The sequence below is a fragment of the Bradyrhizobium sp. UFLA05-89 genome, from assembly GCF_059803475.1.
Window position 1 is genome coordinate 1 of the sequence record NZ_JBANBA010000048.1, and the last position, 57671, is coordinate 57671.

Consider the following 57671-nt stretch of genomic DNA (forward strand, 5'->3'; position numbering starts at 1 on the left):
GACGCGGCCCGCGCCCACGACATTCGAATCATGGTTGCCCATGGATTCAGAAGCCCGCAACAAAAGCAACTGTAATGTTAGGGCCAATCATCCCTAATCTGAACGGACGCAAGCAAGGTGCCTAGCGCCTCGCCGCCTCATGCTATCGTCGCGCCAGAGTGCAGCCCAGCGGCCGCGATGATCCCGCCGAGCTCTCGCCCGATTGCGTCGGCAGCTCGTCGAACATGTTCTGCTTGCCGGTGTTGAACTCGAAGATCTTGCGGAACACGCCGGGCATCATCGCCGAGATCGGATTGACTCGCATGACCGGCTTATCGGGCGCCCCGACGACCTCATAGGTCACGCCGATCAGTCCCTCATTGTTGCCGTTGCCCAGGAGAAGGCCGATAACGGGCAACTGGCCAAAGATATTGTTCACCCCATACACCGGCACGAAGGTGCCGCTCATGCAGACCTGATTGCCGGCATAATCGATCGCGCCCTCGATGGTGGCGCCGATCATCGGTCCCTTGACGACACCGTCGCGGATCGTGAGCGCACCGTTCTGCCGAGTGAATTCCGCGCGCAACGCCGTGAAGGATACGCCGCTCTGCGCGCCGTTGGAACCGCCCGCCGCAATGCGATCGAGCTGCTCCATCCCCTTGACCGTGAAGTCACGCACGTTGATGAGGCCTTCCCGTGCCGTCGGCTCCGATGTCGGCGGCTCCATCGCAACCACCATCTGGCCGCCGAACACCTTGTTGGTGGTGTCGGAGAAGCGCAGGAAAGCGCCGGCGTCGTTGGTCTGGAGGTAGATCACCTCGCGACCGCCCTGCGCGCGCCCGCCGCGCAAGTCTGCCGTCACCGGCGTGTCCTTGCCGACCTTGCCGTTCAGTGTGAAGGCTTTGACGGCACCGCTCCGCCGCGACATCTTGGCATCGACGCTGCGCATCGCCTCGCCGTTGAAGCCAGCGACCGCGCCGAGCTTGACGTCGATGTCGAAGTCGACGTTCTTCAGCTTGTTCTTGTCGTCCTTGCCGGAATTGCCTGAGATCGCCGACTTCAGGAAGCCGCGACCGTCGAAGACGTCGCCGCGCATGGTGCCTCTCACCACGCCGTCGGGACCGCGCTCCACCTTGAGCGAGGCCTTGTCGCCGTCGGACGGCGAATAGGTCGGGAAGTTCGCATTCATGAGGTCGCCGTTCTGGTCGACCTCGAGCGAGCCCTTGATCGACACTCCCGCACCTTCGACGGCGATATCCTCGAGCCGCGTCGATTGCGCGGTCGGCACCACCTTGAAGCTGGCCTTGCCCGACTTGCCTGGCAGCTTCACCCAGCCCGGCAGGATGTTGTCGAGCTTGAGCGAGGTCAGATCGGCCTCGATGCCAAGGCGCGTGGTCTGCTCGGGACCGCTGGCAATCTTGCCGGAGACCTTGATCGGCAGCGAACCACTGACGGCGGGGCTCAAGTCGAACCCGAGACGGGCGCGGCTCGCATCGTCGAGCGTGGTCTGCAATTTGACGTCGGCATCGCCCTCGGCCGGCTTGCGGTAATCGAGCGAGGCCGCCTGGCCGTTGATCTTGACGTCGCCCTTGACCTGGTAGCCCTGATTGCTCGCGACGATCTTGAGGCTGTTCGCCTCGAGCTTCTGATTCATCACCAGCTTGTCGGCGGCGAAGCCGTTGAGGTCGGCGGCGACGGTGAAGCTCGTATCCGCCTTGGTCAGCTCGCCCTTCACCGGCAAGGCGAGCGTGATGTTGGCCGAGAAATTACCCTTGCTGGTGTTGGGATCGACGAAGGTTGCTGACAGATCGCTCAGACGATCATTGGCGAGAATTTCGGCAGCCGCGGGCACCGGTCCGTCGACGCGGAATCTGCTGCGCGAAGGCGACGGCTTTATCGCCATGTCCGGCACCTCGAAGGTGAAGTCCGAAAAGGTGATCTTGCGTCCCGCGGGTGTATCGGCAACGCCCTGCCCGATCGTCACCGTCGCGGTGCGTCCGGTGATGTGCGCCTTGAGGTCGGCGTCGTGTACTGAAGGCATGCCGTCCACGGGGTGAACCGCGACGCCGTTGGCAACGATGTTGACCGACAGGCCGTCCTCGGGGATCGGCGGGCCCTTGCGCGGGAGATTGCGCGTCGGCGAATTGACACCGACCTCGATGCGCTGGAGCGTGCCGCGCTCGATCCGCTCGATCACCCACTCACGTAGCTCCGGAACAATGAGCGTCGGCCACATCCGCTTGAGGGCGGTCGCCGACATCGGCGTGCCCGCAAAGCCGAGCATCAAACGCGGCTCGCCGGAATAGTCGATCGCGCCGGTTCCGGCGACGCCGATCTCGCCATTGCTGATGTCGGCCTGCGCCAGCACGACGCGCTTGTGGTCGGTGTCGAAACGGAAGCCGATGGCAATGCGGTTGAAGACCAACGGCGGTTCGTTGTCGATGCCGCCCAGCAGGATCGATCCGCCGCTGAACCCGAGCTGCCAGTCATTGGTGGTGCCATTCGGCGGCTCGAGATGCGCGAGCAGCGTAATCCGGTTGGCGCCGGAGATGATCTTGAACGGCGCCACCAGCACCCGGCGTCCGGCGTCCCATTCTAGGTTGAGCTCGGCCGAATCGATCGCCATCGGATAATCCGGCGTATCGGTGTCGATGATGTTGCCCGCGCCGACGACAACCTTGCCGCGGAAATAGGTCGGCAGGCCGTCGCGGCCGAGCTCGCCCTTGAGCTCGCCGGTCAGCGGCAGGTCAGCGTTGTAGGTCAGGTCCTTTAGCCGCAGCGCCAGCAGGATGTTCGAGGTCGAGACCTTGTCGGCCCGGACATCGACCGAGCGCACGCCGTTCTCGGCAGGGCCGATCGTGGCGCGGAGCGACCATGGCCGCGCGCCCTCTTCGCCGAAGCTGAGCGCAACGCCGCCACCGTGCGGTCGACGCAGGCTGAGACTGATGTTCTCGAAACTCCACTTGCTGCCGCGCTGCTGGTCGTCGACGATCAGATTGCCGTTCTTCAGGCCGATCTCGTTGAGGTTCTGGCCGTCAAGTCCGGTCATGCTCAGGCTGTCGAGCCAGTCGAGCCCGGCAAGCAATCCGCTCTGCGTGCTGCCGCCGGCCGATGACGCTGCGGCCGCATCCGGACCGGAGGGCGCGACGGGAGAGGTCGTCGCGGCAGGCGGTGCAGATCCCGGACGCGGGAAGGTCGGCGGCAGGCCCGCCTCCTTTTTCGACGCGACGCCGGTGGCGAGCGGCTTTGCGGTGTCGCCGGCCGACACCGTGACGGTCCCGTCGGGTGCGATCCGGATCGCGAGCTCGGCATCGACGAGATTGAGGCTCTCGGCGCGCAGCCGGCCCATCAGCAGCGCCATGCCCGACAGCCGCACTTCGGCCTTCGGCGCGCTTGCGACGATGGCGTGATCGCGGTCCCGGACGATGATGTCGCGAATGCGCACCGCGATGCGGATCCGCCCTGCGCGTTCGATCTGGGTGCCGCCGACCTCGACGGTGTTGCCGTGACCGATATTGTCCTCGATCGCAGCCGCAAGCCATGGCGTCGCCATGTCGAGATTGATGGGCCCCGCGCCGAGCCGCCACCACAGCGTGGCGAAGCAACAGACGAAAATGATGACGAGAGTGCCCGTGACGAGGGCAAGCCGTTTGACCCAGCGGTCAGCCGCAAGCCAGCGCCCGAACGTGCCGAAGCCGTCACCTACGCGATGAAAGCGGGAGTTGGAACGGGACAACAGCCGGCGCGCCCGGTGGCCTGCCGCCGCTTCCTGGTCCGGATCCCAATCGACCTCGTCCCATGCAAGAGGGTCTTGCTCTCCGGCGCGCTGATAGAGCTCCCCGCTGTGGTCCTGGGGCGACGAATTTCTTGCCATTGCCTCTCGATACAGGCGGCCATCCCTAGGTTGACCGCCGCCGGGGCCGCAGCCGTCCACGGGGACCAAACGTCCCTGCGCCGGCATTGCCGCCATTCCCTTGATGTTCCTGCTGTTCGTCATGTCGCCCCGAACGCGCGTTCAACGAGCAGTGGGGTGGTGTTTGGAATTCCTTGTAACCATCCTCCGGCGTCGACAGACTTGCCCAGCCGAGGGCGCGATTCCGGCGCGCCGGACGAGATCTGCAATACCGCTTTGGTTGACCCGCCGAAAGCGTCGAAAGGAAGGCGTATGTCCAAGAAAACGCGAAAGAAATCGTCCAAGACGGCCTCCGACAGCCCAACCCCAAGGAAAAAACGGACTCAAACGCGGACTACGGCGACAACAAAGCCCGCGACGACGCAGCGGGCCGCAACACGCAAATCAACCAAAACCTCTATCGTGGCAGCATCGCACAAGGCCACGTCGAAACGGTTAAAATCTTCCGAATCGGCAGCCGCCCCCACCAAGGGTGCCCTGTCCGAAGGCCAGAAGGCACCTGCCTTCAGCCTGCCGCGCGACGGCGGCGGCACGGTGAGGCTGGCCGACTATGCCGGCAACAAGCTGGTCCTGTTCTTCTATCCTCGCGCCGACACGCCGGGTTGCACCCGGGAGGCGATCGATTTCACCCGGCTCAAGGATGCCTTCGCTGCGACCGGCACGAGCGTGCTCGGCATCTCGGCCGACCCACCGAAGGCCCAGGAGAAGTTCCGCGACAAGCACAAGCTAGCCGTCCCCCTGATCTCGGATGAGCAGCATGAGATGCTGGAGGCCTACGGCGCCTGGGGCGAAAAATCGATGTACGGCAGGACCTTCCTGGGGCTTCTTCGCACCACGGTGCTGGTCGGCGCCGACGGCAAGGTGGCGCGAATCTGGCGCAACGTCCGGGTCGACGGCCACGCCGAGGATGTGCTGGCGGCCGCAACATCCCTTTAACCAGTTGCGCGAATTCGAGCATTCCCGTTTCCGGAAAATTAACCATGAACGGCCCAGATTGCTGCGGCAATTGAGCCGTCCGGAACCTCTCCGACCGGCGCGGGAGTGCCGATGTCGAACAGTTCTGCCCAATACTCGCACTACTCCCAGCATCACCCTCACGACCGCGGGCGGCCCTTCAACCGCCGTCCTGTGAGCACCGCGGCCGCGATCCCCCTTCCCGCCGCCGACGACGCCTACACCATCGTGCATCACGGCAAGCAGGTCCGCCTCGGGCCCGTGGTGTTCTGGATCGTGGTCGGGACCATCGTGCTGCTCGGGCTGTGGTCGGCGGCGACCGCCACCTATTTCGCCTTCCGCGACGACGTGCTGACGCGGCTGATCGCCCGCCAGGCCGAGATGCAATATGCCTATGAGGACCGCATCGCCGAGCTCAGGGCCAAGGTAGATCGCACCACGAGCCGGCAGCTGCTCGACCAGGAGCAGTTCGACCAGAAGCTCGACCAGATCATGAAGCGGCAGACCGCGCTCGAGTCCCGCGCAACGGCGCTCGGCGCCATGCCCGACGTGACCGGATCGATCCCGCGCGCGACACCGCAACGCGGCGAGGCCAGCCCGTCACAGGGCACGCCAAAGCCCTCGCCGATCAGCGACACCGTGATTTTCGTGGCGCCACCGGATCGCGAGGCGCGGCTTGAATCGCGAACACCCGTGATCGCCAACCCACAGCCGAGCCAGTTCGCCAAGGTTCAGGGTTTTGACAATGTCCTGGTGCGCTTGCAGACATCGCTTGATCAGGTCGAGAGACGCCAGATCGCCGCGCTCAGCGCCGTCGAGGACGGCATGGAATCGCGCGCACGCCGGATGCGCGGCGTGGTCAGTGATCTCGGCCTGAACCTCGCCGATCTCGAAGCCGCCGTGCCGCGGACCGCGATGGGTGGCCCTTTTGTACCGGTCAAATTGACCGCGAATGCCGGTCCGTTCGAGAAGCAACTTAATCGTATCAACGTCACGCGCGCCGAGGTGGATCGGCTCAACCGCACGCTGGCGCTGGTGCCCTACCGCAAGCCCGTCATCGGCGAGGTCGAGTTCACCTCCGGCTTCGGCGTGCGCAGCGATCCATTCCTTGGCCGGCCGGCGATGCACACCGGCCTCGACTTCCGCGCCGCGACCGGCGATCCCGTCCGCGTTACCGCCAACGGCAAGGTGGTGTCGGCGGGATGGTCGGGTGGCTATGGCCGAATGATCGAGGTCGACCACGGCAACGGGCTCTCGACCCGCTACGGCCATCTCTCCGAGATCAACGTCAAAGTCGGCGAGATCGTGAAGATCGGCCAGGTCGTCGGATTGGTCGGATCGACCGGCCGCTCCACCGGCCCGCATTTGCACTACGAAACCCGCATCGACGGCGAAGCGGTCGACCCGCAGAAATTCCTGCGCGCCGGCGTGCGCCTCAGCGCGGGCTAGGTGCGAAGACACACCGGTCTCTCAGCGACGAGCACATGCTCGTCGCTTTTTTTGTTTAGCGCCGGCCGCCACCCATCCCGCCACCCGGACCACCGAAGCCGCCACCGCCGGGCCCCACGGGACCGCCAGGTGAGCCAAGGCCGCCAGGACCGGACGGACCGTTCGGGCCCGATGGGCCGGAGCCGGGAGCCGGCCCCGGGCCCGAACCAGGCGCGGGTCCACCGCCAGGCGCGCCAGGCTGGCCACTCGGAGAACCGGGCGTGCCGCTTCCCGGATGCAGGATCGAGCCGCCCGGCGAATGGGTGCCTGAGCCGGGCGGGCTGCCCGGTCCCTGCAGCGACGATCCCGGGAACTGCGTGACGGCCTGCACCGATTCGACCTGCAAGCCGCGGCCGCGATCGAACACGCCGTTCAGCACCACCCGTGCCTCGCCTGCGCTCGGCGCAAAACGCGAGCCGTCGTGGGCGACGAGACCAGAGCCAAGCTGCAGATTGGCGCCGGCCCGCTGCACATAGGCCTCGATCGATAGCCGGCTCGCACCGGCAAGATCCGAGAAATCGTCGATCCTGGCGTGCGCGACCTGGAGCATGCCCTGGCTCGCGCTGCCCTCGACCTGAACGCGCTGGCCGACCAGGGCGACATCAGCACCGTTCAGCCGCAGGCCGCCGATATGCAGCCCGTCGGGACCTCGCTCGAGCAGGCCGGAAACCCTTGCAGTGGCGTTGCGACGCTGCTCGACGAGGCTCGCGACGATCGTGCCGTCGGTGCGACGCAGCCCGAACACCGCCACATGGGTGCCGACGCGGCGCCAGCTCTCCTGGCCGCTCGCCACCACTTTCTGGCCGAGCACGGTGATCTCGTTGCCCTTCACTGCTTCAATCGGGCCCGCAACCTCGCTGGCGATGATGATGCTGCGCGTTGCCAGCGTGCCACCGGCCTGCCGGACGGCAACCACGCGCGCGAGCTGTCCGATGCGCAAGCTCTTGGTCGTCGCGGGCTCGCCGTCGATCCGCACCGGCACGTCGGCCGCGTAAGTGACGCGCTCGCCATTGACGTAGATGCTGCCGAAGCGCTGGATCACACCGACGATGCCGGTGCCGCCGATGCCCTGATCATCACCGCGCCTGATGCCAGTGCCGCCAATTCCCTGGTCGCTGCCGCGCTTGGTTTGTGCCCAGGCGGCAGCCGTTCCGGCGAGCCAGAATCCCGTCAGCAACAGGCGGCGGGATATGCGCGGCGGCGTGGTCATGAGCGACCGCCCTCGCCGGTGCCGTCGCTCTCCGCCTCGACATCCTCGCAATAGATGTAGATGCCGAAATTCCAGCGGGCATCGCCGCCCTTGTCCTTGGCGAGCGAGCGATTTGCCTCGCGGTTGGCGGTCTTGAGCGCCTCCATCGCGAGTTCGCGCGAGCGCGCCTCGAGCCGTTTTGCAAGTCTTGGCGATAGGCCGTTGTAATGCACCGCGCGTTCAAGGAAGCGCGGCGCAGGCCCTGAGACGTTTTCAGCCGCCGCGGCGATATGGTCGTGCAGGTTGCGGCCGAGATAGTGCCATTTGCTGTCGTCCTCACCGCGGGGAACGAAGGCAGCCTCGACCAACTCGATCGCGTCATCGCCGTTGATGGTAACGAGCCCGCGATCGAGCCATTCGTCGAGCACCGCGCGCGGCCGCACGTCTTTCGTCACGGAAGCGACGAGCTGCTCAAACGAGGGAGCCTCGCCTTCGGCCGTGCGCGGCAGCGGCAGCGGCTCGCCCTTCGCATCGGTGAATTCGGGCGCCGCCAGCCAGCGCGCGATCACGGCGCTGGTCAGCGACACCGCCGCCGGCGCCTCATGCACGGGCGCGCCGGCGCCGCGCAGCCGCGCGACCTCCTTGCGATGGATTCCGGTGAGCAGGCTGACGCGACTGTCGGTCTGCTCTTTGCCTTCGAGCGCGAAATCGTGCTCGGCCACGTTGACGAACAGCTCGCGGAGCAATTGCGCCAGCGCCGGAAAGGTCATGCCGCTGCGGATGCACAGGCGCACCAATGGGCGCAGCAGCCGCGCCAGGGGCGCGTGCAGCTTTGCCGCGGCGTTCGGCTGTGGTGCAGCCGGTCTATCCGCCGCCTTGGACCCGGGCTTGGCATTCATGGCTGAATTGTAACGGCGCCCCGCGTGGGACACAATCCCACTTTTTTCGCGCGCCTTGTTGACGTGGTAAATTTTCCCACATATACCGGACGCAACTGAGGGCACGACGCGAAAGGGAAAGTTGACCCAATGCCTGACCGCCCGGTCTGCAATTCCAGCAAGATTTCCGCACCTTTCGGCCGACACCGCCCTGGCGCGGTCGAGCCGATGCTGCCTGCGCTCGTGCGCGGCGTGATCTTCATCTCGACACTCGCGGTGCCCTTCGTCGCCGCCCTCCTGGCCGGCTGAGCGGAGCACGACGGCAACATGACCCATGTCAGCGAACCCACCCGCCCGTCGGTTCTTCACATCTTCAAGGTCTACTATCCCGACCTGTTCGGTGGCACGCTCACGGTGATCCGTGACATCTGCGCGAGCCTGAAGGATGCCTTCACCTCCGCCGTGCTGGTCTGCTCGAAGTCCGCCGAAGAACGCCGCAATATCGTCGTCAACGACGTCGCCGTGGAGCGCGTGCAGTCATTCGGCGACGTGCTCTCGCTGCCAGCCGCGCCGACTTATCCGTGGCGCCTCTGGCGCAAGATCGCGCAGCACGACCTGCTGGCACTGCACGCCCCCTTCCCGCTTGCCGACCTCGTCTTCGCGCTCGGCTTCGCTCGCAAGCGGCCGCTGGTCGTGCATTGGCATGCCGACATCGTCACCCATGCCGGTCTGCGCTGGTTCATCGAACCGTTGATGCGCCGGACCCTGCGTCAGGCCGCCGCCATCATCGTCTCCGACCGCGTGCTGGTCGACACCACGCCGCTGCTGCGGGAATTCGCTGCCAAGTGTCACGTCGTGCCGTTTGGCATCGACACCGCGAAATATGACTGGCCAAGGCTCGAGCCGGAGCACGTCAACGATCGCGGACGGCTGGTGCTCGGCTGCGGGCGGCTCGTTCCCTACAAGGGCTTCGACGTCCTGATCCGCGCTGCGGCAAACCACAACTTCGAGGTCTGGATCATCGGCGAAGGCGCCGAGCGCGCGCGGCTCGAGCAACTGATCGACGAGCTCGGCGTTCGCGAACGCGTCCGCCTGCTCGGCTCCGTGCCCGATTGCGAGCGCGTCAAGCTGATGTGCATCGCCGACGTGTTCGTGATGCCATCGGTGACCAACGCCGAGACCTTCGGTCTCGTCCAGCTCGAGGCGATGGCGGCAGGCCGGCCCGTCGTCAACACGGCGCTGGATACGGCCGTGCCGCATGTGGCGCGTCACGGCATCGAGGCGATCACCGTGACGCCCGGCGACGCCGCAGCGCTTGGCGAAGCCATCGACACCCTGATTCGCGATCCCGAACGCCGCCGCCGCATGGGCCTTGCCGCGCGGACGCGCGCGGCGACGCGCTACTCCGCGATGGCCTTCAAGAGTGGCATGGAGACGGTGTACAGCACGGCATTGGCTCAGGCGTCGGCCGCGAGCATAAGCCGCTCCGCTGCCGCCTCGTCCGCCACTCCGGCCTGGCTCGAGGTGATCCGGATCGCAGGCGCGCTGGCGTGGTCCGACATGCGCCATCGCTACGTGCGCTCGCTGCTCGGACCGTTCTGGATGTCGCTCCAGATGGCGATCGTGGTCGCGGTGCTGGGCTCGGTGATCGGCCAGATGTCCAACGCCGGGGTGCTGGCGCGGCTGCCCATGCTCGCGCTGTCGATGACGGCCTGGACCTTCCTCAACAGCGTCGTGCTCGATGCCACCACGGCGCTACAGGGCTCGGCGAGCCTGATCCGCGACCGCGCATTGCCGCCGGTGATCTTCCTCCTGCAATGCACCTTCCGCCAGGCGCTGTTCGCGCTCCACAATGCCTGCGTGCCGCTGATCCTGTGGCTGGTGCTGACCCCGCGCGATCTCTCCCACGCGCTCGCCGCCCTGCCGGGGCTTCTGCTCTTCATCGCCTGCACCTTCGCACTGAGCCTGGTGCTCGGCGCCATGGCGACACGGTATCGCGACCTCAAGCCGATCATCGAATCCTCGCTGATGCTCGGCTTCCTGTCCTCACCCGTGATCTGGTCGTCGGAGATGATCAATCATCGCTCGACCATCATGCGGCTCAATCCGCTGACCCACCTGTTCGCGGTGTGGCGCGAGCCTCTGGTGGGTGGGCATGTCGACACTCTGAGCATCGTCTATGTGCTGGCGTGCCTTGCCGGGCTCACCGTCGCGAGCTGGCTGACCCTCGTCCACCTGCGCAAAGCGGCCTTCTGGATCTAGCGTCATGGCCTCGATCAGCTTGCGTAGCGTCAGTCTCGATTATCCCCTGTACGGCGCCTACGACCACTCGCTCAAGCGCCGCCTGCTCGGCCATCTCATCCGCGAGGAAGGCGGGATGCGGATCATCCGCGCCGTCGACAACATCACGATCGAGGCCGAGGCTGGCGCGCGCATCGGTCTTGCCGGACCGAACGGCTCGGGGAAATCGACGCTGCTCCGCCTCATTGCCGGGGTCTATCCACCCAGCAGCGGCACCGTCGCGATCAAGGGCAACATCGTGCCGCTGCTCGGCCTCAATGCCGGCGTCAATCTTGATTTCGTGGCGGAGGACAATATCGCGCTTCTGCTCCGGATCTCCGGCCGCAAGCCGACCCGCGCCATCATCGACGAGATCTGGGCCTTCACCGAGCTCGAGGAGCGGATGCAGCGGCTGCCGCTGCGGATGTTCTCCTCGGGCATGCTGATGCGCGTGCTGTTTGCGACCGCGACCGCATTCCCGGCCGACATCCTGCTGCTCGACGAATGGCTCAGCGTCGTCGACGAGAATTTCTCGGCCAAGGCGCAGGCCCGGCTGCTCAAGCTGGTATCCCAGGCCGCGATCGTGATCATCGCCTCCCATGACCAGCCGCTGCTGCGTCGCACCTGCTCCACCATCATCAACCTCGATCACGGACGCGTTGCCTCGACGATCGCCGTCGAGCCGACCGCCGCACATCCATTCGAGCTCCGCGAGATACGCGCATGAAGAAGAGCATTCTGGTCGTCTCCGAGGCGCTCGGCGAGCCCAACCACAAACGCGGCATCTTCCACTTCAGCCGCGAATTGATCCGCTCGCTCGAAGCCGATGGCCACGAGCTGACCCTCCTCGTCGAGACCACGCGCCGCTATCGCAAGCTGCGCGGGCGCGAGCGGCGCACCGGGCTGTTTCCGCGGCAATCGCGCAACATCGAGCTTCTGGCGCTGTACCGCTACCTCGACTCCGTCAACATGAGCGAGCCGATGATGCGCAGCCACGGTGGCCTCCGTCGTCTGCTCGGTTGGATCCGGCACCGGATCGACATGGCGACGTCGTGGGAATACGCCCTCTGTTTTCTGCGGGCGATCGGCCTGCGCGGGATGAGCACGCGGCTGATCGAGAACAAGACCGCGGCGCTCGAATATATTCCGCCGGATCTGCGTCATCTCGAGCTGTTCCGCGACTTCCAGCTCGAAGCCGGCTTCTACAGCTATCAGGACTCCTCGGCGCTCTTCCTGCTGCCACCGCCGCGGATCGACGCCCGCGACTACGACGTCATCCTCGTGGACACGCCGACCCGCGTGGCGATCAAGCGAAAGCCCGGCGCCAAGGTGATCTGCGTCGTTCACGACCTCTTGCCGCTCACCGATCTCAAGCTCAGCGACGTGGCAACGCGCCTGTTCCTGTCGCGCCTGCTGACGAGCTTGCGCCAGGCCGACGAGCTCGCCTTCGTCTCCAACTACAGCATGATGCGGTTCAGGGAGCTGTTGCCGCAATTCGCCCATCTGCCTGCGAGGGTCGTCTACCCCCGCACGCAGTTCGACGCCCCGGATGTCCTGCAACTGCCAGCCCCGACGGGGCGTCCGGGGCGGCCGAGCTTCGTGGTCATCGTTTCCAACGAGCCGCGCAAGAACGTCGCCACCGTGATCCGCGCCTTCCGCGACATGCCGCAGGCCGACCTCGTCGTGATCGGCTATGCCGGCCATGCCTCGCAGATGCGCAACCTGCCGCCCAACATCCGCTTCGCCGGCTATGTCGACGAGCATGAGAAGGCGACCCTGATCGCCGAGGCCCACGGCCTGATCATGCCGAGCTTCGCCGAAGGGTTCGGCGTGCCGATCATCGAGGCGCTCGCGGCGAACACGCCCGTGCTTTGCTCCGACATCGCGGTGTTCCGTGAGGTTGCAGGCGAACTCGCCGATTATTTCGATCCGTTCTCAGCCGAGTCGATCCGCGCCTCCGTCACGCGCGTCATCGCACGACAGGAGGAATGCCGCCGCGACATCAGGGACCACCGCGGTGCGCTTGCCGAGCGCTTCGGGTACGAGACCCAGGCCCGCGATTTCCTCGGCCAGTATCGGCCCGCCGAAAGCTTGATGGCCGCGCAGTAGGCCACCGTCATGACCGTTGAAGCCACCGACGCGCGCGACGTGCTTGCGCCTTCGCGCAGCACGGCAAGGCTGATGTGCAGTGCCGACTTGCTCGCCGCGATGATCGCGGCCTCGCTACCATGGTCGACCTCGCTGCCGGCGATCTTCGTCGGGCTGTGGCTGCTCTTCCTCACGCCGACCATCGATTGGCGGGACTATGCGCGGTGCCTGAGGCAACCGGCCTTCGCCTTGCCCTTCGCATTTCTGGGCCTCGCGCTCCTCGGCCTGCTCTGGTCGGACGCTGCCTGGGCAGACCGGCTGCACGCGATCAAGCCGGTCGCGAAGCTCATCATCATCCCGCCGCTGCTCTATCACGTCCAGCGCTCGGAGCGTGGCGCGTGGGTCTTCATGGCCTTCCTTGCCTCGTGCGCCGTGCTCGCGGTCTTCTCCTGGATCGTGCTGTTTCACCCCGCGTGGAAGCTCGCCGCGACGGCATCAGCCGGAGTACCGGTCAAGAATTACATCGACCAGAGTCAGGAGTTCACGCTGTGCGCCTTTGCGCTCGCGTTGCCGGCGCTGACGTTCTGGCGCGAGCGGCGGCTGGCCGCCGCGTCTGGCTGCCTGGCGCTGATCCTGCTGTTCGTCACCAACATGCTGTTCGTCGCTTCCGCCCGCACTGCGCTGCTCTGTATGCCCGTGCTGCTCGCCTTGTTCGCCTGGCGGCATCTGGGCCGGCGCGCAGCGATGCTGCTGCTGGCAGCCACCGTCGCGGCGAGCCTCCTCGCCTGGACGACGTCGCCGTATCTGCGTCAGCGGATCGCCGATGTTGCCGTTGAATACCAGCACGGACACGAGGACATCAGCCACGCCTCCACCGCACAGCGGCTGACCTATTGGCGCAAGGCGATCGCCGCCTTTGCAGAGGCGCCCCTCCTCGGTCACGGCACCGGCTCGATCAAACGGCAATTCGAGCGCGCCGCCGTGGGGCAGACCGGCCTCGAGGCCGAGGTGGTCAACAATCCGCACAACCAGATCCTCAACGTCGCCATGCAATGGGGATTGCTCGGGGTCGTCCTGCTCTATGCGATGTGGCTGGTGCATCTCTCGCTATTCACAGGCAGCGGCCTCGCAGCCTGGATCGGGCTCGTCGTCGTCGTGCAGAACATGACGAGCTCGTTCCTGAACTCGCATTTGTTCGATTTTCACGCAGGCTGGATCTACGTGCTCGGCGTTGGGATGACCGGCGGCATGACGCTCAGGGACGAACGCCGCTGAATCGGCGCCGCCATACCGCCGACACGCGTCCGTCGATCACGAGCAGCGCACTGCCGATGACAAGCGCACCCGCGATCTCGCGCATCGAGACCGGCTCATCCAATGCGAGCCAGCCAAGAAGAATGGCAGTCACGGGAATGAGCAACGTCACCAGCATGACATTGGTCGCGCCCGAACGTCGCAGGATCTGGAAGAAGACGATATAGGCAAGAGCCGTCGACAGAGCCGCGAGGCCGAGCACCGCGAGCCAGGTCGCTACATCCGGCATCGGAAGTCGCCACGGCTGTTCGATCACGCCGGCGACGATCGCCATCATCACGGTCGAAGCCATCAGTTGAAAGGTCGCCGTCCCGAGCGGCGGCGAATCCTTCAGCAATCGTCTCGCCGCAAGCGCCGCAAGGCCATAGCTGAAGGCGCCACCAAGGCAGAGCAGAATGCCAACCCCATGCGCCGTCTGCGACTCGACGTTCCAGCCTCTCAGGATGACGACGCCGACGAGCCCCAAGGCAACGCCGGCCACGCGCCGCGTCTGCAACATCTCTTCGCCCGCAACCGCCATCACGATCACCGTGAACAGCGGCGTGGTGGCATTCAGGATCGACGCCAGTCCGCTTGGAATGAAGGTCTGGCCGATCACAATCAGCGAGAACGGCACGACGTTGTTGAGCAGTCCGATCGCGAAGAACGTCCGCCAGCCTGCAACACCCTTGGGAAAACCGATCTTCTGGACGCGCAGCAACGGCATCAGAATGGCCGCGCCGAGCGCGACCCGCAGGAACACGAGCGTCAAAGGCGGCAGTTCCCGCAACGCCGCGCCATTGAAGAAGAACGAGCCGCCCCAGAGGATCGAGAGCACAGAGAGCAGCGACCAGTCTCGCGCGTCGATCCGGTTGTCCTTGGCAATCATGGTGTCCCGCTTTGGCGATCGAACGGACCGCCTACTGCGAAACCACAGCCATTGCCACCCGATTTCCGATTGGGACGTGCGCCCTATTTCGGCCGCGACACGATCTCGATCATCCTGCCCTCGTCATCGTCGGGCATCACGGCCTTTGCGCGCGCATAGGCGTCCACAGCCGCGCGGCCAACCAGCGGCTTGTCGGCGAGCAGGCTTTCGGCGAGCTTGACCGCGTAGTCCGCATCCTTGTGCCGCAGCGCCGATGTGAACGTCGCGCCGCTGAAATCGCGCGCGACCATGCGCTTGGAGTGCCGCAGCACCTGCGGGCTTGCAGCGACACCGGCCTGGATCGACTCCAGCACGAGCTTCATGTCGAGCCCGGCCTGTTCGGCGATCGCAAGACCTTCGGCAAGGCCCGCAATCTGGATCGCACCCATGAGGTTGTTGATGAGCTTGTAGACCGTGCCCGATCCCACCGCGCCAAAATGGCGGATGGTCGAGCCGATCGGCTCGAGGAACGGCCGGGCGCGTTCGAGATCGGCGCTGTCGGCGCCGACCAGCAGCGTCAGCTTTCCAGCCGCTGCCGCGTCGGGCAGGCCGGTCACGGGGCAATCGATATAGATGAGCCCGCGCCCGTTCAATTCGCGCGCCATCTCGCGTGCGTGATCATAGGAGACCGTGGAGCACTCGATCGCGATCGTGCCGGCCTTTGCCGTCTTCGCGGCACCGTTGGGACCAAGCCACACGCTGCGCGAAGCCTCATCGTCGGCGACCATGGTCACCACGGCGTCCGCATCGATCGCAGCGTCTTCGGGCGAGGTCGCCCAGCGCGCGCCGCGCGCAATCAGGTCTTCCGCCTTGGCCTTGCTGCGATTCCAGAGCGACACGGTGAAGCCGGCATCGAGGTAGCGGCCGGCCATGCCGTGGCCCATCCGCCCAATCCCGATGAAGGCGACGCGGGGCATGATCAGTCGACGTCCTCGATCTCGCCGCTCGTGGTGCCGAAGGCGCGCTGGGCGAGCGTTGCGGCCATGAACTCGTCGAGATCGCCGCCGAGCACGCCCGACGTGTCCGAGGTCTGCACGCCCGTGCGCAGATCCTTCACCATCTGGTAGGGCTGGAGCACGTAGGAGCGAATCTGGTGGCCCCAGCCGATATCGGTCTTGGCGGCCTGGTCTGCCGCGGCCTTCTCCTCGCGCTTCTTCAGCTCGATCTCATAAAGGCGCGCGCGCAGCATGTCCCAGGCCTGGGCGCGGTTCTTGTGCTGAGAGCGGCCGGCCTGGCAGACCACTGCGACGCCTGTCGGGATATGCGTCAGCCGCACCGCGGATTCGGTCTTGTTGACGTGCTGACCGCCAGCGCCGCCCGAACGCATGGTGTCTGTGCGGACGTCGGATTCCTTGATGTCGATCTTGATGCTGTCGTCGATGACCGGAAATACCTGCACGCTCGAGAACGAGGTGTGCCGCCGCGCATTGGAATCGAACGGCGAGATCCGCACCAGACGATGCACGCCGGCTTCGGTCTTGAGCCAGCCATAGGCGTTGTGGCCGGAGATCTGGATGGTCGCGGACTTGATGCCGGCCTCTTCGCCCTCGGACTCTTCGAGGTACTCGACCTTGAAACCGTGGGTCTCGGCCCAGCGCGTGTACATGCGCAGCAACATCTGCGCCCAGTCCTGGCTCTCGGTGCCGCCGGCACCGGCATGGACTTCGAGATAGGAATCGAAGCGATCGGCCTCGCCCGAGAGCAGCGCCTCGAGTTCGCGCCGTGCGACTTCCTTCTTGAGGGCTTTCAGCGCCGCTTCGGCTTCCGCGACCACGCCCTCATCGCCCTCGGCCTCGCCGAGCTCGATCATGCCAATGTCGTCTTCGAGCTGCTGCTCGACCTTGCCAATACCGGACAGCGCATCTTCCAGCGAGGTGCGCTCCTGCATCAGCTTCTGGGCCTTCTGCGGATCGTTCCAGAGATTGGGATCTTCAGCGAGCTTGTTCAGCTCAGCGAGGCGCGCCGTCGATTTCTCGACGTCAAAGATGCCTCCTCAGCAGCCCGACTGACTGCTTGATCTCTTCTACCAACCGTTCGATTTCGGCGCGCATGTCGTTCTCTGGTCTAGCGTATGATCCGGGAAAGTGTGCAGCGGTTTCCCGAAAAGATCATGCGCAAACAAAAACCTGAAGCGCGATGACAATCTCATCGCGGAGGGGATGTAGCGGCGGCGGCCGCAAAGCGCAACCGCCGGAGCTTTGGATCGCCAGCTTTATCCTGAGCCCTCTGGACCCTAGTACAACCCGCCGGTGCCCGGCCGCATGAAGAAGCCGGAATCGGGCGGCGCCTGCTGCGGGCCGCGGCCGTCGGCGTCGGCAACGCCGATAACGGAGTAGTTATCCGGCGGCGCCGTGCCAGGCTTGAAGGCTTCCAGGATCGTGCCGCCGGTCTCGCCCGGCCCTGCGCGCATGCCGGTCTTGGCGACGACGCGGATCAGCTTGATACCGGCCGGAACCTTGAACGGAACTGCCGGCTTGTCGGCCAGCGCGAGCTTGAGAAAATCACGCGCGATCGGCGCCGCCAAATGGCCGCCTGTCGCAGCGTTGCCCTTACCGAGCGGGCGCGGCTTGTCGTAGCCCATATAGATGCCGACTGCGATGTCCGGCGAGTAGCCGACGAACCAGGCGTCCTTGGCCTCGTTGGTCGTGCCGGTCTTGCCGGCGATCGGCTTGCCGACTTCCTTGACGACTGTCGCGGTACCGGCCTGGACGACGCCTTCCATCAACTCGGTGATCTGGTAGGCCGTCATGGCGTCGAGCACCTGCTCGCGGCGGTCGACGAGCTGCGGCTCGGTCTGGTTCTTCCAGCCGCCCGGCGCGTCGCAGCCGCGGCATTCACGCTGGTCGTGCTTGAAAATGGTGTGGCCGTAGCGGTCCTGGATGCGGTCAATCAGGGTCGGTTTCACGCGGCGGCCGCCATTGGCGATCATCGAATAGGCCGTGACCATGCGCATCGCCGTCGTCTCGCCGGCACCGAGCGCAAAGGAGAGATAGTTCGGCAGTTCGTCATAGACGCCGAAGCGGCGCGCATATTCGCCGATCAGCGGCATGCCGATGTCCTGCGCAAGCCGCACCGTCACCGTGTTGAGCGACTGCCGCAACGCGTTACGCAGTGTCACCGGTCCCTGGTACTTGCCGTTGGAGAAGTTTTCCGGCCGCCAGACGCCGCCGCCCTGCCCCTGATCGATTTCGATCGGCGCGTCGACCACGACGGTCGACGGCGTATAGCCGTTGTCCAGCGCTGCCGAATAGACGATCGGTTTGAAGGACGAGCCCGGCTGCCGATAGGCCTGCGTGGCGCGGTTGAACTGGCTCTGGTCGAACGAGAAGCCGCCGACCATCGCGAGCACGCGGCCGGTCCAGGGGTCCATCACCACCATCGCGCCCGACACTTCGGGGATCTGGCGGAGCCGGTACTGGCCTTCGACGGGTTGCCCCTCCTTGGTGTAGAGCGGATCGGCATAGATCACGTCGCCCGGCTGGAGCACCTGGGATACCGCGGTCGGCGTCTTGCCCCTTGCGGCGCCCGAGGCCGCTCGCGCCCATCTCACGCCGTCGAGCGTGACGATGCCGGTCTCGCGCTGCTTGCTGACGGCACCGCCGAGCTCGCGCGCGGGCTGGAAGCCAAGACGCGCCGACTGGTCGCTGGTCTCCAGCACCACCGCCATGCGCCAGGGCGAGATGTCGGACAGCGACTTGATGTCAGCAAGCTTGACGCCCCAGTCGCCGGAAATGTCGAGCTTGCTGATCGCGCCGCGATAGCCCTGCTGCTCGTCATAGTTCACGAGGCCCGTGACCATGGTCTTACGGGCCATGACCTGGATCTTCGGATCGAGCGTCGTGCGCACCGAGAGGCCGCCCTCGTAGAGCTTCTTCTCGCCATAGCGCTCGAAGATGTCGCGGCGAACCTCCTCAGCGAAATATTCGCCGGCGAAGGTGTGGGCGCCGTTGGAGCGGTTGGTGACGACCAGCGGCTCCTTGCGCGCCTTCTCGGCGTCAGCCTGCTTGATCCAGCCGTTCTCCTGGAGGCGGTCGATCACGTAGTTGCGGCGTTCGATCGCGCGGTCGCGGTTGCGCACCGGATGCAGCGTCGCCGGCATCTTCGGCAACGCCGCGAGATAAGCCGCTTCAGAGATTGTCAGCTCGTTCACCGACTTGTCGAAATAGACGAGCGAGGCCGCGGCAATGCCGTACGCACCGAGGCCGAGATAGATTTCGTTCAGATAGAGCTCCAGGATCTTGTCCTTGGAGTAGGTCTTCTCGATCCGCATCGCCAGCAAGGCTTCCTTGATCTTGCGGGCGAAGGACACCTCATTGGTCAGGAGGAAGTTCTTGGCGACCTGCTGGGTGATCGTGGAGGCGCCTTGCGGACGACGGTTGGAGCCGTAGTTCTGCAAGTAGAGCAGTCCGGCGCGTGCCATGCCCGTGTAGTCGATGCCGCCATGCTCGTAGAAATTCTTGTCCTCGGCGGCGAGGAACGCGTTGATCACGAGTTTCGGCACCGCCTGGATCGGCAAATACAGCCGGCGCTCCTTGGCGTATTCGCCGAGCAGCGAACCGTCGACCGCGTGCACGCGGGTCATTACCGGCGGCTCATAATCCTGAAGCTGAGAGTAGTCCGGCAAATCCTTGGAGAAATGCCAGATCAGGCCTGCCATGGCCCCGACGCCCACCAGGAAGACCACGGTTCCCGCGGCGAACAGGAAGCCCATGAACCGTATCAGCAAGCGCATTATCTGTTTATCCGTTCAAACCTTGAACAACCAACGGCGCCGGCAAAGGGCGCCTTCCTTAAGCTGCGAATTCACCGGCGTACCAGATTACACCACTTAAGAGACTTCGCTGGGCCTGTAGCCCTATCACGCTTGCCGAGGGGGTTGTCGATTCCTGCCCCCCATCCGCAGATTTTATAAAGCGCCCGCTGTGGCCAAACTAGGGCTTTGCGGGTCAGCCAAAACTCCCTTTATATCAATTGGCGGGCCCGGCGGTCGCGAGCCGCTTGGCCAAAAAGGCATCTATCGCCTGGGCCATCGAGGTCACAGTCCGGGAGCGCCAGCTCTCCGAGACCAGATGCTCGAGGTCCCCTTTATTCGAGACGTAGCCAAGTTCGACCAGCACCGAGGGCACGTCGGGCGCCTTCAGCACCCGGAAGCCAGCCGATTTCAGGGGATGCTTGTGCATCCGCACCGTCGTCTTCATCTCGCCCATCAAGAGGCGGGCGAAGCGGTTTGAAAAGGTGCGGGTTTCCCGCTGGGCAAGGTCGATCAGGATGTCCGCGACCTCAGCGGGCTCGTCGGACAGGTTGACGCCACCGATGGCGTCGGCCTTGTTTTCGGCTTCCGCCAGCCGCTCGGCCTGGGCGTCGGAGGCCTTGTCCGACAGCGTGTAGATGGTGGCGCCCTGGGCGTCGCCTTCCGCACGCGGCAGTGCGTCGGCGTGGATCGAGACGAACAGCGCAGCATTGATGGAGCGGGCGACTTTGACGCGGTCGTTGAGCGGGATGAAGGTGTCGTCATCCCGGGTCATGACCACCCGGTACTTGCCGCTCTTCTCCAGTCGGTCGCGCAGTGCGAGCCCAAAGGCCAGCACCAGGTTCTTCTCGGCTTCGCCGCTCGACTGGGTGCCGTTGTCGATGCCGCCATGCCCGGGATCGATCACCACCACGGGACGCGAATCCGTCGGCGCCGCGGGTTTTTGTTGGGCCGGCTCTGGCGGCGCCATCGCCGCTGGCGCCGGGGGAGCATCAGACGTCGCCGGATGCAGAGCGGCCCGGCTTTCGGGCGCTACCGACTGCACGAAAGCAGCGCGATCGACCTCCTCCAGCTCCAGCACCAGTCGGGCCGGCTGGCCATTTGCGGCCTCGAGCACGTAGGAATTGGCGATCTTGGCAGGGCCTGCGAGGTCGAGCACGATTCGCGAGCCGCCCGGCATCACGAGGCCATAACGGAACGCCTTGACGAGCCCGCGCCCGGCCGCACCGGTGCCGGCAGGAAGCTGGAAATTGATCTGGGGAACATCGACCACCACCCGGTACGGATCCGCCAGGGTGAAGGCCCGGAACGTGATGGCCTGGTCGAGATCGAGAACAAGGCGGGTCTGCCTGGTGTCCCCGGCCAGACGCGCCGCTGAGACAACCGGGAAATTCGACGCCGAAACGGTAGCTTGCGGCTGGCTTTCCGCCGCCACGACGGGCCTGGAATCAGAGCACGGCAATGCTGCAGCGCACAACAGCGCACATCCCAGCAAAATCAGATGATTTGCGCGGCTCGCCACCGATTCCGTGCCTCCGAGCGGCTCTTCTAACGCAATAGAACCGCAGGGTTAATCCATCTCTAATGACGAAATGACCAAATCTCGCCGGGTGTGACCAACGCGCGACGCTCGCCTGACGCTCCCTTGCACCAAAGGCGCATTCCTCGTATGTACGGACTGCTGACGGCCAATATTTCCGGTTGCGTCGCTCTCAGCCTCCCGGTGCAGCGCCGGAACTCTCAAGGTTTGAGAATTCCAGCGTTTTCCCCCCTCCTTCACGGCCAGCGCGGCGCGCGGCAGCGAGGTTGGACGGGTCAAGGCTCCGGTGGCGCCGGTCCCAGGTTACCACCATTTCCAGGGACGGCTTTGACAGGCGGCGTAGCCCGTAACCCGGCTCCTTAATCCCAAGGACCGGCGGTGTTCCTAAGGGGGCGAGCGCTTTCGCGCCACACCCTGGCCAGCAGCAACTGATTAAGGGGCGGCGCGCTCGCCGTCCAATGTTTCATACGGGCCGACGCTTGATGCGCCAGACTGTGCCGACCAAAACTGAGAGACAATTCGCGACATTGCGGAGTGAAACTTCCGCGCGCCGTGTTGTCCTCTCGGCTTCCGGTTCGACGCGGCGCGAGCGCGGGTGTTTTGGCCTTCCCCTCACCCCCGAATCAGGTGGACCGTCGCATCACCCGGCAGCGCTCATCGCGCCCACGGTGAATCGCGCCCGCCGCCGCCAAGAGTTAAGACATGCCCAACAAGATGTTGATCGATGCCACCCACCCGGAAGAGACCCGGGTCGTCGTGGTCCGCGGCAATCGCGTCGAAGAGTTTGATTTCGAGACCGCGCAACGCAAGCAACTGCGCGGCAATATCTATCTCGCCAAGGTCACACGGGTCGAACCGTCCCTCCAGGCCGCCTTCGTCGAATATGGCGGCAACCGCCACGGCTTCCTTGCCTTCAGCGAAATCCATCCCGACTACTACCAGATCCCGGTTGCCGATCGGCAGGCGCTGATCGAGGCCGAGGAGCAGGCTCATCGCGAGGCCGAGGAGGAGAACGAGAACCGTTCCCACAACCGCCGCCGCTCGCGCCACCGCAATGCCCGTCGTCGCGGCCATGGCGAGCGCGTCCAGAGCGACATCGTCGAGGGCCTCGAGGCCGGCGCTGATCCCGCCGCCCAGCCGCTCGAGGTGCTGCCGGAGAACGCCGAGGGCGCAGCGCACGAGGGCGAGCATCTGCAAGCCGAAGCGGAGCATCACGACGCGTTCGAAACTCACGATGACCATGATCACGATCATGATGAACATGGGCACGAGGATCACGAACATGAACATGAACATGAACATGAACATGATCACCATCATCATGGTGATGGCGAGCACGATCATGGGCACGACCATCACGACCACGAAGACGAGGCGCCCGCGCCCGCTGCGGCAGTCGGAGCCGAACCCGTTGTCGCGCCCGAGGTAGCCGAGCCGCAGGAGGCCGCCGCGTCCGAAGCACCGGCGCCCGAGCTCCATGCCGAGGCGCTGGCCGATGCCATCACCGCCGCGATCGAACCCGTCGACGCCGTGTACGCCGCCGATGAAAGCGCAGAACTGCCGCATTCCGGGGCTGCCACCGAAGACGACGCCGAGGATGGCGAGGACGGTGAAGAGGCCGAAGAGGAAGTCGTCGAGTCCGTCGGCGGCGACGACGTGCTGGAGGAAGTGCCGGAGCGCACCTTCCGCCCGCGCCGCCAGTACAAGATCCAGGAAGTCATCAAGCGCCGCCAGGTGATGCTGGTGCAGGTCGTCAAGGAAGAGCGCGGCAACAAGGGCGCCGCGCTCACGACCTATCTGTCGCTCGCCGGCCGCTATGCCGTGTTGATGCCGAACACCGCGCGTGGCGGTGGCATCAGCCGCAAGATCACGAGCGCGCAGGATCGTTCTCGTCTCAAGGAGGTCGTGCAGGACCTCGACGTGCCCGAGGGCATGGGCATCATCCTGCGCACGGCTGGCGCCTCCCGCACCAAGCCGGAGATCAAGCGCGACTTCGAATACCTGATCCGGATGTGGGAGACGGTGCGCGACCTGACGCTGAAGTCGCAGGCGCCGACCCTCGTCTACGAGGAAGGCTCGCTGATCAAACGCTCGCTGCGCGACCTCTACAACAAGGAGATCGACGAGATCCAGGTTGCAGGCGAAGGCGGCTACCGCGAAGCGCGCGACTTCATGAAGATGCTGATGCCGGCCAATGTCAGCGCGGTGAGGCAGTATCGCGACGGCCAGCCGCTGTTCTCGCGCATGGGTGTCGAAAGTCAGCTCGACGCGATGTTCTCGCCAACCGTGCAGTTGCGCTCCGGCGGTTATGTCGTGATCAACCAGACCGAGGCGCTGGTTTCGATCGACGTCAACTCGGGCCGCTCAACGCGCGAACACCACATCGAGGACACCGCGCTCAAGACCAATCTGGAAGCGGCCGAAGAGGTTGCGCGCCAGCTCCGCCTGCGTGACCTCGCCGGCCTGATCGTCATCGACTTCATCGACATGGACGAGAAGCGCAACAACCGTGCGGTCGAGCGCAAGCTGTCCGATTGCCTCCGGCAGGACCGCGCGCGCATCCAGGTCGGCCGCATCTCGCATTTCGGCCTGTTGGAGATGTCGCGCCAGCGCATCCGCGCCAGCGTGCTCGAGAGCTCGACCGATCCCTGCCCGCATTGCGGCGGCACCGGTCACGTACGCTCGGTCTCCTCCGTCGCGCTCCAGCTCCTGCGCGGGCTGGAAGAGATTTTGATGAAGGGCGCGACCCACAATCTGGTGGTCCGCACCCGTACCGACGTGGCGCTCTATGTGCTGAACCACAAGCGCGGTCATCTGCGCGACCTGGAGAACAGCTTCAAGGTCACGCTGTCGATCATCGCCGACTCGTCCGTCAGCGGGCCGCAGGCCTATGTCATCGACCGCGGCGAGCAGGTGCATACGCTGGAAGCCGCCAAGGCGCTGCTCGCGGCACAGGCCGCGGCAAGCCCGCCGCAAGCGGTTGAGGAAGTCTACGACGACGAGGACGGTTTCGATCTCGAGACAGAATCCGAGGTCGAGACCGACGAGACCGAGGGTCTCACTGAGGAACAAGCCGCAGGCGACGCGGCGCCCGAGCAGGACGGCCAGCGCCGTCGGCGCCGTCGGCGTCGTCGCGGCCGTGGCGGCCAGCGCGAGGGCGAGCTTCGCGAGGACACCGCGCCCACCGTTCCCGAACCGGCCATGGCTGCAGGTGAGGCCGACGAGGAAGCCGACGGCGAGCAGGAAGGCGAAGAGATCGAGGAGCAGCTCGACCAGGCCCGCGGTGAGCAGGGTGGCAGCGACCGACGTCGCCGGCGTGGACGTCGCGGCGGTCGCCGCCGGCGTGGCGGTGGTGAGGACGGTCTCGCGGGGTCTATCAGCGACGAGCTGAGTGCCAATCCGCCGCCTGAGGCGACGGAGGCGGTTGCCGATTTCGACAGTTTCACGCCCGACGCGCCGCCGTCGATCACGCAGACTGAGGCAACCGTTCAACCATCGCCACCGCAGCCTGAGGAACCCGCCGAGGTGCAGGCTCCCGTCGAGCCGGCGGCCGCGGATGAAACTGCGTCCGACAGCGACAAGGCCGCGCGGCGTCGTTCGACCGTGCGTGAGAAGGTGAGCTTCTTCAGCAGCCAGCCCGAGCCCGCAGCCGAGCTCGCGCAAGCGCCCGCCGAGGTTACGCCCCCCGCTCCAGCAGCCGAACCTGCGCCAGAGGTGGCAGTCGAAACACCGGCGCCGCAGCCGCGTCGCGCCGGCTGGTGGTCTCGTCGCTTCGGCGGCGGCGAATAGGCCGAACGCTTAGGCAAACAAAAACGCCCGGCTTGGCCGGGCGTTTTTCGTTTGAAACGATGGCATCGCAGACCCTCATGGTGAGGAGCGCGTCTTCGCGCGTCTCGAACCATGAAGGCCCGGCTCTCGTCCGCGGCCATCCTTCGAGACGCCTGCTTCGCAGGCTCCTCAGGATAAGGGGAGAGTGTTTATCACCCAGTAGAAGTTAAAGTGGCGGCAGCTCGTCGTCGTCGAGCGACTGCACGTCGCGGGATGCGATCTGGCGGAGCTGGTCGTAAAGGTCAGGAGCTTCGCTGGTGCAGAGACAGACGCCCTTGGCAGCCAGTGCATCGCCGGCGTTGAGGTAGGCGTGGCCCATCGTGCTGTCGAGATAAATACCGTCGCCCTCGCCCAAGATCTCCGGCGCATAGAACTCGGTGTGGACGGCCACGCGGCCGCTTGTCACCAGAAAGTACTCCTCGCCGGCATGGCGCAGCAGCGGTCCGAACTCCTCCAGCGAGCGCGCGCGAACCTCGGCCAGGATCGGCACCATGCGTTTGCCGATCAGGTCGGTGCATTGATAGGTGTAGGTGTAGAATTTCGTCGTGATCACCTGCCCCTGCCCGGCCCTGCTGAGGCTGCGCCGGGCGGTGACCGGCCGGTCCTGCCCGGGACGCACGGGGGACGCCGGGTTGAACAGCTCGGCGATTTCCATCTTCAGGCCTGAGGTGAGCTGCACCAGCTTGTCGTAGGTCAGCGACATCAGGCCGTTCTCGACCTTGGACAGGGTCGAGAGCGCCATACCGGTCCGCTCCGCTACCTGCTTGAGCGTCAGGCCGCGCGCCTGGCGGGCGGCCTTGAGGCATTGGCCGAGCTGGGAATTGGCACCGTCGGGCGTCGTGATCTCGCTCATGCAGCAATCCTAGCACGGCAGAAGAAAAATTGTTGGCCGATCCGCCTAAAGTTTTTGGCTCAGTTTACGTCGAAGAGATCCATTTGGACGCTCAAAGGGCAGCTTTGCCGGCATTTGCTCACGAAACGACCGGTTCTGGCGAAAATTGGTGCGCCGGCTCCGCTTTCCGATATGCTAAATCGTTTTCACAATTTGAAAGGGATTGGCATTGTCCGGACTTTGCGATTCCAGTGCCGTCGAGCTGCACCGCCTGCTGGCCGCACGGGCGATCTCGCCCGTCGAGCTGCTCGACGCCTGCCTGACGCGCATCACCACCACCAATCCCGCCGTGAACGCCGTCGTGACGCTGGATGAGCCCGGCGCACGCGCCGCCGCCAAGGAAGCCGAGGCCGCCATCCTGCGCGGCGAGGATCGTGGCGCCCTGCACGGCCTGCCGGTCCTCATCAAGGATACCCAGGACACCGCCGGGCTACGCACGACCTATGGCAGCCCTTTGTTGCGCGATCACGTTCCAGCCGCAGACCAGGCTTCCGTTGCGCGGCTGCGCGCGGCCGGGGCGATCATCTTCGGCAAGACCAACACGCCGGAATGGGCGGCGGGCGGCAACACCCGCAATCCCGTGTTCGGCGCGACCGGCAATCCCTTCGATCCCCTGCGATCGGCAGCCGGCTCCTCCGGCGGCTCGGCGGTGGCGCTCGCCTGCGGCATGGCCCCGCTCGCCTCGGGCTCCGACACCGGCGGCTCCTTGCGCAATCCGGCGGGCTTTGCCGGCATCGTCGGCATGCGTCCCTCCTACGGTCTCGTGGCGAGCGAAAAGCGCGCCTTCGGCTGGTCGAACCTGCCGACCGACGGGCCGATGGCGTGCAACGTCGCCGACACCGCTCTGATGCTGTCGGTGATGGCGAGCGACGACCCCCGTGATCCGCTTGCCTACACCCTGCCCGGCGAACCCTTGCGCGGACGCGCCGAGCGTTGGACCGGCCCGCGCCCTGCCGAACTCGGCAAGCTGCGCGTCGCCTTCACCGAAGACTTTGGCTTCGCGCCGACCGAGCAGGCGATCCGCCGCGTGTTCCGCCATCGGGTAAGCAAGCTTGCGCCGCTGTTCGCCGATTGCCGCGAGGCGACGCCGGATTGCTCGGGCGCTGACGACGCCTTCGCCGTGCTGCGCGCAGGCCTTTTCCTCGCGATGCACGGCAAGAACTACAAGGAGCGTCCCGAGATGCTCGGGCCGAACGTGCGCGCCAATGTCCAGGAAGGCCTGAGCTACACGCTTGAAGACTACGCGCGCGCGGCGACCACGCAGACGCGGATCTATCGCGCCTATCAGAGCTTCTTCGAAACTTGCGACGTGCTGATCAGCCCGACCATCACGCTGAGCCCGCGGCCCTGGTCGGAGCTCTATCCGGCAGAGATCGACGGCGAGCCGACCAAATCCTATTTCCACTGGCTCGCGCTCGCCTATGCCGTGACGCTTCCAGGCCATCCCGCGCTCAGCCTGCCGCTTGGCGTCGATGAAGCAGGCCTGCCCTTCGGCCTTCAGATCGTGGGCCCACGCGGCGGCGATGCCATCGTGCTCTCGGTCGCCGCGAGCATCGAGGCCGCGTTTGCGAGCGTCCCGCAGCTCTGCCGGCCGATCCCCGATCTGGCACGGCTCGCCGCGGCGCCGCCGCTCTCGGCCGCGCCCGGCTTCCTCACCTGGGAATGACCCCACAGCAGAGTTAGCAGCGCCACCGGATCGCCGGCGAAACGGAGATGAGCATGACGGAATTGTCGCAGCGGAAAACCGGGGTCGTCGCGTTCGTCCTGCTCTATATCGCCTACTGCATCTCCTACATCGACCGCGCGGCGATCTCGCTGGCGCTGGCGCAGATCGGCAAGGATTTCAATCTCCAGGCGGCCGATCTCGGCATCGTCATCAGCGCGTTCTTTCTCGGCTATGCCCTCATGCAGGTGCCGGGCGGATGGCTCTCCGACCGCTTCGGCTCGAAATATGTGGTGATCGTCACGATCGTGATGTGGTCGCTGTTCACCGCCTTCACGAGCCTTGCCTGGTCGCTGACGTCGCTGATCGCGATCCGCTTCATCTTCGGCATCGCCGAGGGCGGCTTTCCGCCGGCAAGCATCCGCGCCATCGCCGAACTGTTCAAGAAGGACAGCCGGCCAAAAATGTCGGCGCTGCTGCTGTCGTCGAACTATGCGGGCAGCATGATCGCGCCGCTGATCATGGCGCCGCTGATCCTCTGGCTCGGCTGGCGCCACGCCTTCAACACGATCGGCATCGCCGGCCTCGTGTTCGCGCTGGTCTATTTCCTCTACGTCCCGCATTTGGGACGCCTGGGCGCGGCCCAGGCGAGCACGGCGACGACGGCGAAGCCCGCGGACCGCGCGCCGATGCGCGAGCTGATGAAGAACCCGCTGATCTGGCAGTTGATGGTGGTGTGGTTCGGCCTCAGCTGCGTCAACAAGGGCCTTGATTCCTGGATGCCGCTCTATTTGCTCCAGCAGCGCGGGCTCGATCTCAAGACCGTCGGCATCGTGGCGCCGATCCCGTTCGTGATGGCGACGATCGCGACCGCGATCGGCGGCTGGGTGATGACGAGGTTCTTCGCCGAGCGCGAAAAATGGCTCCTGATCGGCAGCTCCGCGTTGACCGGCATCTTCCTCTACGCCATGTACAAGGCGGAAACGATCGCAATGCTGATCACCTACCAGTCGCTGGTCTATTTCTTCAAATCCTTCGTGCTGGCCTCGGTGGTTGCACTTCCGACAAAGCTGCTTCGCGACGACCAGATCGGATCGGGCGTCGGCATGGTCAATCTCGGCGGCCAGAGCGCAGGCTTCGTAGCGCCCGCGGCGATTGGCTTCATCGTGACCGGAACCGGATCCTTCGATGCGGCCTTCGGCTTCCTGGTGGCGATGACCGCGATGTCGGTCATCGTCGCCGCGACCATCAACACGGCGCAGCCAAGGCTCGCGCCGCGCCTGGCTTAAAGGGAAACGTGCCGATGCAAAGTGCAATCGTCCTTGGCGGCGGCATGATAGGCGTCAGCGCGGCGCTGCATCTGCAGCGGCGCGGCTGGTCGGTCATGCTCGTCGATCGCAGGGAGCCGGGCCGCGAGACCAGTTACGGCAATGCCGGAATGATCCAGGCCGAGGCTGTGCGCCCTTATCCGATGCCGCGCGACTTTGCGACGCTGTTGAAGATCGCGACCGGCCGCACCAACGACGTCCGCTATAGCCTCGCGTCCCTGCACCGCCACGTCGAGCCTTTGCTCCGCTATTGGTGGCACTCGGCGCCGAAGCGGCATCGCGAGGCGATCGAGGCGTGGGCACGCCTGATCGCCTATGCAACGTCCGAGCACGATATCCTCATCCGCGAGGCTCACGCCGACAACCTCATCCGCCGCGCCGGCTACCGGCTGCTGCATCGCGATCCCGCCGCGTTCGAGCTCGCGATCAAGACCGCGGAGGAAAACCAGCGCGACTTCGGCGTGAAGTTTCGTGTCCTGAGCGGTAGCGAGCTCGCGAAGGCTGAACCGATCCTGCGCGATGATCTTCCGGGTGCCATCCATTGGCTGGAGCCGTGGTCCGTTTCGGATCCCGGCGCTTTGGTCGCCTCCTATGCCGAGCTGTTTCAGCGCCTCGGGGGCCATATCCTTCTCGGCGATGCGCAGACCTTGCACCAGACATCCTCCGGCTGGTCGGTGCAAACCGACAACGGACCGATCGATGCGGCCAATGTCGTCGTCACGCTCGGACCGTGGTCACCCGATCTGCTGCAAAAATTCGGATACCGCATACCGCTGGTGCGCAAGCGCGGCTACCATATGCACTATAGCGGCGGCGCTTCGCTCGATCTGCCACTGGTCGATACGGCGAGAGGCTATGCCATGGGACCGATGGCCAGGGGCATCCGCATTACCACTGGCGCCGAGCTGACCGGGCCGGATGCGCCGGCAACGCCGGTGCAGCTCGCCAGTGCGGAGGCCTCCGCCCGAGAGCTGCTCGATCTCGGCGGCCGCGTCGAACCCGAGCCGTGGTACGGCACGCGGCCCTGCACGCCCGACATGTTGCCGGTGCTTGGGCCCGCACCGCGCCATCGCGGTCTCTGGATGAATTTCGGCCACGGCCACCAGGGCTTTACGCTCGGTCCCGCGACCGGACGCCTGCTCGCGGAGATGATGAGCGGCGAGACGCCGTCGATCGATCCCGCGCCATACCGGCCGGAGCGTTTCTAGCCAGCGCGTTTTGCGGCGAGGACCGCCAGCGCGGCCGACATCCGCATCAGCGGATCGTTCCATTCACGCGGCCTGCGCTGCCGGAACAGCCGCATGGTCGGATACCATGGGCTGTCCTCGCGGTCGCGCAGCCAGCGCCAGTCGAGCGCGTAGGGCAGCAGCATCCAGACCGGGCGGCCGAGCGCGCCGGCAAGATGTGCAACCGAGGTGTCCACGGCGATCACGAGATCGAGCGCTGCGACAGCCGCTGCGGTATCGGAAAAATCGCCAAGCGCTGGCGCAAGATCGATGATGTCAGTGCCAAGCGCCGCCAGCACCGGGACATCGGCCTCGCGCGGCTCCTTCTGAAGACTGTAGAGCTGCACGCCTGGCGTAATCAGGCGCGGCAGAACCTCTTGTGCCGACAGAGAGCGCTGCGCGTCGCCTTTGTGCCTGGGATTGCCGGCCCAGACCACGCCGACCTTCAACGCGCTCACGCCTTGCAGCGCAGCGCGCCATCGCGACAGTCGTGCGGGATCCGGATGCAGATAGGGCACGTCCGCCGGAATCGTGTCGAGCATCGTGCCGAACACGCGAGGCAAGCTCATCAGCGGCAGTTGCACGTCGAATCGCGGCAGCGGCTCGCCGCGCGCGATCACAGTGACGTCAGCCATCGTCCGCAGCAGTGAAGCGAGCGCCGGCTGGACCTGGAGGATGACGGAGCCGCCCTGTGCGGCCACCATCGGCAGATAGCGCACGAACTGCAGGGCGTCGCCGAGCCCGTATTCAGCGAACAGCAGAAGCCGGCGGCCGCCAAGCGGCTCGCCCTGCCATTCCGGCTCGCTGAAGGTCGGATCGCCGTCGGACAGGGTCTTGCACCTGCGCCGCCATTGATAGGCTTCAAAGCCGCTGGCGAAGTCACCGTTCATCAGCAGAAAATGCGCGTGATTATATTGCGCGAGCGGCTGCTCCGGATCGAGCGCGATGGCCTGGCGGGAGGCGGCAAGCGCCCCGTCTATCTCGCCGGCATTGCGCAGCGCCACCGCGAGATTCGCATGGCCTTTTGCGTAGGCGGGATCGGCGGCGACGGCGCGGCGATGCGCGGCGACGGCTGCTTCCACCCGACCCTGCTTCTCGAAGATGATCCCGAGATTGGTGTGAGCGGGCGCATGATCAGCCTTCACTGCCAGCGCCCGCTCGCAAGCTGCGATGGCCTCATCGAAAAGTCCGAGCTCGCACAGGCAGGCGCCGGAATTGCTGATGATCACGTGATCGGCCGGATCGCGCGCGATGATCCGCTGGTAGGTCGCGGACGCCTGATGCAGATGACCGGCCTCGTGCAGGACGAGACCGAGCAACCGCATCGCCTCAAGATTGTCCGGATCAAGCAGAGTCGAGCGGCGACAATGCACGATCGCCTCCTCGAGCTCGCCCTTGCGGTAGAGCGCAGCGCCGAGATTGCAAAGCAGGCCCGGATCCTCAGGGCCCGCTTCGAGGGCACGACGATAGGCCATCACGGCCTCGTCGAGCCTCTTCTGATCAGCAAGCACATTGCCGAGATTGAGCCAGACGCCACGATGCGCTGGATCCCTTGCGATGACCTCGCGATAGGCCTCCTCGGCCTCGGCGAGCCGTCCCTGCCCCGCCAGCGCCACGGCCCGATTGAAATGCGCACGGGTCAAATGCGGATCGATCGCGATGGCGCGCCGATAGGCGGCGTCCGCCTCCTCAAAGCGCGACAGCTCCGCCAGCGCCACGCCGAGCTTGTTGCATAGGCCTGCATCGCCCGGTCGCCGCAGAAGCGCGCGCTGAAACGCCGCCACCGCCCCGTCCCGCTCACCCTTTACGGCAAGCGCATCGCCCAGCGTGACGAGGGCCGGCGCGTGGTCGGGATCGAGGCCGAACACACGGCTCAGCAGGCTCGCCCCGTCGCTCGCGCGATCGGTCACGAAAGCGACCACGGCGGACAGATGCAGCGCCGGCACATGGTCGGGATGCGCCTTCAGGACTTCGCCGCACAACAAGCCTGCCTGATCCGGCCGCCCCGCCTCGTAATGCTCCACCGCCTGCAACAGAATCCGATCGACCGCCGCCTCGCCCACGATGCCACCCCGCCCTTCACCCCGAAATCGCGATGAGGGTTCAACGGGCGAGCGCGCAAATTCCGTCACTCGGTGCGTTTGGCGGGAGCCTGCCCATCGTCGATAAGGCGCCCAAACAGCAAGGGCTGATCGAGGATCTCGACCAGCCCTGCTATTTCAAAACGTAGCGGCGCGATGCGCCTTGCGTTGAGTTTGCAAATCAGTCCGTCGTGAGCGCCGTCTCCATGTCGGTCGGATCGATCTGCTGGCTCAGCCTGGCGTTGAGCTTGTCACGATCGAGCTCGCCCTCCCACCAGGCGACGATCACGCAGGCGACGCCGTTGCCGCAGAGATTGGTCAGGGCGCGACATTCGCTCATGAACTTGTCGATGCCGAGCACGATCGCCATGCCCGGCACGAGTCGCGGATCGACCACGGCGAGCGTCGCGGCGAGCGTGATGAAGCCGGCGCCGGTGATGCCGGAGGCGCCCTTCGAGGTCAGCATCGCCACCACGAGGATGGTGATCTGCTGGCCCAAGGTGAGATCGACACCGAGCGCCTGCGCGATGAACAGCGTCGCCAGCGTCATGTAGATATTGGTGCCGTCGAGGTTGAACGAGTAACCCGTGGGCACCACGAGGCCGACCACGGATTTCGAGCAGCCGAGCCGTTCCAGCTTCTCCATCAAGGACGGCAGCGCGCTTTCCGAGGACGAGGTGCCGAGCACGATCAGCAGCTCGTCCTTGATGTAGGCGAGGAACTTGAAGATCGAGAACCCCGCAAAGCGCGCGATCGTGCCGAGCACGATGAACACGAACAGTGCAGCGGTGACGTAGAAGGTCGCGATCAGCCCGACCAGGTTGAGGATCGCACCGGTGCCGAACTTGCCGATGGTATAGGCCATCGCGCCGAATGCGCCGATTGGTGCTGCGCGCATCACGATCGAGATGACACCGAACACGGCATGGGCGGCATCGTCGATGAAGGAGCGGATTACGTGGCCGCGCTCGCCGAGCCCCATGATGGCGAAGCCGAACAGCACCGAGAACAGCAGCACCTGGAGGATCTCGCCTTGCGCGAAAGCGCCGACCACGGTGTCAGGGATGATGTGGAGGATGAAGTCGACGCTCTTCTGTCCCTCGGCCTGCTTGGCGTAGTTGGCAACCGCCTGTGCGTTCGCCGCCGCGCTGCCGAATCCCGCACCCGGACGAACCAGATTGCCGACGACGAGCCCGATCAGGAGCGCGAAAGTCGAGACGATCTCGAAATAGACCAGCGCCTTGACGCCGATGCGGCCGACCTTCTTGGCGTCCTGGATGTGGGCGATGCCTGAGACGACCGTACAGAAGATGATCGGGGCGATCACCATCTTGATCAGCTTGATGAAGCCGTCGCCCATCGCCTTGATCCAGTCGTTGGTCGCGACCGAAGGCCACAGCCAGCCGACGATGGCGCCCAGGAAGATGGCGATCAGCACCTGGATATAGAGAACCTTGTACCACGGCTTGGCGGCGGCCTTCGCCGCCGGCGCGCCCGCAGTCATCGTTGTCGTCGTCATTGCTCCCTCCCCTTAACTCTCTTGGTTCTAGCCAAGATCAATTTGAAGGGCCGAGTCAAATGGAACTGCTCGGCCGCTGGCTGCCTATTGGCGGCGATCGACGATCCGGCGTGCAGCCGGCATCAAGGTCGCCCCGAGTGCATTCTTGATCAGCGACGCCGCGATGAACGGCACGATGCCGACCTGCCAGGCCTTGGCGGTGCCAAGCCCGAGGCCGAAAGCAAGCCAGGCGAAGCCCATCGCCAAAATGACGATGTGGCCGATCGCCATGGCCGCGAACAGCCAGGCCATGCTTCGATCCCAGCCCCGCTCGGCGAGAAAGCCCGTGACGAAGGCCACAGCGACGAAGCCGAACAGATATCCGGCCGTGGGGCCGACGAGCGGAGCAAGGCCGCCGACCGGGCCTGCGAACACCGGCACGCCCATCGCGCCTTCCGCGAGGTACGCGATCATGGTTGCGCTACCGAGGCGCCAGCCATAGCCGACGCCAATCATCAGCACGACCAGCGTCTGCAGCGTCATGGGCACATATGGCAGCGGCAGGTTGACCTTGGCTGACAGCGCCATCAAAGCCGTTCCAAGCGCAACCAGCACGATCGCGCGCAGCGCGCCCGCGGCCTCGCCGCTTTGGACCGGCCAGACGATGGCGGCGAGGGGAAAATGCGGTGCGGCGGCAGGCGATCTGTCAGACACGTTGAACTCCGGAAGGCTCGTAAAAAACTGGCGGGCTATTTAAGCCAGTGAGCGATCCGGTCAACTGCTTGGCGCATCTCCTCCGCCGATCTCGCGTAGGAAAAGCGGATGAAGGAGCGGCCGTGCACGGGATCGAAATCGATACCGGGCGTGGCCGCGACATGGGCCTGCTCCAGCATCTGCTGGGCGAACTCAAAGCTGTCGGAGGTGAAATCCGACACGTCGGCGTAGAGGTAGAATGCGCCATCGGCGGGCAGGAACTTGGTCAGGCCGGCCTTGGGCAGACCCTCGATCAGGATGCGGCGGTTTTCCTGATAACCGTGCTTGATCTCCTCCATCTCGGCAGCGCCGTCGAAGGCTGCTTCGGCCGCGATCTGCGACAGCGACGGCACCGAGATCGACAGGTTCTGCTGGAGCCGCTCGACCGGCCGCACCAGGACGTCCGGCACGACCATCCAGCCGACCCGCCAGCCGGTCATACAAAAATATTTCGAGAACGAATTGATGATGAGTGCATGGTCCGACAGCGCTGCCGCGGTAACGGCGGGGAATGCGTAGTCGAGGCCGTGATAGATCTCGTCCGAGATGAAGCGGATGCCGGCGCCCTCGGCGGCCGTGATCAGGCTGGACAGCGCCTCCCTGGACGTCATGGTCCCGGTGGGATTGGCAGGACTTGCGACCAGCACGCCCTTGAGCGGCGCCTTGCGATGGGCGGCCAGCAGCGCCTCGCCTGTCAGGGCGTGACGGGTCTGGCTGGTGGTCTCGATCGGCACCGGCTCGCAGCCGAGCGCGGTCAGGATATGACGGTATGGCGGATAGCCGGGCACCGTCACCGCGACGCGGTCACCTGGCTCGAACAGGGCAAGGAAGGCCAGGATGAAGCCGCCGGAGGACCCAGTGGTGACGACGATCCGCTCGGGGCTCACCGCACAGCCATAGGCGTCGCGATAATGGCGCGCGATGCGCTCGCGCAACGAGGGGATGCCGAGCGCGGAGGTATAATCGATTCGCGCAGTATCCAGCGCCCTGTGGGCGGCCGCGATCGCGGTCTTCGGGGCCGGCGCGGCAGGCTGGCCGACCTCCATGTGGATGACGTGGCCGCCCGCCGCCTCTATACGCGCGGCCGCGGCCATCACGTCCATCACCATGAAGGGGGGAACGTCACTGCGGCGGGATGGTCTCAGCCAGGGCTCCAGCCGGTTCCTCAATATCGCATCGGCCATCAATATCTGCTATTTCGCTTCCGGTCCGGAACCCCCGGGGGCCGGGAACGGGGCGCCGGCGCCCCAGACTGGCCGCATTGTGCGGCTCATTAGGGCATATCCCGTATCCGGTCCGACGCCAATCACCAAGACCAATCACAAGACTGCATTTCAAGACCGATCGATGTTGCCCCAGCTCGCTTTGCGCAAGAAAGCCTCCGCTCTCACCGCCATCGTGACCGCCGCGGCCATGGCGCTGGCGCCGCTCCCGGCGATCAAGGCGCAGGAGAGTCCCAGAGGCCCGCCGGTGCTGCGCGACACCGAGACCGAGCAATTGCTGCGCGAATATACCAGACCCATCCTGCGCGCCGCGGGTCTGGAGAAGCAGAACATCCAGATGGTGATCCTCAACGACGCATCGTTCAACGCGTTCGTCGCTGATGGCCGCCGCATCTTCGTCAATTATGGCGCGATCATGCAGTCGGAAACGCCGAACCAGCTGATCGGCGTGCTCGCGCACGAGACCGGGCATCTGGCCGGCGGACATCTCGCCAAGCTGCGCGAGCAGCTCGCCAACGCCCAGACTCAGATGATCATCGCCATGCTGCTCGGCGCTGGCGCCATGGTCGCGGGCGCCCGCAGCGGCAACGCGAACAATGGTCTCGCCAACGCCGGTGCGGCCGCAGTCGCCGGACCGCAGGAGATGATCCGCCGCTCGCTGTTGTCCTATCAGCGCCAGCAGGAGGAGAACGCCGACCGCGCCGGCGTGAAGTTCCTGACCGCGACCCAGCAGTCGCCAAAGGGCATGTACGAGACCTTCAAGCGCTTCACCAGCGAGAGCCTGTTCGCCGCGCGCGGCGCCGATCCCTATTTGCAGTCGCATCCGATGCCGGCCGAGCGCGTCGAGGCGCTCGCCCAGTTCGCCCGCGCCAGCCCCTATTGGGACAAGAAGGACGACCCGGCGCTCCAGGCGCGCCATGACATGGTGCGCGCCAAGGTCTCCGCCTTCATGGAGCGGCCCGAGACCGTCTATCGCCGCTATCCGCTGTCCAACGACAGCCTGCCCGCACGCTATGCCCGCGCCATCAGCACCTATCTGCACGGCGACCTGCGCAGCGCGCTGGCCCAGATCGACGCGCTGATCCAGGCGCAGCCGACCAACCCGTATTTCTACGAGGTGCGCGGCCAGGCACTGCTCGAGAGTGGCAAGCCGGCGGAAGCGATCCCTGCCCTGCACAAGGCGGTGCAGCTCTCCGGCAACGCCCCGCTCATCGAGATGTTACTTGGGCAGGCTCTGGTCGGAACTGATAATAAGTCCTACACGGACGAAGCGATCCGGATTCTCCGTGCCGCGGTGGCGCGGGAGCCGGAGGCGCCGATCGGCTACACGCAGCTCGCCATGGCCTATGGTCGCAAGGGGGACTATGCGGAGGCCGATCTGGCATCGGCGCAGGCAGCTTACCTGCGCGGCGACAACAAGACCGCACGCGAGCTTGCGACGCGCGCAAAAACCCGTTTCGCCATCGGCACGCCCGGTTGGGTCAAGGCCGATGACATCGTGGCGTCAAAACCGCCACGCAACAATTAGAGCATGATCCGGAAAAGTGTGGAGCGTTTTTCCGAAAAGATCATGCTCAAACAATAACCTGAAGCGCGATGACGATTCATCCCAATCTCATCGCGCTTTAAACGATTAGAACGACACCGACACCACGACGTCACGGCGCGGCCAGGTTAGATCGGCCGGGATGTCTTCCGAAACCTGCTTTCGACCAGAGGATATGCCAATGCCTTCGCTGCGCCTGATCGTCCCCGCGCTGTTTGCCCTCGCCGTGCTCGGCGGAGCCGCGCCCGCCGCGGCCGACAGCTTCACCGACGCCCAGCGCTCCGACATCGAGGCGATCATCAAGAACTATCTCGTCAGCCATCCCGAGGTGCTCGAGGATGCGATGGCCGAGCTGAGCAAGCGCCAGGCAGCCGCCGAAGCGCAGAAGCACGAAGCCAGCATCGCGCAGAATGCGGATGCGATCTTCAACTCGCCGCGCCAGGTCGTGCTCGGCAACAAGGACGGCGACGTCACTTTCGTCGAGTTCTTCGACTACAATTGCGGCTACTGCAAGCGCGCGATGACCGACATGCTCGACCTCATGAAGGCCGATCCCAAGCTGAAGGTCGTGCTCAAGGAGTTTCCGGTGCTGAGCCAGGGCTCGGTCGAGGCGGCGCAGGTTGCGGTTGCCGTCCGCATGCAGGATCCCACCGGCAAGAAGTATCTCGACTTCCACCAGAAGCTGCTCGGCGGCCGCGGCCAGGCCGACAAGGCGCACGCGCTTGCCGCCGCCAAGGAAGCCGGTCTCGACGTCGCGAAGATCGAGAAGGACATGGCCAATCCGGAAGTGCGCGCTACGATCGAGGAGAACTTCAAACTCGCCGAAGCGATGGGCATGAACGGCACGCCGAGCTACGTGATCGGCAAGCAGATCGTGGTCGGCGCCATCGGCCTCGATGGCCTGAAGGAAAAGATCGGCGTCGCTCGCTGCGGCAAGGCGACCTGCTAGTTCCCGGTTTCGATTATCCGAACACCACAAAGGGCCGGCTTTTGCCGGCCTTTTTTGTTGTCAGGATCTTGGCGCGACCATTCATCTCGCATTCAACAAACAAAAGCCGCGGAACCACTGAAGTTTCGGAACATCTCATTTCTCCTTTCGTTGTCGGCGCGGGCAATGACGCACAAAACACGTGAGGAGAGGTTCAATGACTAATCGCTTTATGATCTCGGTTGCCGCGCTGGCACTCGTCGCGGGTACTGGTCTCGCGAATGCGCAGGGAACCGGGACCAAGGAGTCCGGCGGCTCCCAGCAGATGCAACAGAACGCGCAACCTTCCACCGGCGCGGCTGAACATGGCGGTGCCATGAGCAGGGAAAAGGGCACCGTGGGACAGGCCGGCGGATCTATGAAGTCCGGCGCTGAAGAAAGGTCCTCGGGGGCGATGAAGGACGAGAAGTCCGGTGCCATGCACAGGGATTCCACGGGCAAGGAAAAAGGCACCGTTGGACAGGCCGGCGGATCCATGAAGTCCGGCGCCGAGGAGAAGTCCTCGGGTACGATGAGAGACGAGAAGTCCTCTGGCACGATGCACAAGAATCCGACGGCTGAGGAGAAGTCGGGTGCAACGAAGGGCCAGCGCACAGATGAACGCGCTCAGGGTCAGCAGGACAGGTCGAAGGGCATGAGCTCGGAGACCCAAACCAAGTCCGGCACGGCCACAGGCGAGAACCGCCAGGGCACGTCGACCCAGACACAGACCACCGGCCAGGCCGGCGCGGGCGCCAAGCTCTCGACCGAGCAACGCACGCAGATCACATCCGTGATCCACGAGGAGCACGTGGCTCCCGTCAGCAACGTCAACTTCTCGGTTTCGGTCGGCACGCGGATCCCGCGTGAGGGCATCGAGCTGCACGTGCTGCCGTCACGGGTGGCGACGATCTATCCGGAGTGGCGGAGCTACAGGTACATCGTGGTCCGCGAAGAGATCGTGATCATCGATCCCGCCACCTATGAGATCATCGCGGTTCTCAACGCCTGACGGCCGACAAACCGGCACCCCCGAGGGCGGGCAGCGATGCCCGCCCTTTTTGCGGTCGGCCGGCAGCCATGATTTGGGCTGGTTAACAAGCAATTTCCGTAGCTTCCACACAGCTTTTTGCAGGCTGGATGAGCTATCTGAAGCCGTGCGGGAGGTCGTTGAAGGCTTCCCTCAGGCCCCTTTGTTACCTATAACCCCCGCCACCTCCGCCAAAGCACCTGACGGGATTTGAATGGCTGAACCTGCGACCGACACGATCCTCGTCCTCAACGGGCCGAACCTCAACATGCTGGGGACGCGCGAACCGGAGAAATACGGGCACGCGACGCTGGCCGACGTCGAGACGCTCTGCCGGGAGACCGCAGCGAAGTTCGGTCTCAAGGCCGACTGCCGGCAGTCCAACCGCGAAGGCGAATTGATCGACTTCATCCACGAGGCGCACGCCCGCAAGATGAAGGGTATCATCATCAACGCCGGCGGCTATTCGCACACCTCGATCGCGCTGCACGATGCGCTGCTCGCGGTGCAGATCCCGACGGTCGAGGTGCACGTCACCAACATCCACGCCCGCGAGAGTTTCCGTCACCATTCCTACACCGCCCGCGCCGCCTTCGCTTCGCTGTGCGGCTTCGGCATCGAGGGCTACCGTCTCGCGATCCAGGGCCTTGCCGCCAAGCTCGGCATCCAGCCCAAAGCCTGACGCCCCTTTTCAAACAGAGGTTCGGAATCAAGATCATGGCGCGCCAGCCAGACGATAAAGCAGCTGCAAAGTTTTCCAGCGAGGACTCCGCGCTCATCCGCGAGCTCGCGACCCTGCTCGACGAGACGAGCCTCACCGAGATCGAGATCGAGCGTGCAGGACTTCGTCTGCGCGTCGCGCGCAACGTCAGCGTCGCCGCGGCCCTGCCGACATCGGTCATCGCGGCTCCCGTCGCGGCACTTGGAGCGGCGACTGCGGCCACAGCGCCAGCAGATCTCTCGAAACATCCCGGCGCCGTCACCTCGCCGATGGTCGGCACCGCCTATTGGGCGCCGGAGCCGGGCGCAAAGCCTTTCATCGAGGTCGGCTCCAAGGTTTCGGTCGGTCAGACGCTCCTCATCATCGAAGCGATGAAGACCATGAACCAAATCCCCTCGCCGCGCGCCGGAACCGTGACGCAGATTCTGGTCGAGGACAGCCAGCCGGTCGAGTTCGGCGAACCGCTTGTGATTATTGAGTAGGCGAACGGGGAGTAGCGAATAGCGAATGGCATTGGCCTTCCCTATTCGCCATTCGCCACTCGCTATTCGCGGCAGGACACCATGTTCGACAAGATCCTCATAGCCAATCGCGGCGAGATCGCCCTTCGTATCCTGCGGGCTTGCAAGGAGCTCGGGATCGCGACCGTCGCCGTGCACTCCACCGCCGATGCGGACGCGATGCACGTCCGCCTCTCCGACGAGAGCGTATGCATCGGGCCGCCGCAGTCGAAGGACAGCTATCTCAACGTTCCCGCGCTGCTCGCGGCCTGCGAGATCACCGGCGCCGATGCGGTGCATCCGGGCTACGGCTTCCTGTCGGAGAATGCGCGCTTTGCGGAAATCCTCTCCGAGCACAATCTGCACTTCATCGGCCCGAAGGCGGAGCACATCCGCCTGATGGGCGACAAGATCGAGGCCAAGAAGACCGCCAAGCGGCTCGGCATCCCCGTGGTGCCCGGCTCCGACGGTGCCGTCGGTCCCAACGACAACGCGACGGCGATCGCGAAGGAGATCGGCTTCCCCGTGCTGGTGAAGGCTGCCGCCGGCGGCGGCGGCCGCGGCATGAAGGTCGCGCATAGCGAGGCAGAGCTTGCGCTGGCGCTATCGACGGCCGCCAACGAGGCGAAATCCGCCTTCGGCGACGCGTCAGTCTATCTGGAAAAATACCTGCAGAAGCCGCGCCACATCGAAATCCAGATCCTTGGCGACGGCCGCGGTGGCGCGATCCACCTTGGCGAACGCGACTGCTCGCTGCAACGCCGTCATCAGAAGGTCTGGGAGGAAGGCCCCTCGCCCGTTCTCTCCGCAGCCGCCCGCGCCAAGATCGGTGAAACCTGTGCCAAGGCCATGCGCGAGATGAAATATCTCGGCGTCGGCACCATCGAGTTCCTCTATGAGGACGGCGAGTTCTACTTCATCGAGATGAACACCCGCATCCAGGTCGAACATCCCGTCACCGAAAGCATCACCGACATCGACCTCGTGCTGGAGCAGATCCGCATTGCCGCCGGCGGCGACCTGCCGGCGAAGCAGGAAGAGATCCAGATCATCGGGCACGCGATCGAGTGCCGCATCAATGCGGAGAACCCGCAGACCTTTCGGCCCTCGCCCGGCCGGATCCTGCAGTACCATCCGCCTGGCGGTCTGGGCGTGCGGATCGATTCCGCGGTCTATCAGGGCTACACGATCCCGCCCTATTACGATTCCCTCGTCGGCAAACTGATCGTGCACGGCAAGACCCGCACCGAATGCCTGATGCGGCTGCGCCGGGCGCTGGACGAGATGGTGGTTGACGGCATCGAGACGACGCTGCCCCTGTTCCGCGCGCTGGTGCGCGAAGACGCGATCATCGACGGCGACTATCATATCCACTGGTTGGAACAGTACCTGGCCGGCCAGTCCGGCAACTAGCGGCGACCATCCTTCCCTCGCCATGGAACCGGACGCCGCTTGCAGCGTTATCGGCGGGTTTTCTGCACGGGGGAGTGGAAATTCTTAAGGTCGGAACTGGAATTGGCGTGGCGCCTGACCTGAGACGGCGGCGCGCACTTTGGCAGATCCTGCTGTTCGCGGCGGGACTCTTGGTGCTGACGGTGATCAGCGCCGGCTCGGTCTACCTCGTCAACAAGGCACGCGACGACAACGCCTCGGTCATTCACACCATCGAGGTCGAGAACCAGATCCACACGCTGCTCCTGGAAGTTCGTCGCGCCGAGAGCAGTGCGAGCGGATTTCTCCTCACGCGGGGGCCGGAATTCTGGACCGACCACCAGGCCGCGGTGGCGGCGGTCCTGCCGCATCTCACGAGGCTCGCGGAGCTGACCAAGGACAATCCCGCGCAGGCCGACAACGTCCGCAAGCTGCGGCCAGCGGTCGAAACCAGGCTCGACCAGTTCACGCGCGAGATGAATTATATCCAGCAGAGCGACTTCGCACGTGCCTCGGCGCTCGTCCGTGAAGCGGCTGCCGGCAACACGACGAGCACGATCCGCGACGCTGCGGACGCCATGCTCCGCGAGGAGCAGCGATTATTTGCACTGCGCTCGGCCAATGCCAACAACAGCCAGACGCTGGCAGCGTCGTTGACCGGCATCGGCTCCGGTCTCGTCGTCGTGCTCGCCTTGATCTCGATCTGGCTGGTGCGGCGCTCAGCAGCCCTCCGCGACGAGGCCGAGACGCGCCTGCGCGATTCCAACGTCAATCTTGAGGCCACCGTCGATGAACGGACGGCTGACTTGCGCGAAGCCAACAACGAGATCCAGCGCTTCGCCTATATCGTGAGCCACGACCTGCGCTCGCCGCTGGTCAACATCATGGGCTTCACCAGCGAGCTCGAGGAGTTGGGAAGCGACCTCTTCCGGCGCATCGGCAGCCTCACCCACGTCCCGGCGGACGGGCCGCCGCTGGCGATGAAGGATGCCGCGGAAATCCCGCTGGAAGGGTCGGACAAACAGCTCTCGCAGGATTTTTCCGAGGCGCTCGGCTTCATCAAATCCTCGATCGCCAAGATGGATCGCCTGATCTCGGCGATCCTCAACCTCACCCGCGAGGGCCGGCGCGAATTCGAGCCGGTCAGGATCGACACGCGCGAGCTGATCGAGGCGATCGTCGCGACGGTGGCACATCAGTCAGCCGAAGCGCAGGCCGAAATCCGCGTCGGCGAGCTGCCCGACATCGTGAGCGACCGGCTAGCGCTGGAGCAGATCTTCTCCAACCTGATCGACAACGCCATCAAGTATCTCAAGAGCGGCGTGCCCGGCGAGATCGCGCTGCGCGGCCGCACCAAGCTCGGCTATGCGATCTTCGATATCTCCGACAATGGCCGCGGCATCGATCCGAAGGATCACCACCGCATCTTCGATCTGTTCCGCCGCGCCGGCCTCCAGGACAAGCCGGGCCAGGGCATCGGCCTTGCCCACGTCCGCGCGCTGGTGCGCCGGCTCGGCGGTACGATGTCGGTCTCCTCCGAACTCAACGTCGGCAGCACATTTACGATCACGCTGCCGATCAAGTGGAACGCGAGCAAGCGGAACGCAGAACAATGACACAGCCCGTCACCATCATAATGATCGAGGACGACGAGGGGCACGCCCGCCTCATCGAACGCAATATCCGCCGCTCCGGGGTGAACAACCCGATCGTGCCTTTTGCCAACGGCACGGACGCCATCCGCTTTCTGTTCGGCGCTGACGGCTCCGGCCTCGTCCAGAAGGGCAATGCGCTGCTGATCCTGCTCGATCTCAACCTGCCCGACACGACCGGGATCGAGATCCTGAAGCGGATCAAGGAGAACAAGTACCTGAAGGCCTCTCCCGTAGTGGTGCTGACCACCACCGACGACTCCCAGGAGATCAAGCGCTGCTACGAGCTCGGCTGTAACGTCTACATCACAAAACCGGTCAATTACGAGAATTTTGCCAACGCGATCCGGCAGCTCGGGCTATTCTTCTCCGTCATCCAGGTGCCCCCAGCAGCAACATGAACCGGACAACGCCGACGCTGCTCTATATCGACGACGATGACGCGCTGGCGCGCCTCGTCGAGCGCGGTCTGACGCGCCGCGGCTACAAGGTGATCCTTGCCACAAGCGGCGAGGAAGGCCTCGCGCGCATCCGGCAAGGAAACGTCGATGGCGGCATCGACGTCGTGGCGCTCGACCAGTACATGCCGGGCCTCGACGGTCTTGAGACACTCGAACGGATCATGGCGATCCCGAACGCCCCGCCGGTCGTCTTCGTCACGGCGTCGCAGGATTCCAGCATCGCCGTCACAGCGCTGAAGGCGGGCGCAGCCGACTACCTCGTCAAGGACGTCACGGGCGACTTCATCCCGCTGCTGCATGTCGCTGCCGATGGCGCCCTGCGCCAAGCTGCGCTCCAGAAGGCGCGCGAGGAGGCGGAAGCCGAAATCCACGCCTCGCGCGACCGCTACGCGGCGCTGGCCGCCGAACGCGAAATGCTGCTGCGCGAGGTCAATCACCGCGTCGGCAACTCGCTCCAGATCATCGCTTCGCTGCTGCATCTGCAGGCAAGCTCGGCTGCGCAGGAGGAGGTCAAGGCCGCCCTGACCAATGCGATGGGCCGCGTCGCCGCGGTCGCGCAGGTGCACCGCCGCCTCTACACCTCGCAGGATCTGAAGAGCGTCGTCCTGAACCAGTATTTGGACTCGCTGCTCGAGGACCTCCGCCGCTCGGCCGAGGGCAACCGGATGTCGCGCCTGACGCTGAAGGCGGAGCCGATCGAGATCGATCCGGACCGCGCAGTGGCGGTCGGCATCATCGTCAACGAGCTGGTCATGAACGCGGTGAAATACGCCTATCCGGACGGCGCCGGCCCCATTCACGTCGAGCTGACCTCGCAGGGCGAGGATCTCGTACTGTCGATCGCCGATGATGGCGTTGGTGACAACGCCAAGGCCGATCCGCGCTCGACCGGGATGGGCCAGCGCATCGTTGCGGCGATGGCTTCCAAGCTCGACGCCTCCGTCGAACGCGATCCGGATCACACTGGGACGAAGATCCTGCTCAAGTTCCGCCGCCTGCCCGCGCCATCGACGACGACGAACAACGCCGCCGCGAGCTGACGTGCGAGGCCCCGCATCGGACCCCATCGCAAGGCTGCCACGATCCTGCTAATGTGCCGCGCATGACTTCGCGCGACTCCGCCTCGTCTGAAATCACCCCCGCCGTGCTGCTGCGTGCCTATGCCTGCGGCATCTTTCCGATGGCCGAGAGCGCGGACGATCCGACGCTGTTCTGGGTCGAGCCGGAGATGCGCGGCGTGATCCCGCTCGAGGGATTTCGCGTCGCCTCGCGCCTTGCGCGCACCGTGCGCTCGGATGTGTTTCGCGTCACCGTCAACACTGCCTTCAAGGCGACGATCGCCGGCTGCGCGGCGCCGCAGGCCGGCCGCGAGGACACCTGGATCAACAAGCGCATCCGCGACCTCTATGGCGGCCTGCACGAGCTCGGCCACTGCCACAGCGTCGAGGCCTGGCAGGGCGACGACCTCGTCGGTGGCCTCTATGGCGTGAGCCTGGGGCGCGCCTTCTTCGGCGAAAGCATGTTTCACACCGCGCGCGATGCCTCGAAGGTCGCACTGGTGCATCTGGTGGCGCGCCTAATCTACGGCGGCTTCGAGCTGCTCGACACGCAATATGTCACCGAGCATCTGCGCAGCTTCGGTGCGGTCGAGATTTCCAGGCGCCGTTACACCGCCCTGCTCGACAAGGCGCTCGCAGGCGAGTCCGCCGACTTCCTGAAATTGCCTGGAGACGCGATCCCGGGGGCGAGCGCGCTCGAGATCATCGCAACGAGAAGCTAATTCCGGCCGAAGCCCGGGAACGGGAAGAGGCTCGGCTGCTGTGGCGGCGGAGGCGGCGGTGCCGGCTGCGGCTGCTGCACCGGCGGAGGCTGCGGGGGACGCTGCTGCTGCACGGCCTGCTTGGGCGCGGCCTTCTTCTGTGCCGGCGGCGGCGGTGGCGTGGCCGGCTTGCTCGCCGGATCCGGCGCTGCGGTCGCGATCGTCTGCTGCGGCTCTTTGCAGTCGGTCAGCCAGATGTCGTAGATCGGGTGCTCGACGCCGTGCAGGCCCGGGCTCGCCGCAAACATCCAGCCCGAAAAAATCCGCTTCACCTCGCCTTGCAGCGTGATCTCGTCGACCTCGACGAAGGCATCGGTATTGGCGGCTTCGGTTGCCGGCCGCGTGTAGCAGGCGTCGGTTTTGACCCGCAGCGCGCCGAACTGCACGGTCTCCCCGATCTCCTCGTCGAAATTGATGATGCGGCCGGTGATCTTGTCGAGGCCCGAGAAGGTCGCCTTCTTGTTCACGATCTTCTGCGCCGGCGGCTCGGTAACGACCTCATCGCCCGGCTGAAGGCTGGCCGGCGTCTGCGGAACGCCGTTTTGCGGTGTTCCCTTGGGCTGTCGCTGCCCGGGCGGCAAGCCCGGCAGCGTCGGATTGGCGCCCGGCTGCGGCGGTGGGCTTTGAGGATTGGGCGGCGCAACCGCGATGGAGGGCTGCTGGTTCTGCGGCAGCACGGTACTTCCCGGCGGCGGGGCCAAAGGCTGCGTCTCCACCGGACCGGGCAGAGCATTGGGCGCGATATTTCCTTGGCGGGGGGCGGGTCGGTTCGGCGTCGGCAGCACGCGGCCCTGCGGCGGCAGCTCCGGCACCTCCTCGTCATCGTCAGGCATCTGCTGCTGCGGCTGGTTGCCGCGCGGAATGCTGCCGGGCGGCCGCAGCGGCGGCGGATCAGAGAAGATGGTGCCGATCTGCGCCTGCGCCGGAGGCGAGACGGTCATCGCTGTGGCGGCAAAGAGCGCCGCAAGGCCGGTCAGGATCAGGTTTCGAGACATCTCGCGCGGCTTCAACAGCGAATCGGGTTTATCGAGCATTGTACAGGGGTTACGGCCGCTCGCAGACCATCCGGTTAACACGCCGAATACGGCGGGGAAAGGGCGGTTTCCCCCACGCCCGCCGGCCCCTTCCCGGTCCCTTCCCGGTCCCTTGGCTGGCCAGACCACCCGTCAGGTGGGATAGTTGCAGCGGCGGCCCATCTCCGGCGGGCCCCGACAGACGGCGGCTTCCCTCTCATTCCGGGGGCCCCAACAGGCGAGCCCGGCAGCGACATCAGCAAATTCCTCGCAAGGTCTCCCATGCCAATCGTCCTCGATTCCGACGCCGCCGCCGTCTACCAGGCGTTTCTTCAGGCCGCCCGTCCACCTTATGAAACGCTGACCGCGTCGGAAGCTCGCGCGGATTATTCCCGAGCGGGCTTTGCAACCAATCCCGAGCCGCCCGAGCTGGCACGCGTCGAAGCCCTTGCGATCCCGGCGCCGCACGGCACGATCCCTGCCCGCCTCTACGTGCCAATGAGGCTGCGCCGACGTGGCGGTCTATCGCCGGCTCTGGTGTTCTTCCATGGCGGGGGCTGGGTGATCGGCGACCTCGACACCCATGACGTCGCAGCCCGCAAGCTCGCCGTCGAGGGCGAGCTGATCGTGATCTCGGTCGACTATCGCCTGGCGCCCGAGCACAAGTTTCCCGCCGCGGTCGACGACGCCATCGAAGCGACCCATTGGATCGCCGCGAACGCCAGCACGCTTGGCATCGATGCATCGCGCCTCTGCGTCGGCGGCGACAGCGCCGGCGGCAATCTCGCCGCCGTGGTCGCCATCGCTGCCCGCGATGGCAACGGCTTGAGTCTCGCAGGCCAGGTGCTGATCTATCCCGCCGTCGATTTCGCGATGACCCACGCCTCGCACAGCGAGCCCGAGACCAGCCTGCTCCTCAGCCATTCCGTCGTCCGCTGGTTCAAAGGCCATTATCTGAACGGCGCCGCCGACGCGCACGACTGGCGCGCCTCGCCGGCCCGCGCCACCGCGCTCAATGGCCTGCCGCCGGCCTATGTGCTGACCGCCGGCGCAGATCCCTTGCGCGATGAAGGCCACGACTATGCAGAGCGCTTGAGGCAGGCCGGCGTGCCCGTCGCCTGTCGCCACTTCCCCGGCCAATTCCATGGCTTCTTCACCATGGGCAAGCTGTTGCCGCAGGCCGATGTTGCAGCCGCGGAGATCGGCGCATGGTTGAAGAAGTTGGGCTGAAGACGATGTCGTAGCCCGCATGGAGCGAAGCGAAATGCGGGGCTGTCGTCATTGGTCCCGTCCCCGGATGACGCTACGCTCCATCAGGCTACAGCGCGTGCAATACACCGCAACCACTTGTTACTTTGAACAACAAGGCCAGTGCCTCAAGAGTTGCGCTCCACAGATCGCCTCAACCTCTTCGCGCGAGGTGACACTCCCCTGGAAGTCAAAATGCCCCTCAGCCTGCAACGCACCTTGGCCGCTCCCGTGCGATGGCTCGCATGGCTCGGCGACCAGGGCACCCGCGCCGTGGCGGCGCTGGTGCTGTTCGGGATCGCAATCCCGCCACTGGGGGCAGTGCTGCGGCCTTACGTGACCGAGGCGATCTTCCTCCTGCTCGTCATCTCCTTCATGCGCGTCGACCTTGCTGCGCTGCGCGCCCATCTGCGCCGGCCGGGTCTGATCGTCGCGGCAACCGCCTGGACGACGATCGGCGTTCCCCTGATCTTTGGCCTCGCTGCGCATCTGTCCGGATTCGATGCCCGCTCGCCCGAGCTGTTCCTCGCCCTGATGCTCCAGGCCATCGCTTCGCCGATGATGGCCTCGCCCGCGATCGCGGCGCTGATGGGCCTCGATGCCACGCTGTTGCTGGTCACGCTCGTGACCTCCACCGCGCTGGTGCCGTTCACGGCGTCACTGTTCGCCGCACTCTTCCTTGGCGGAACGCTCAGCATCTCGCCGCTCGCGCTCGGTGCAAAACTGCTCGCGATCCTTGCGGGATCGCTCACGACGGCGACCGTGATCCGCTGGCTGTTCGGCGCGGACGCGATCCAGCGTCAGCGCCGGCCGATCGACGGCGTCAACATCATCATCCTGCTGGTCTTCGTCGCGGCCGTGATGGGCAACGTGATCGCCGACTTCCTGGCCGATCCCCTGCTGTCGATCGGCATTGCGCTGCTCGCCTTCGCCATCTTCTTTGCGCTCTTGATCGTCACGACGCTGCTGTTCCGCCGCATCGGTTACGAACAGGCGCTCGCACTTGGCCTGATGGTATCGCAGCGCAATATCGGGCTGATGCTGGCGGCGACGGCGGCAACCCTGCCCGGCACGACCTGGCTCTATTTCGCGCTCACCCAGTTTCCCTACTACGTCGCGCCACAGATGCTGACGCCGATCGCGCGACGTTTGACGGCGCAGTCACAAGCAACCGCGGGCACCGCGACCGCGGAAACGACACGCTAACTCGCCCGCGCCGCGCGCCGCAACGATTGCGGCGGCTGGCCAAAGGCGCGGATGAAGGCGCGGCGCATCCTTTCAGGATCGCGGAAGCCGGTCGACTGCGCCACGAGCTCGATCGCTTCGCTGGACGACTGGACACGCTCGCGCGCCACCTCGACGCGCAAGCGCTCGATCGCCTTTGACGGCGTCGCGCCGGTCTCCGCGGCAAAGGCGCGCGCAAAGTGCCGGGCGCTCATGTTGGCGTGCTCGGCGAGATCCTCGACGGTCAAGGGCGTATCGAGGTTCTCGCGCGCCCAGGCGAGCAGCGGTCCGAAGCGGCCGTTCGGCGTCTTCAATTCGAGCAGCGAGGAGAATTGCGACTGTCCGCCGCTGCGGCGATGGTACAGCACGAGCTGGCGCGCGGTGTCCTGTGCGACCGCCTCGCCGTGATCCTCGGTCACCATCGCCAGCGCGAGATCGATGCCGGCTGAGATGCCGGCCGAGGTCCAAACATTGCCGTCGCGGGTGAAGATCTGGTCGGGCTCGAGCTTCACCTTGGGATAGCGCGCGACGAAATCGCGGGTGCGGCCCCAATGCGTGGTCGCGCGCTTGCCGTCAAGCAGGCCCGCCTCCGCCAGCACATAGGCACCGGAGCAGACGCTGGCGACGCGCACGCCGCGCTTGGCCAGCCGCTGCACGAAGCCTAACGTTGCCGGACAGCGCGCCGCGCCTGCCACGCCCTCGCCGCCCGCGATGATCAATGTCGTGACCGCATTCGCCGTTTTGAAATCGCGCGCCATGATCTCGACGCCGGACGAGCTGCGCACGGGCCCGGCGTGCAGCGCTAGCACCCGGATGACAGGCACCATCTTCGAATAGCGCGCAGCGATCTCGAACACCGAGATCGGGCCCGCTGCATCGAGCAACTGGAAATCGGGAAAGATCAGGACGCCGATCATGGGCCAAACCCCGCGCTATGTCCGAAAATGAGGGAATTATGCCATTTCTGACAGGAGAGCATCATGGCATCGTTGGCCCGTCAAGCTGATTGTCTGGAGGCTCTCATGTCGTCACCGCTCAGAATCGGATGTCTGGTTTTTCCACGCGTCACCCAGCTCGACCTCACCGGACCCGTGCAGGTGTTTTCCTCCGTACCCGGCGCCGAGGTGCACCTGATCTGGAAGCGGATCGAGCCTGTTCCGAGCGATTCCGTGCTGACGCTGACGCCGACCACGACCTTCGCCGATTGTCCGCAGCTCGACGTGATCTGCGTACCCGGCGGCTTCGGCACCGATGCGCTCGTCAATGACGAGGAGGTGCTCGATTTCCTGCGCAGCCAGGCCGAGGGCGCTAAATACATCACCTCGGTGTGCACGGGATCGCTGGTGCTCGGCGCAGCCGGCCTCTTGAAGGGCTATCGCGCCGTCACCCATTGGAGCGCGATGGAGGTGCTGGCGCTGTTCGGCGCGACACCGACACGGACGCGCGTCTGCATCGACCGCAACCGGATTACCGGCGGCGGCGTCACCGCCGGAATCGATTTCGCGCTGACACTGGTCTCGATCCTGGTCGACCGCACCATGGCCGAAGCGATTCAGCTCCGCCTCGAATACAATCCGGCACCGCCCTTCAATGCGGGTTCGCCGGAGACCGCGCCCGCCGAAGTGCTCGCACTGATGAAGGAACGCATCGCGCCCTCGCAGGCGCGCCGCATTGAAGCCGCCAAGCAGGCTGCGGCCAGGGTGATGTGAGGACACGCGACCGACAAACAGAAAAAGGCCGCCTGGTTTCCCGGGCGGCCTTTCCTGTCTTACGACAGCTGCACATTCAAACGGGCGATTTCGGAGCTTCCAGACCGGGGGGCCTATCTCCCGATCGAGTCCTGTTCGGCAGCCGCTGCATTTCGGGACAGTCGCGAACTGTTGCCCGAACCGTGCGCGATGGTCTCCCATCTCCGTAAGATGGTTCATTGAGCCGCATCGCTCGCGGTAGAGCAACGGCCGCGCATGCTGCGTCCCCGCTGTTCCCGTTGTTCACAGCGACGATAGCCGGATGCGAATGCATCCAACGCCGATGATTTGCGGAATTTGCCGGTCTAGCCAGGCGTCCAGGGCTGATAGTCGCCCGTCGCCTTGGGGCGCTTGCCGCTCGCAAGCGTCGAACCCGAGGGCCGATAGGCCTTGGGCGTGCCGGTCAGGTTCGGCTGATGGGGCTTTTCCCACTCGCGCGGCTTGTAGTCGAGCTCGGTCGGCGGCACATCGACCACGTGATGCATCCAGCCATGCCAGGCCGGCGGCACGCGGCTCGCTTCGGCATAGCCGTTATAGATCACCCAGCGCCGCTCGAAACCGAGCGTCGGATCGATCACCCCGCCGCGGGTCCGGTAGTAGCGATTGCCCTGCTCGTCCTCGCCCACCAGCTCGCCGAACCGCCAGGTCCAGAGCTGTGTGCCAAAGGTCTGGCCGTTCCACCAGGTGAAGAGCTTGAGGAAGAATTGTTTCATGCGGCAAGGGCCCTGCTTCGTGCGGTCCTGATGCCATCCGGAAGCGAACTTGTCCAGTTGCCGCTCCGCGGATGAACCATCTGGAATGCGCTGATCCGCCGCAACGAGGACGCGATCCGTTCATGCTGGGTACAGACGCGGATTGGAATCCTGCGCTCCCCACGCAAACCTCCGCGGGCGCCCTGGAACCACTGCCTGCTTGAGTGGTTGGATTTGGGGAAAAGGAGCCGAATATGAACAATCTCAGAGTTTTGACCGCCACGGCGGCGCTGGCACTGGTTCTCCCGCTGGCCGCACCGACCGCCAGCCTTGCCCAATCCCGCGCTCAGGCTGTCGGCGGTGGCGGTGGCGGGCACGCCGCCATCGGAGGCGGTGGCGGCGGTGGCGGAGCCCGCATGGGTGGTGGCGGATTTAGCGGCGGTGGCGCATTCCGCGGTGGCGGCGGCAATTTCGCAGCCTCCACGGCCGTTCGTCCCGGCGTCTCCGCGCCGGCCTTCAGCGGAGGCGGTCGTGTCGCAGCCGGCGCGCCGTCCGGCAACTGGAACGGCGGCAACTGGCGTGGTGGCGGCTGGCACCATCGCGGTGGCGGCTTCTGGCCCGGCGTAGCTGCTGGCGCCGCGATCGGGACCCTGGGGTCGTACGCTTACTCCGGCGGCCCGTACTACAATGATCCCTACTATTACGGCGACGATTACTATTATGATTCCGGCCCGAGCGTTGCCGTTGTGCCCGACACCGGCGGCGATTCCGCAGCCTATTGTGCCCAGCGCTACAGGTCCTATGACCCCGCCTCAGGGACTTATCTCGGCTATGACGGTCTGCGACATCCCTGCCCCTAGCGACGGTTAGTTGCATCGCTCCAATCTGATCGAAAAGGCGCCGTGATCGCGCGGCGCCTTTTTGACGTGTCATCTCGCGCTGCGCAGGCTTTCACACGAACGCCATACATCGCGGGTTTTATGCACCTCACCGTGCATATCTGTCCTGATCCAATCCAAAATTGACCCGATCCACGATTCGCCTATATCAGCAAAGACTGTGGGGACTTCGATTGGTTAGGCAGAGTCATGCCGCGCATTCTCGTGGTTGATGACGATCCGATGGTCGGCGCGACCATCGAGGTCCTCCTCCAACGCCAGGGCTTCGACGTCACGTTGACTGACGGCGGTGAGACCGGGCTGGCTGCGCTGGAGCAGCAGACCTTCGACGCGATGCTGGTCGACATTTTCATGCCGCATATGCGCGGCTTCGAGTCGATTCGCATCTTCCATGAGCGTGCCCCGACGATCCCTCTGATCGCGATGTCCGGCTACGCGTTTGCCTCGTCCGCATCGCCCTCGCCCGATTTTCTCCGCATGGCGCTCGAGCTCGGCGCAACGCGCTGCCTGCGCAAGCCGTTCACGCCGGAGACGCTGCTGACTGCAATCAAGGAATGCCTCGACGAGGCCGCTCCGGTGAAGGACAACAAATTCCCTTGATTGCTTCGCAGCGCGTCATTCTCGGTGCCGGACTTGCGATCCTCCTGATCATCACCGCGGCCTCGATCGGACTCGACGTCAAGTCGCGGTTCGACACGTCATGGGCCAACCACACCGTGGGGGCGCTCAAGAAGATCTCGGAGCTGCGCCTGCTCGTCCGTCGCGCCGAAAGCGCGGCGCGCGGCTATGAGCTCTATCGCAGCCAGGCCTTCAACGACGAATTCCAGGCGACGCGCGGGGCGATCGCGCCTGCCCTCGCCGATCTCAAGCGCGCGCTGCGCGACAATCCCGATCAGGTCGCGCTGCTTGAGAGCACCGAAGCGCTGGTTCTGCGCCGGCTCGACATCGCGGCCGAAGCGATGCGGTTGCGCGCAGCGAACGACGGGGACGGCATCACCGCGCTCCAGGGCAAGGCGGAAGGCCGCGGCCTGATGGAGACGGTGACCGCAAATCTCGACCGGCTAACCGCGGAGGAAGAGCGGCGGCTGGCCGCCCGCGCGGCGGAGTCGCGCCGCACCGGCATTGTCCTGCTCGGTATCGACGTCGCCGGCGCGGTGCTGATCCTGCTGCTGGTCGCGCTGCTGTTGCGCGAGACCCGGCGCAGCAGTGTCGCCCTGCAAAGCACGCTGCATGAGACCAGGGCTGCCAACGAGGCGCTGGAGGCGGCGGTCGCCGAGCGAACCGAGCACCTCGTCACCGCCCATGACGAGCTCCGCATCTCCGTGAACGTGCTGCAAAGCACCTTCCACAGCATGGCGGAAGCGGTGCTCGTCATCGACAGGGACAGCAACGTCCTTCTGTCGAATCCCGCCGCAGAGCGCATGCTGCTGCATCGCGCCGGGATGAACCTGACCAGCCTGCGCACGATGTCGGACGTGTTCCAAGGCGACGGCGTGACGCCGCTCATCCCTGAGGAGCTGCCATCGGCGCGCGTGCTGCGCGGCGACGAGTTCGAAGAGATGGAGATGATCGTCCGCCCGCACAGCGGCAATCCCGTCCGCCATCTCCTCATCAGCGGGCGGCCGATGCGCACTGCGCAAGGCGTGATCTCCGGCGCGGTGCTGGTCTATCACGATGCGACCATCTCGCGCGAGACCGAGCGGCAGCTGCATCAGTCGCAGAAGCTAGACGCCATCGGCAAGCTGACCGGCGGCGTCGCACACGACTTCAACAACATGCTCACGGTGATCTCGGGCAATACCGAGACGCTGGTCGGCAGCCTCAAGGAGCAACCTGAGCTGCAGCGCGTGGCGCGGCTGATCGACGATGCCGCGCAGCGTTGCGCCGAGCTGATCCAGCACCTGCTCGCCTTTGCCCGCAAGCAGCCGCTGGAGCCACGCAACGTCGACGTCAACGCGGCGGTATCAGACAGCGCAAAGCTGCTGCGTCCCGCCCTCGGCGAGCAGATCCAGATCGAGACCGCGCTCGAACAGGGGCCGATGACCTCGCACATCGATCCGTCCCGGCTGACCAACGCGGTCCTGAACATGGCGATCAACGCGCGCGACGCCATGCCCGACGGCGGCAAGCTGTTGCTGGAGACGCGTCGGGTGACGCTGGACGAGGCCTACGCGCAGGCCAACCCGGACGTCACGCCCGGCGCCTATGTGATGCTCGCGGTCAGCGACACCGGCAGCGGCATGCCGCTGGATGTGCAGGAAAAGGCCTTTGAGCCGTTCTTCACCACCAAGGAGATCGGCAAGGGCTCAGGCCTCGGACTGTCGATGGTCTACGGCTTCGTCAAGCAGTCCGGCGGCCACATCAAGATCTACAGCGAGGCGGGCCACGGCACGACGATCAAGCTCTATCTGCCGCCCGGCGAAGGCGCGAGCGAGACGGCGACCACCGCGGCGCCGGCGGCGACCGGCGGCGCCGAAACCATCCTGGTCGTGGAGGACGACAATCTCGTGCGCAACTTCGTCACCGCACAGCTACAAAGCCTCGGCTACAAGACCATCGCCGCCCCCGACAGCCGCACTGCGCTCGCGCTCGTCGAGCGCGGCGAGCCGTTCGATCTCCTGTTCACCGACGTCGTCATCCCCGGCGGCATGAGCGGACGCGTGCTTGCGCTGGAGGTCGACAAACGCCGGCCGGGTGTCAAGGTACTCTACACCTCCGGCTATACCGACAACGCGATCGTCCACCAGGGCAAGCTCGACGAAGGCGTGCTGCTGCTGACCAAACCTTACCGCCGCAATCAGCTCGCCGAGATGATCCGCCTGGCGCTCGGCAAGGAGCCGGTGGGCTAGCATTGTAGGATGGGTAGAGCGAAGCGAAACCCATCGCCCAACAGTTGTGCTATCCTTCGGGAATGACCTCGTATCGCCGCAACTTCATCCCCGGCGGGACCTTCTTCTTCACCGTCAATCTGGTGGAACGGAAGCTCTCGTTGTTGACGACCCATATCGAGTTGCTGCGCGCGGCATTCCGAGAGACGCGTCAAAGGTACCCGTTCACGATCGATGCAATCGTTGTGCTGCCTGACCATCTTCATACTGTCTGGAGCATGCCCGAAGGTGATGCGGATTTCGCGACACGATGGCGATTGATCAAGTCAGCTTTCTCTCGCAACCTCGCGCGGGTCGAGCGGATTTCAGCAAGCCGTGCCGGGAGGGGCGAGCGCGGTCTGTGGCAGCGCCGCTATTGGGAGCACACCATCCGGAACGAGGCGGATCTGGCGAGACACATCGACTATGTTCACATCAATCCCGTGAAGCATGGTTTGGTCGGTCGGGTGTCAGATTGGGCTCCGTCGTCGTTCCATCGCTTCGTCAAGCTCGGCATTTACCCGGAAGACTGGGCCGGAGGCGTTTCCCGCGACGAGGACGGTCCACAATTCGGCGAAAGAACTTGAGAGAAGAAAGTTGATGGGTTTCGCTTCGCTCTACCCATCCTACATACTGGGGAAGGAGGACGTGAGCTAACGCGTCGCCAGCACGACGCCGGCGAGGGTGAAGGCCAGCGCGGCGATCTGCCCCACTCCCAGCGGCTCGTGCAGCGCGAGCGCCGAGGTCACGACGCCGATGACGGGCACGGCCATGGTGCCGATCGCGGCAACCGAGGCCGGCAGCCGCGACAGGGCGGCGAACCAGCTGACATAGGCGATGCAGAACTGGCCGACGACCGAATAGACCAGCAAGCCCCAGCCGACCGGCGTCACCCGCGATAGATGCGTCGTCTCCAGCACAACGCCCACGATCGCGACCGGCAGGCAGCCGAGACCGATCTGCCAGGCGGCGGCCGTGATAGGCGGCAGATGGATCGGGTATTTCTTTGAGACCACCGTGCCGACCGCAAAACCGATCGAGCCGCCGAGCGCCATGATGATGCCCGGCAACTTCGCCGCGCTTGCGGAGACGCCGTTGCCGCCCATGATCGAGGCGAGACCTGCAAAGGCCATCACCAGCGCGATGGTGCGCAGGAGCGTCGGCCGTTCCCCCAGCACCGGCCAGGCAAAGAGCGAGGCCCAGACCGGCATGGTGTAGGCGATCAGCGCCGCCTCGCTCGCCGGCAGCCACAACAGCGCCAGCCCCATCAGCACCATCCAGCCGGTGACGTTGAGGAGAGCCGCGACCAGAAGCCGCGGCCATATTCCGGGCGCGATCCTCAGGCTGTCGCGGCGGATCACGGCAAGGGCTGCGAGCAGCAGCGCGCCGAGCACACCGGTGACGCCGCGAAGCGTCAGCGGCGGCAGTTCGGAGAGCAGAAACTTGGTCACCGGCCAGTTGAAGCCCCAGCCCACCGACGTGATGGCAAGGAACATCAGGCCGGCCGGGGCGATGCGCGTCCGCATTCCCCGTCGTGTCGAATCATGCATGTGGTAGCCCGGCAGAAACGGCCCACCTTGTCGCCTATCGGTCCCCTCCACCACCACCCAAGCGAGCATGGCTGCCTGTACGTTCCGTAGCACTACGTGAGTCCTACTGACGCAATGCCCCGGGGGCAAAAATAAACGAGCCTGTGAACAGCGGGACGAAGCCCCTCAGGCATCCCCAAACACAAATTTTTTCGGTTGGGAATCTCTCAGGACTCACTGATACTTGCCTCCACAACAGGCGCGGTTCCCACCCCTGTTATCCCCGTCTTTCCACCATATTTAGTATTTGATTCAGGAACTCGCACTAGTTCTTGACGTGCGCAACGGAGAGTCCTAGCTTTGGGTCCGTTCGGCGCGAGTGTGTTTGCGTCCCGCCGGTCACTCCCCAAAGGGTCCTCGCAAATGACCACTCCGCCAGCCGAAGGGGGCAGCGGGTGAAGGGCTTGTCTGCCCTTGATTTGTCGACTCTCAAGGGGCGCTCGAACGGGCCGAAACAGGCCCGGAGCAAGCGTAGTGTGGTGGCGTTGA

General features: G+C 65.2%; 47 protein-coding genes. 28 read left to right on the forward strand and 19 right to left on the reverse strand.

The features are described 5' to 3' along the window. Positions 1-142: 142 nt before the first annotated feature. Both SO139_RS23840 and SO139_RS23845 read right to left on the reverse strand, forming a co-directional pair. Entirely contained in the window at positions 143-3952 is a 3810-nt protein-coding gene (locus tag SO139_RS23840) for a YhdP family protein (protein ID WP_498540685.1), read from the reverse strand. 23 nt (positions 3953-3975) lie between these two features. Continuing rightward, on the reverse strand, positions 3976-4179 hold the full coding sequence (locus SO139_RS23845; RefSeq protein ID WP_449380843.1) for a hypothetical protein: 204 nt from the start codon (positions 4177-4179) through the stop codon (positions 3976-3978). Here SO139_RS23845 and SO139_RS23850 point away from each other — a divergent pair. Both SO139_RS23850 and SO139_RS23855 read left to right on the forward strand, forming a co-directional pair. Next, positions 4148-4831: a peroxiredoxin gene (locus tag SO139_RS23850; RefSeq protein ID WP_498540686.1), complete on the forward strand. Its 684-nt coding sequence runs from the start codon at positions 4148-4150 to the stop codon at positions 4829-4831. The two genes, SO139_RS23845 and SO139_RS23850, sit on opposite strands and share 32 nt — an antisense overlap. Positions 4832-4942: 111 nt before the next feature. Next, positions 4943-6298, forward strand: a complete 1356-nt coding sequence (locus tag SO139_RS23855) for a M23 family metallopeptidase (protein WP_449380786.1) — start codon at positions 4943-4945, stop codon at positions 6296-6298. 55 nt (positions 6299-6353) lie between these two features. Here SO139_RS23855 and SO139_RS23860 read toward each other — a convergent pair whose 3' ends face one another. After that, a complete protein-coding gene (locus SO139_RS23860; protein WP_449380785.1) occupies positions 6354-7547 on the reverse strand; it encodes a DUF5666 domain-containing protein in 1194 nt (397 codons plus the stop codon). Then, positions 7544-8425, reverse strand: coding sequence for a DUF6502 family protein (locus SO139_RS23865; RefSeq protein ID WP_449380784.1), 882 nt, complete (start codon positions 8423-8425; stop codon positions 7544-7546). Before SO139_RS23865 ends, SO139_RS23860 begins: the two co-directional genes overlap by 4 nt. 129 nt (positions 8426-8554) lie before the next feature. Between SO139_RS23865 and SO139_RS23870 the strand changes: the two genes are divergently transcribed. The 5 genes from SO139_RS23870 to SO139_RS23890 are packed head-to-tail and all read left to right on the forward strand — an operon-like array spanning position 8555 to position 14047. Further along, entirely contained in the window at positions 8555-8713 is a 159-nt protein-coding gene (locus tag SO139_RS23870) for a hypothetical protein (protein WP_449380783.1), read from the forward strand. Positions 8714-8731: 18 nt separating this feature from the next. Then, positions 8732-10666, forward strand: coding sequence for a glycosyltransferase (locus tag SO139_RS23875; protein ID WP_498540678.1), 1935 nt, complete (start codon positions 8732-8734; stop codon positions 10664-10666). A 4-nt stretch (positions 10667-10670) separates the two neighbouring features. After that, on the forward strand, positions 10671-11411 hold the full coding sequence (locus SO139_RS23880; protein WP_449380781.1) for an ABC transporter ATP-binding protein: 741 nt from the start codon (positions 10671-10673) through the stop codon (positions 11409-11411). Beyond that, the gene (locus SO139_RS23885) at positions 11408-12793 is read left to right on the forward strand and encodes a glycosyltransferase family 4 protein (RefSeq protein ID WP_449380780.1); all 1386 of its coding nucleotides are present in this window, start codon (positions 11408-11410) and stop codon (positions 12791-12793) included. Before SO139_RS23880 ends, SO139_RS23885 begins: the two co-directional genes overlap by 4 nt. A gap of 9 nt (positions 12794-12802) precedes the next feature. Next, positions 12803-14047 (forward strand): O-antigen ligase family protein, encoded by a 1245-nt coding sequence (locus SO139_RS23890; RefSeq protein WP_449380779.1) that lies wholly within the window; start codon positions 12803-12805, stop codon positions 14045-14047. On the opposite strand, the gene SO139_RS23895 is transcribed toward SO139_RS23890, so the two are convergent. The 6 genes from SO139_RS23895 to SO139_RS23920 all read right to left on the reverse strand — a co-directional run bounded on the left by SO139_RS23895 (position 14028) and on the right by SO139_RS23920 (position 22849). Beyond that, positions 14028-14954 (reverse strand): DMT family transporter, encoded by a 927-nt coding sequence (locus SO139_RS23895; protein ID WP_449380778.1) that lies wholly within the window; start codon positions 14952-14954, stop codon positions 14028-14030. The two genes, SO139_RS23890 and SO139_RS23895, sit on opposite strands and share 20 nt — an antisense overlap. Positions 14955-15037: 83 nt before the next feature. Next, entirely contained in the window at positions 15038-15910 is an 873-nt protein-coding gene (locus tag SO139_RS23900; protein ID WP_449380777.1) for an NAD(P)-dependent oxidoreductase, read from the reverse strand. A gap of 2 nt (positions 15911-15912) precedes the next feature. After that, a protein-coding gene (gene prfB, locus SO139_RS23905) for a peptide chain release factor 2 (protein ID WP_449380776.1) occupies positions 15913-17044 on the reverse strand; the annotation gives its coding sequence in 2 pieces (ribosomal slippage) (positions 15913-16974 and positions 16976-17044; 1131 coding nt in all). A 182-nt stretch (positions 17045-17226) separates the two neighbouring features. Then, positions 17227-19725 (reverse strand): penicillin-binding protein 1A, encoded by a 2499-nt coding sequence (locus tag SO139_RS23910; protein WP_498540679.1) that lies wholly within the window; start codon positions 19723-19725, stop codon positions 17227-17229. A gap of 235 nt (positions 19726-19960) precedes the next feature. Further along, entirely contained in the window at positions 19961-21265 is a 1305-nt protein-coding gene (locus SO139_RS23915) for an N-acetylmuramoyl-L-alanine amidase (RefSeq protein WP_449382937.1), read from the reverse strand. Between the two features lie 672 nt (positions 21266-21937). Continuing rightward, positions 21938-22849 carry a hypothetical protein gene (locus SO139_RS23920; RefSeq protein ID WP_449382936.1) on the reverse strand — a complete coding sequence of 304 codons (912 nt, stop codon included), beginning with the start codon at positions 22847-22849 and terminating at the stop codon, positions 21938-21940. Here SO139_RS23920 and SO139_RS23925 point away from each other — a divergent pair. Then, entirely contained in the window at positions 22814-25072 is a 2259-nt protein-coding gene (locus SO139_RS23925; RefSeq protein ID WP_449382935.1) for an Rne/Rng family ribonuclease, read from the forward strand. The genes SO139_RS23920 and SO139_RS23925 overlap by 36 nt on opposite strands. 205 nt (positions 25073-25277) lie before the next feature. On the opposite strand, the gene SO139_RS23930 is transcribed toward SO139_RS23925, so the two are convergent. Continuing rightward, complete coding sequence (locus SO139_RS23930) at positions 25278-25964, reverse strand: helix-turn-helix domain-containing protein (protein WP_449382934.1); 687 nt, start codon at positions 25962-25964, stop codon at positions 25278-25280. 208 nt (positions 25965-26172) lie between these two features. Between SO139_RS23930 and SO139_RS23935 the strand changes: the two genes are divergently transcribed. The 3 genes from SO139_RS23935 to SO139_RS23945 are packed head-to-tail and all read left to right on the forward strand — an operon-like array spanning position 26173 to position 30202. Beyond that, positions 26173-27669: an amidase gene (locus tag SO139_RS23935; protein WP_449382933.1), complete on the forward strand. Its 1497-nt coding sequence runs from the start codon at positions 26173-26175 to the stop codon at positions 27667-27669. 53 nt (positions 27670-27722) lie between these two features. Continuing rightward, positions 27723-28955, forward strand: a complete 1233-nt coding sequence (locus SO139_RS23940) for an MFS transporter (RefSeq protein WP_449382932.1) — start codon at positions 27723-27725, stop codon at positions 28953-28955. A 14-nt stretch (positions 28956-28969) separates the two neighbouring features. Continuing rightward, complete coding sequence (locus tag SO139_RS23945; RefSeq protein ID WP_449382931.1) at positions 28970-30202, forward strand: NAD(P)/FAD-dependent oxidoreductase; 1233 nt, start codon at positions 28970-28972, stop codon at positions 30200-30202. Here SO139_RS23945 and SO139_RS23950 read toward each other — a convergent pair. The 4 genes from SO139_RS23950 to SO139_RS23965 form a co-directional block, all read right to left on the reverse strand. Further along, the gene (locus SO139_RS23950) at positions 30199-32283 is read right to left on the reverse strand and encodes a tetratricopeptide repeat-containing glycosyltransferase family protein (RefSeq protein WP_474797317.1); all 2085 of its coding nucleotides are present in this window, start codon (positions 32281-32283) and stop codon (positions 30199-30201) included. The two genes, SO139_RS23945 and SO139_RS23950, sit on opposite strands and share 4 nt — an antisense overlap. 199 nt (positions 32284-32482) lie before the next feature. Then, complete coding sequence (locus SO139_RS23955) at positions 32483-33820, reverse strand: dicarboxylate/amino acid:cation symporter (protein ID WP_449382930.1); 1338 nt, start codon at positions 33818-33820, stop codon at positions 32483-32485. 84 nt (positions 33821-33904) lie between these two features. Further along, entirely contained in the window at positions 33905-34465 is a 561-nt protein-coding gene (locus tag SO139_RS23960) for a biotin transporter BioY (RefSeq protein WP_449382939.1), read from the reverse strand. An 83-nt stretch (positions 34466-34548) separates the two neighbouring features. Beyond that, positions 34549-35736, reverse strand: a complete 1188-nt coding sequence (locus SO139_RS23965; protein ID WP_498540680.1) for a pyridoxal phosphate-dependent aminotransferase — start codon at positions 35734-35736, stop codon at positions 34549-34551. Between the two features lie 163 nt (positions 35737-35899). Here SO139_RS23965 and SO139_RS23970 point away from each other — a divergent pair, with 163 nt between their 5' ends. The 10 genes from SO139_RS23970 to aat all read left to right on the forward strand — a co-directional run bounded on the left by SO139_RS23970 (position 35900) and on the right by aat (position 45863). Then, complete coding sequence (locus SO139_RS23970) at positions 35900-37303, forward strand: M48 family metalloprotease (protein WP_498540681.1); 1404 nt, start codon at positions 35900-35902, stop codon at positions 37301-37303. 199 nt (positions 37304-37502) lie between these two features. Continuing rightward, positions 37503-38270 carry a DsbA family protein gene (locus SO139_RS23975; protein WP_449382927.1) on the forward strand — a complete coding sequence of 256 codons (768 nt, stop codon included), beginning with the start codon at positions 37503-37505 and terminating at the stop codon, positions 38268-38270. A 196-nt stretch (positions 38271-38466) separates the two neighbouring features. Next, positions 38467-39300, forward strand: a complete 834-nt coding sequence (locus SO139_RS23980) for a DUF1236 domain-containing protein (protein WP_449382926.1) — start codon at positions 38467-38469, stop codon at positions 39298-39300. A 232-nt stretch (positions 39301-39532) separates the two neighbouring features. Further along, positions 39533-40000 carry a type II 3-dehydroquinate dehydratase gene (gene aroQ, locus SO139_RS23985; protein ID WP_449382925.1) on the forward strand — a complete coding sequence of 156 codons (468 nt, stop codon included), beginning with the start codon at positions 39533-39535 and terminating at the stop codon, positions 39998-40000. A gap of 35 nt (positions 40001-40035) precedes the next feature. After that, positions 40036-40521: an acetyl-CoA carboxylase biotin carboxyl carrier protein gene (accB, locus tag SO139_RS23990; RefSeq protein ID WP_449382924.1), complete on the forward strand. Its 486-nt coding sequence runs from the start codon at positions 40036-40038 to the stop codon at positions 40519-40521. Between the two features lie 81 nt (positions 40522-40602). Continuing rightward, positions 40603-41952: an acetyl-CoA carboxylase biotin carboxylase subunit gene (gene accC, locus SO139_RS23995; RefSeq protein WP_449382923.1), complete on the forward strand. Its 1350-nt coding sequence runs from the start codon at positions 40603-40605 to the stop codon at positions 41950-41952. Positions 41953-42059: 107 nt separating this feature from the next. After that, positions 42060-43586, forward strand: a complete 1527-nt coding sequence (locus SO139_RS24000; RefSeq protein ID WP_449382922.1) for a sensor histidine kinase — start codon at positions 42060-42062, stop codon at positions 43584-43586. Then, the gene (locus tag SO139_RS24005; protein ID WP_449382921.1) at positions 43583-44023 is read left to right on the forward strand and encodes a response regulator; all 441 of its coding nucleotides are present in this window, start codon (positions 43583-43585) and stop codon (positions 44021-44023) included. Before SO139_RS24000 ends, SO139_RS24005 begins: the two co-directional genes overlap by 4 nt. After that, the gene (locus SO139_RS24010; RefSeq protein WP_449382920.1) at positions 44020-45123 is read left to right on the forward strand and encodes a sensor histidine kinase; all 1104 of its coding nucleotides are present in this window, start codon (positions 44020-44022) and stop codon (positions 45121-45123) included. Before SO139_RS24005 ends, SO139_RS24010 begins: the two co-directional genes overlap by 4 nt. 62 nt (positions 45124-45185) lie before the next feature. Continuing rightward, positions 45186-45863 (forward strand): leucyl/phenylalanyl-tRNA--protein transferase, encoded by a 678-nt coding sequence (gene aat, locus SO139_RS24015; RefSeq protein WP_449382919.1) that lies wholly within the window; start codon positions 45186-45188, stop codon positions 45861-45863. Here the strand turns inward: aat and SO139_RS24020 are convergent. Further along, a complete protein-coding gene (locus SO139_RS24020) occupies positions 45860-46936 on the reverse strand; it encodes a DUF2155 domain-containing protein (RefSeq protein ID WP_449382918.1) in 1077 nt (358 codons plus the stop codon). The genes aat and SO139_RS24020 overlap by 4 nt on opposite strands. A gap of 261 nt (positions 46937-47197) precedes the next feature. Between SO139_RS24020 and lipP1 the strand changes: the two genes are divergently transcribed. After that, positions 47198-48145, forward strand: coding sequence for a LipP1 family hormone-sensitive lipase (gene lipP1, locus SO139_RS24025; RefSeq protein ID WP_449382917.1), 948 nt, complete (start codon positions 47198-47200; stop codon positions 48143-48145). A 213-nt stretch (positions 48146-48358) separates the two neighbouring features. Beyond that, positions 48359-49369 carry a Na+-dependent transporter gene (locus SO139_RS24030; protein WP_449382916.1) on the forward strand — a complete coding sequence of 337 codons (1011 nt, stop codon included), beginning with the start codon at positions 48359-48361 and terminating at the stop codon, positions 49367-49369. On the opposite strand, the gene SO139_RS24035 is transcribed toward SO139_RS24030, so the two are convergent. Then, positions 49366-50304: a GlxA family transcriptional regulator gene (locus tag SO139_RS24035; protein WP_449382915.1), complete on the reverse strand. Its 939-nt coding sequence runs from the start codon at positions 50302-50304 to the stop codon at positions 49366-49368. The two genes, SO139_RS24030 and SO139_RS24035, sit on opposite strands and share 4 nt — an antisense overlap. A 105-nt stretch (positions 50305-50409) precedes the next feature. On the opposite strand from SO139_RS24035, the gene SO139_RS24040 reads away from it, so the two are divergent. Next, positions 50410-51096, forward strand: coding sequence for a DJ-1/PfpI family protein (locus tag SO139_RS24040; RefSeq protein WP_449382914.1), 687 nt, complete (start codon positions 50410-50412; stop codon positions 51094-51096). 344 nt (positions 51097-51440) lie between these two features. Here the strand turns inward: SO139_RS24040 and SO139_RS24045 are convergent, their stop codons facing one another. Then, positions 51441-51848: an NADH:ubiquinone oxidoreductase subunit NDUFA12 gene (locus SO139_RS24045; protein ID WP_449382913.1), complete on the reverse strand. Its 408-nt coding sequence runs from the start codon at positions 51846-51848 to the stop codon at positions 51441-51443. A gap of 233 nt (positions 51849-52081) precedes the next feature. Here SO139_RS24045 and SO139_RS24050 point away from each other — a divergent pair, with 233 nt between their 5' ends. The 4 genes from SO139_RS24050 to SO139_RS24065 all read left to right on the forward strand — a co-directional run bounded on the left by SO139_RS24050 (position 52082) and on the right by SO139_RS24065 (position 56180). Beyond that, positions 52082-52687, forward strand: a complete 606-nt coding sequence (locus SO139_RS24050) for a BA14K family protein (protein ID WP_449382912.1) — start codon at positions 52082-52084, stop codon at positions 52685-52687. A gap of 228 nt (positions 52688-52915) precedes the next feature. Beyond that, the gene (locus SO139_RS24055) at positions 52916-53326 is read left to right on the forward strand and encodes a response regulator (RefSeq protein ID WP_449382911.1); all 411 of its coding nucleotides are present in this window, start codon (positions 52916-52918) and stop codon (positions 53324-53326) included. Next, a complete protein-coding gene (locus SO139_RS24060; protein WP_449382910.1) occupies positions 53323-55575 on the forward strand; it encodes a CHASE3 domain-containing protein in 2253 nt (750 codons plus the stop codon). Before SO139_RS24055 ends, SO139_RS24060 begins: the two co-directional genes overlap by 4 nt. A gap of 62 nt (positions 55576-55637) precedes the next feature. Continuing rightward, the gene (locus SO139_RS24065; protein ID WP_498540682.1) at positions 55638-56180 is read left to right on the forward strand and encodes an REP-associated tyrosine transposase; all 543 of its coding nucleotides are present in this window, start codon (positions 55638-55640) and stop codon (positions 56178-56180) included. Positions 56181-56246: 66 nt separating this feature from the next. On the opposite strand, the gene SO139_RS24070 is transcribed toward SO139_RS24065, so the two are convergent. Next, on the reverse strand, positions 56247-57143 hold the full coding sequence (locus SO139_RS24070) for a DMT family transporter (protein WP_449382909.1): 897 nt from the start codon (positions 57141-57143) through the stop codon (positions 56247-56249). Positions 57144-57671 lie beyond the last annotated feature (528 nt).

Coding starts and splice junctions, on each gene's coding strand:
- SO139_RS23840 (WP_498540685.1), bottom strand. CDS start 3,952: ATGGCGGCAATGCCGGCGCAGGGACGTTTGGTCCCCGTGGACGGCTGC.
- SO139_RS23850 (WP_498540686.1), top strand. CDS start 4,148: ATGTCCAAGAAAACGCGAAAGAAATCGTCCAAGACGGCCTCCGACAGC.
- SO139_RS23855 (WP_449380786.1), top strand. CDS start 4,943: ATGTCGAACAGTTCTGCCCAATACTCGCACTACTCCCAGCATCACCCT.
- SO139_RS23860 (WP_449380785.1), bottom strand. CDS start 7,547: ATGACCACGCCGCCGCGCATATCCCGCCGCCTGTTGCTGACGGGATTC.
- SO139_RS23865 (WP_449380784.1), bottom strand. CDS start 8,425: ATGAATGCCAAGCCCGGGTCCAAGGCGGCGGATAGACCGGCTGCACCA.
- SO139_RS23870 (WP_449380783.1), top strand. CDS start 8,555: ATGCCTGACCGCCCGGTCTGCAATTCCAGCAAGATTTCCGCACCTTTC.
- SO139_RS23875 (WP_498540678.1), top strand. CDS start 8,732: ATGACCCATGTCAGCGAACCCACCCGCCCGTCGGTTCTTCACATCTTC.
- SO139_RS23880 (WP_449380781.1), top strand. CDS start 10,671: ATGGCCTCGATCAGCTTGCGTAGCGTCAGTCTCGATTATCCCCTGTAC.
- SO139_RS23885 (WP_449380780.1), top strand. CDS start 11,408: ATGAAGAAGAGCATTCTGGTCGTCTCCGAGGCGCTCGGCGAGCCCAAC.
- SO139_RS23890 (WP_449380779.1), top strand. CDS start 12,803: ATGACCGTTGAAGCCACCGACGCGCGCGACGTGCTTGCGCCTTCGCGC.
- SO139_RS23895 (WP_449380778.1), bottom strand. CDS start 14,954: ATGATTGCCAAGGACAACCGGATCGACGCGCGAGACTGGTCGCTGCTC.
- SO139_RS23900 (WP_449380777.1), bottom strand. CDS start 15,910: ATGCCCCGCGTCGCCTTCATCGGGATTGGGCGGATGGGCCACGGCATG.
- SO139_RS23910 (WP_498540679.1), bottom strand. CDS start 19,725: ATGCGCTTGCTGATACGGTTCATGGGCTTCCTGTTCGCCGCGGGAACC.
- SO139_RS23920 (WP_449382936.1), bottom strand. CDS start 22,849: ATGCGGCAGTTCTGCGCTTTCATCGGCGGCGTACACGGCGTCGACGGG.
- SO139_RS23930 (WP_449382934.1), bottom strand. CDS start 25,964: ATGAGCGAGATCACGACGCCCGACGGTGCCAATTCCCAGCTCGGCCAA.
- SO139_RS23940 (WP_449382932.1), top strand. CDS start 27,723: ATGACGGAATTGTCGCAGCGGAAAACCGGGGTCGTCGCGTTCGTCCTG.
- SO139_RS23945 (WP_449382931.1), top strand. CDS start 28,970: ATGCAAAGTGCAATCGTCCTTGGCGGCGGCATGATAGGCGTCAGCGCG.
- SO139_RS23955 (WP_449382930.1), bottom strand. CDS start 33,820: ATGACGACGACAACGATGACTGCGGGCGCGCCGGCGGCGAAGGCCGCC.
- SO139_RS23965 (WP_498540680.1), bottom strand. CDS start 35,736: ATGGCCGATGCGATATTGAGGAACCGGCTGGAGCCCTGGCTGAGACCA.
- SO139_RS23970 (WP_498540681.1), top strand. CDS start 35,900: ATGTTGCCCCAGCTCGCTTTGCGCAAGAAAGCCTCCGCTCTCACCGCC.
- SO139_RS23975 (WP_449382927.1), top strand. CDS start 37,503: ATGCCTTCGCTGCGCCTGATCGTCCCCGCGCTGTTTGCCCTCGCCGTG.
- SO139_RS23980 (WP_449382926.1), top strand. CDS start 38,467: ATGACTAATCGCTTTATGATCTCGGTTGCCGCGCTGGCACTCGTCGCG.
- aroQ (WP_449382925.1), top strand. CDS start 39,533: ATGGCTGAACCTGCGACCGACACGATCCTCGTCCTCAACGGGCCGAAC.
- accB (WP_449382924.1), top strand. CDS start 40,036: ATGGCGCGCCAGCCAGACGATAAAGCAGCTGCAAAGTTTTCCAGCGAG.
- accC (WP_449382923.1), top strand. CDS start 40,603: ATGTTCGACAAGATCCTCATAGCCAATCGCGGCGAGATCGCCCTTCGT.
- SO139_RS24005 (WP_449382921.1), top strand. CDS start 43,583: ATGACACAGCCCGTCACCATCATAATGATCGAGGACGACGAGGGGCAC.
- SO139_RS24010 (WP_449382920.1), top strand. CDS start 44,020: ATGAACCGGACAACGCCGACGCTGCTCTATATCGACGACGATGACGCG.
- aat (WP_449382919.1), top strand. CDS start 45,186: ATGACTTCGCGCGACTCCGCCTCGTCTGAAATCACCCCCGCCGTGCTG.
- SO139_RS24020 (WP_449382918.1), bottom strand. CDS start 46,936: ATGCTCGATAAACCCGATTCGCTGTTGAAGCCGCGCGAGATGTCTCGA.
- lipP1 (WP_449382917.1), top strand. CDS start 47,198: ATGCCAATCGTCCTCGATTCCGACGCCGCCGCCGTCTACCAGGCGTTT.
- SO139_RS24030 (WP_449382916.1), top strand. CDS start 48,359: ATGCCCCTCAGCCTGCAACGCACCTTGGCCGCTCCCGTGCGATGGCTC.
- SO139_RS24035 (WP_449382915.1), bottom strand. CDS start 50,304: ATGATCGGCGTCCTGATCTTTCCCGATTTCCAGTTGCTCGATGCAGCG.
- SO139_RS24040 (WP_449382914.1), top strand. CDS start 50,410: ATGTCGTCACCGCTCAGAATCGGATGTCTGGTTTTTCCACGCGTCACC.
- SO139_RS24045 (WP_449382913.1), bottom strand. CDS start 51,848: ATGAAACAATTCTTCCTCAAGCTCTTCACCTGGTGGAACGGCCAGACC.
- SO139_RS24050 (WP_449382912.1), top strand. CDS start 52,082: ATGAACAATCTCAGAGTTTTGACCGCCACGGCGGCGCTGGCACTGGTT.
- SO139_RS24055 (WP_449382911.1), top strand. CDS start 52,916: ATGCCGCGCATTCTCGTGGTTGATGACGATCCGATGGTCGGCGCGACC.
- SO139_RS24065 (WP_498540682.1), top strand. CDS start 55,638: ATGACCTCGTATCGCCGCAACTTCATCCCCGGCGGGACCTTCTTCTTC.
- SO139_RS24070 (WP_449382909.1), bottom strand. CDS start 57,143: ATGCATGATTCGACACGACGGGGAATGCGGACGCGCATCGCCCCGGCC.